Source organism: Haloarchaeobius iranensis (assembly GCF_900103505.1).
Classification (GTDB): Archaea; Halobacteriota; Halobacteria; order Halobacteriales; family Natrialbaceae; genus Haloarchaeobius; species Haloarchaeobius iranensis.
Window position 1 is genome coordinate 1 of sequence record NZ_FNIA01000007.1, and the last position, 55,723, is coordinate 55,723.

General features: G+C 69.6%; 54 protein-coding genes and 2 pseudogenes (1 of these 56 cut by a window edge). 28 read left to right on the plus strand and 28 right to left on the minus strand.

Going from position 1 to position 55,723, the window contains the following annotated elements; genetic code table 11:
- A pseudogene (locus BLT27_RS07385) lies at positions 1–259 on the minus strand (IS5/IS1182 family transposase); the annotation flags it as partial.
- Between the two features lie 38 nt (positions 260–297).
- Between BLT27_RS07385 and BLT27_RS20390 the strand changes: the two are divergent.
- Positions 298–420: a hypothetical protein gene (locus BLT27_RS20390; protein ID WP_281241453.1), complete on the plus strand. Its 123-nt coding sequence runs from the start codon at positions 298–300 to the stop codon at positions 418–420.
- 20 nt (positions 421–440) lie between these two features.
- On the opposite strand, the gene BLT27_RS07390 is transcribed toward BLT27_RS20390, so the two are convergent.
- Positions 441–872, minus strand: a complete 432-nt coding sequence (locus BLT27_RS07390) for an SRPBCC family protein (protein ID WP_089732434.1) — start codon at positions 870–872, stop codon at positions 441–443.
- 129 nt (positions 873–1,001) lie between these two features.
- Here BLT27_RS07390 and BLT27_RS07395 point away from each other — a divergent pair, with 129 nt between their 5' ends.
- The 3 genes from BLT27_RS07395 to BLT27_RS07405 are packed head-to-tail and all read left to right on the plus strand — an operon-like array spanning position 1,002 to position 4,937.
- Positions 1,002–1,922, plus strand: a complete 921-nt coding sequence (locus BLT27_RS07395) for an ABC transporter ATP-binding protein (protein WP_089732436.1) — start codon at positions 1,002–1,004, stop codon at positions 1,920–1,922.
- A gap of 44 nt (positions 1,923–1,966) precedes the next feature.
- Positions 1,967–3,820: a PrsW family intramembrane metalloprotease gene (locus BLT27_RS07400; RefSeq protein WP_368086030.1), complete on the plus strand. Its 1,854-nt coding sequence runs from the start codon at positions 1,967–1,969 to the stop codon at positions 3,818–3,820.
- Positions 3,810–4,937, plus strand: a complete 1,128-nt coding sequence (locus BLT27_RS07405) for an ABC transporter permease (RefSeq protein WP_089732438.1) — start codon at positions 3,810–3,812, stop codon at positions 4,935–4,937. Before BLT27_RS07400 ends, BLT27_RS07405 begins: the two co-directional genes overlap by 11 nt.
- On the opposite strand, the gene BLT27_RS07410 is transcribed toward BLT27_RS07405, so the two are convergent.
- Entirely contained in the window at positions 4,934–5,404 is a 471-nt protein-coding gene (locus BLT27_RS07410) for a PKD domain-containing protein (protein ID WP_089732440.1), read from the minus strand. The two genes, BLT27_RS07405 and BLT27_RS07410, sit on opposite strands and share 4 nt — an antisense overlap.
- 73 nt (positions 5,405–5,477) lie before the next feature.
- On the opposite strand from BLT27_RS07410, the gene BLT27_RS07415 reads away from it, so the two are divergent.
- Positions 5,478–6,452, plus strand: a complete 975-nt coding sequence (locus tag BLT27_RS07415; protein WP_089732442.1) for an aldo/keto reductase — start codon at positions 5,478–5,480, stop codon at positions 6,450–6,452.
- 27 nt (positions 6,453–6,479) lie between these two features.
- Here BLT27_RS07415 and BLT27_RS20395 read toward each other — a convergent pair.
- Together BLT27_RS20395 and BLT27_RS07420 are read right to left on the minus strand one after the other, a co-directional pair.
- Positions 6,480–6,602 (minus strand): annotated as a pseudogene (locus tag BLT27_RS20395) (macro domain-containing protein); the annotation flags it as partial.
- Positions 6,603–6,638: 36 nt separating this feature from the next.
- Positions 6,639–8,831 carry a S9 family peptidase gene (locus BLT27_RS07420; RefSeq protein WP_089732443.1) on the minus strand — a complete coding sequence of 731 codons (2,193 nt, stop codon included), beginning with the start codon at positions 8,829–8,831 and terminating at the stop codon, positions 6,639–6,641.
- A gap of 106 nt (positions 8,832–8,937) precedes the next feature.
- On the opposite strand from BLT27_RS07420, the gene BLT27_RS19685 reads away from it, so the two are divergent.
- Positions 8,938–9,081 (plus strand): hypothetical protein, encoded by a 144-nt coding sequence (locus BLT27_RS19685; protein WP_175526413.1) that lies wholly within the window; start codon positions 8,938–8,940, stop codon positions 9,079–9,081.
- 38 nt (positions 9,082–9,119) lie between these two features.
- Here the strand turns inward: BLT27_RS19685 and dpsA are convergent, their stop codons facing one another.
- Positions 9,120–9,650: a DNA starvation/stationary phase protection protein DpsA gene (dpsA, locus tag BLT27_RS07425; protein WP_089732445.1), complete on the minus strand. Its 531-nt coding sequence runs from the start codon at positions 9,648–9,650 to the stop codon at positions 9,120–9,122.
- A 194-nt stretch (positions 9,651–9,844) separates the two neighbouring features.
- Here dpsA and BLT27_RS07430 point away from each other — a divergent pair, with 194 nt between their 5' ends.
- Positions 9,845–11,272 carry an aldehyde dehydrogenase family protein gene (locus tag BLT27_RS07430; protein ID WP_089732447.1) on the plus strand — a complete coding sequence of 476 codons (1,428 nt, stop codon included), beginning with the start codon at positions 9,845–9,847 and terminating at the stop codon, positions 11,270–11,272.
- 25 nt (positions 11,273–11,297) lie between these two features.
- Here BLT27_RS07430 and BLT27_RS07435 read toward each other — a convergent pair whose 3' ends face one another.
- From BLT27_RS07435 to BLT27_RS07455, 5 genes are all read right to left on the minus strand, one after another.
- Entirely contained in the window at positions 11,298–12,674 is a 1,377-nt protein-coding gene (locus BLT27_RS07435) for a hypothetical protein (protein ID WP_089732449.1), read from the minus strand.
- A gap of 52 nt (positions 12,675–12,726) precedes the next feature.
- Positions 12,727–13,998, minus strand: coding sequence for a hypothetical protein (locus tag BLT27_RS07440; protein ID WP_089732451.1), 1,272 nt, complete (start codon positions 13,996–13,998; stop codon positions 12,727–12,729).
- Between the two features lie 58 nt (positions 13,999–14,056).
- Positions 14,057–15,385 carry a hypothetical protein gene (locus BLT27_RS07445; RefSeq protein WP_089732453.1) on the minus strand — a complete coding sequence of 443 codons (1,329 nt, stop codon included), beginning with the start codon at positions 15,383–15,385 and terminating at the stop codon, positions 14,057–14,059.
- A 73-nt stretch (positions 15,386–15,458) separates the two neighbouring features.
- Complete coding sequence (locus BLT27_RS07450; protein WP_089732456.1) at positions 15,459–16,739, minus strand: hypothetical protein; 1,281 nt, start codon at positions 16,737–16,739, stop codon at positions 15,459–15,461.
- Between the two features lie 59 nt (positions 16,740–16,798).
- Entirely contained in the window at positions 16,799–17,323 is a 525-nt protein-coding gene (locus BLT27_RS07455; RefSeq protein ID WP_089732458.1) for an enolase C-terminal domain-like protein, read from the minus strand.
- 58 nt (positions 17,324–17,381) lie between these two features.
- Between BLT27_RS07455 and BLT27_RS07460 the strand changes: the two genes are divergently transcribed.
- Positions 17,382–17,822, plus strand: a complete 441-nt coding sequence (locus BLT27_RS07460) for a DUF7988 family protein (RefSeq protein ID WP_089732460.1) — start codon at positions 17,382–17,384, stop codon at positions 17,820–17,822.
- Positions 17,823–17,847: 25 nt separating this feature from the next.
- Here the strand turns inward: BLT27_RS07460 and BLT27_RS07465 are convergent, their stop codons facing one another.
- Positions 17,848–18,660: an enoyl-CoA hydratase/isomerase family protein gene (locus tag BLT27_RS07465; RefSeq protein WP_089732462.1), complete on the minus strand. Its 813-nt coding sequence runs from the start codon at positions 18,658–18,660 to the stop codon at positions 17,848–17,850.
- A gap of 83 nt (positions 18,661–18,743) precedes the next feature.
- On the opposite strand from BLT27_RS07465, the gene BLT27_RS07470 reads away from it, so the two are divergent.
- Entirely contained in the window at positions 18,744–20,114 is a 1,371-nt protein-coding gene (locus BLT27_RS07470; RefSeq protein WP_089732464.1) for an NAD(P)/FAD-dependent oxidoreductase, read from the plus strand.
- Between the two features lie 474 nt (positions 20,115–20,588).
- Positions 20,589–21,011 (plus strand): DUF7992 family protein, encoded by a 423-nt coding sequence (locus tag BLT27_RS07475; protein ID WP_089732788.1) that lies wholly within the window; start codon positions 20,589–20,591, stop codon positions 21,009–21,011.
- 96 nt (positions 21,012–21,107) lie between these two features.
- Here BLT27_RS07475 and BLT27_RS07480 read toward each other — a convergent pair whose 3' ends face one another.
- From BLT27_RS07480 to BLT27_RS07490, 3 genes are all read right to left on the minus strand, one after another.
- On the minus strand, positions 21,108–22,661 hold the full coding sequence (locus BLT27_RS07480; RefSeq protein ID WP_089732466.1) for a lipopolysaccharide biosynthesis protein: 1,554 nt from the start codon (positions 22,659–22,661) through the stop codon (positions 21,108–21,110).
- A 65-nt stretch (positions 22,662–22,726) separates the two neighbouring features.
- A complete protein-coding gene (locus BLT27_RS07485) occupies positions 22,727–24,016 on the minus strand; it encodes an alpha/beta hydrolase family protein (RefSeq protein WP_089732468.1) in 1,290 nt (429 codons plus the stop codon).
- A 64-nt stretch (positions 24,017–24,080) separates the two neighbouring features.
- Positions 24,081–25,190, minus strand: a complete 1,110-nt coding sequence (locus BLT27_RS07490; protein ID WP_089732790.1) for a pyridoxal-phosphate-dependent aminotransferase family protein — start codon at positions 25,188–25,190, stop codon at positions 24,081–24,083.
- Between the two features lie 189 nt (positions 25,191–25,379).
- Here BLT27_RS07490 and BLT27_RS07495 point away from each other — a divergent pair, with 189 nt between their 5' ends.
- The 9 genes from BLT27_RS07495 (at position 25,380) to hisD (ending at position 34,964) form a co-directional block, all read left to right on the plus strand.
- Entirely contained in the window at positions 25,380–26,201 is an 822-nt protein-coding gene (locus tag BLT27_RS07495) for a GNAT family N-acetyltransferase (protein WP_089732470.1), read from the plus strand.
- Positions 26,202–26,509: 308 nt separating this feature from the next.
- Entirely contained in the window at positions 26,510–27,154 is a 645-nt protein-coding gene (locus BLT27_RS07500) for an SRPBCC family protein (RefSeq protein ID WP_089732472.1), read from the plus strand.
- Positions 27,151–27,693: a (2Fe-2S)-binding protein gene (locus BLT27_RS07505; RefSeq protein ID WP_089732474.1), complete on the plus strand. Its 543-nt coding sequence runs from the start codon at positions 27,151–27,153 to the stop codon at positions 27,691–27,693. Before BLT27_RS07500 ends, BLT27_RS07505 begins: the two co-directional genes overlap by 4 nt.
- Entirely contained in the window at positions 27,690–30,140 is a 2,451-nt protein-coding gene (locus BLT27_RS07510; protein WP_089732477.1) for a xanthine dehydrogenase family protein molybdopterin-binding subunit, read from the plus strand. Before BLT27_RS07505 ends, BLT27_RS07510 begins: the two co-directional genes overlap by 4 nt.
- Positions 30,140–31,030, plus strand: a complete 891-nt coding sequence (locus BLT27_RS07515; RefSeq protein ID WP_089732478.1) for an FAD binding domain-containing protein — start codon at positions 30,140–30,142, stop codon at positions 31,028–31,030. The genes BLT27_RS07510 and BLT27_RS07515 overlap by 1 nt, the downstream gene beginning before the upstream one ends.
- Positions 31,031–31,094: 64 nt before the next feature.
- Positions 31,095–32,036 carry an AAA family ATPase gene (locus BLT27_RS07520; protein WP_089732792.1) on the plus strand — a complete coding sequence of 314 codons (942 nt, stop codon included), beginning with the start codon at positions 31,095–31,097 and terminating at the stop codon, positions 32,034–32,036.
- Positions 32,033–33,364 carry a VWA domain-containing protein gene (locus BLT27_RS07525; protein WP_245707662.1) on the plus strand — a complete coding sequence of 444 codons (1,332 nt, stop codon included), beginning with the start codon at positions 32,033–32,035 and terminating at the stop codon, positions 33,362–33,364. Before BLT27_RS07520 ends, BLT27_RS07525 begins: the two co-directional genes overlap by 4 nt.
- 76 nt (positions 33,365–33,440) lie before the next feature.
- Positions 33,441–33,650: a hypothetical protein gene (locus BLT27_RS07530; protein WP_089732480.1), complete on the plus strand. Its 210-nt coding sequence runs from the start codon at positions 33,441–33,443 to the stop codon at positions 33,648–33,650.
- 42 nt (positions 33,651–33,692) lie between these two features.
- On the plus strand, positions 33,693–34,964 hold the full coding sequence (gene hisD, locus BLT27_RS07535) for a histidinol dehydrogenase (protein ID WP_089732483.1): 1,272 nt from the start codon (positions 33,693–33,695) through the stop codon (positions 34,962–34,964).
- Between the two features lies 1 nt (position 34,965).
- Here the strand turns inward: hisD and BLT27_RS07540 are convergent, their stop codons facing one another.
- Positions 34,966–36,111, minus strand: coding sequence for a PAS domain-containing response regulator (locus BLT27_RS07540; RefSeq protein ID WP_089732485.1), 1,146 nt, complete (start codon positions 36,109–36,111; stop codon positions 34,966–34,968).
- 94 nt (positions 36,112–36,205) lie between these two features.
- Here BLT27_RS07540 and BLT27_RS07545 point away from each other — a divergent pair, with 94 nt between their 5' ends.
- Positions 36,206–36,571, plus strand: a complete 366-nt coding sequence (locus BLT27_RS07545) for a HesB/IscA family protein (protein WP_089732487.1) — start codon at positions 36,206–36,208, stop codon at positions 36,569–36,571.
- 220 nt (positions 36,572–36,791) lie between these two features.
- On the opposite strand, the gene BLT27_RS07550 is transcribed toward BLT27_RS07545, so the two are convergent.
- The 7 genes from BLT27_RS07550 to BLT27_RS07580 all read right to left on the minus strand — a co-directional run bounded on the left by BLT27_RS07550 (position 36,792) and on the right by BLT27_RS07580 (position 43,532).
- Positions 36,792–36,977, minus strand: a complete 186-nt coding sequence (locus tag BLT27_RS07550; protein ID WP_089732489.1) for a hypothetical protein — start codon at positions 36,975–36,977, stop codon at positions 36,792–36,794.
- A 218-nt stretch (positions 36,978–37,195) separates the two neighbouring features.
- Entirely contained in the window at positions 37,196–37,396 is a 201-nt protein-coding gene (locus BLT27_RS07555) for a dodecin (protein WP_089732491.1), read from the minus strand.
- A gap of 35 nt (positions 37,397–37,431) precedes the next feature.
- Positions 37,432–38,109: a DUF2238 domain-containing protein gene (locus BLT27_RS07560; RefSeq protein ID WP_089732493.1), complete on the minus strand. Its 678-nt coding sequence runs from the start codon at positions 38,107–38,109 to the stop codon at positions 37,432–37,434.
- A complete protein-coding gene (locus tag BLT27_RS07565; RefSeq protein WP_245707664.1) occupies positions 38,106–38,810 on the minus strand; it encodes a hypothetical protein in 705 nt (234 codons plus the stop codon). Before BLT27_RS07565 ends, BLT27_RS07560 begins: the two co-directional genes overlap by 4 nt.
- A 57-nt stretch (positions 38,811–38,867) precedes the next feature.
- A complete protein-coding gene (locus tag BLT27_RS07570; RefSeq protein WP_089732495.1) occupies positions 38,868–39,833 on the minus strand; it encodes a metal-dependent hydrolase in 966 nt (321 codons plus the stop codon).
- Positions 39,834–39,891: 58 nt separating this feature from the next.
- Positions 39,892–40,473: a mechanosensitive ion channel family protein gene (locus BLT27_RS07575; protein ID WP_089732497.1), complete on the minus strand. Its 582-nt coding sequence runs from the start codon at positions 40,471–40,473 to the stop codon at positions 39,892–39,894.
- Between the two features lie 56 nt (positions 40,474–40,529).
- Complete coding sequence (locus BLT27_RS07580) at positions 40,530–43,532, minus strand: FAD-binding and (Fe-S)-binding domain-containing protein (RefSeq protein WP_089732498.1); 3,003 nt, start codon at positions 43,530–43,532, stop codon at positions 40,530–40,532.
- Positions 43,533–43,618: 86 nt separating this feature from the next.
- Here BLT27_RS07580 and BLT27_RS07585 point away from each other — a divergent pair, with 86 nt between their 5' ends.
- Positions 43,619–44,800, plus strand: a complete 1,182-nt coding sequence (locus BLT27_RS07585; RefSeq protein ID WP_089732501.1) for a pyridoxal-phosphate-dependent aminotransferase family protein — start codon at positions 43,619–43,621, stop codon at positions 44,798–44,800.
- Between the two features lie 9 nt (positions 44,801–44,809).
- On the opposite strand, the gene BLT27_RS07590 is transcribed toward BLT27_RS07585, so the two are convergent.
- Together BLT27_RS07590 and BLT27_RS07595 are read right to left on the minus strand one after the other, a co-directional pair.
- Positions 44,810–45,133, minus strand: a complete 324-nt coding sequence (locus BLT27_RS07590; RefSeq protein ID WP_089732503.1) for a DUF7116 family protein — start codon at positions 45,131–45,133, stop codon at positions 44,810–44,812.
- A gap of 130 nt (positions 45,134–45,263) precedes the next feature.
- Positions 45,264–45,518 carry a DUF5816 domain-containing protein gene (locus BLT27_RS07595; protein WP_217639110.1) on the minus strand — a complete coding sequence of 85 codons (255 nt, stop codon included), beginning with the start codon at positions 45,516–45,518 and terminating at the stop codon, positions 45,264–45,266.
- Positions 45,519–45,599: 81 nt separating this feature from the next.
- On the opposite strand from BLT27_RS07595, the gene BLT27_RS07600 reads away from it, so the two are divergent.
- From BLT27_RS07600 to BLT27_RS07615, 4 genes are all read left to right on the plus strand, one after another.
- Entirely contained in the window at positions 45,600–46,961 is a 1,362-nt protein-coding gene (locus BLT27_RS07600; RefSeq protein ID WP_139172273.1) for a bifunctional metallophosphatase/5'-nucleotidase, read from the plus strand.
- A 53-nt stretch (positions 46,962–47,014) separates the two neighbouring features.
- Positions 47,015–48,406 carry a bifunctional metallophosphatase/5'-nucleotidase gene (locus tag BLT27_RS07605; protein ID WP_089732507.1) on the plus strand — a complete coding sequence of 464 codons (1,392 nt, stop codon included), beginning with the start codon at positions 47,015–47,017 and terminating at the stop codon, positions 48,404–48,406.
- 102 nt (positions 48,407–48,508) lie between these two features.
- A complete protein-coding gene (locus BLT27_RS07610) occupies positions 48,509–49,870 on the plus strand; it encodes a bifunctional metallophosphatase/5'-nucleotidase (protein WP_089732510.1) in 1,362 nt (453 codons plus the stop codon).
- A gap of 36 nt (positions 49,871–49,906) precedes the next feature.
- Positions 49,907–50,311 carry a universal stress protein gene (locus BLT27_RS07615; RefSeq protein ID WP_089732512.1) on the plus strand — a complete coding sequence of 135 codons (405 nt, stop codon included), beginning with the start codon at positions 49,907–49,909 and terminating at the stop codon, positions 50,309–50,311.
- On the opposite strand, the gene BLT27_RS07620 is transcribed toward BLT27_RS07615, so the two are convergent.
- Positions 50,312–51,352: a mechanosensitive ion channel family protein gene (locus tag BLT27_RS07620; protein ID WP_089732514.1), complete on the minus strand. Its 1,041-nt coding sequence runs from the start codon at positions 51,350–51,352 to the stop codon at positions 50,312–50,314.
- 428 nt (positions 51,353–51,780) lie between these two features.
- Here BLT27_RS07620 and trmB point away from each other — a divergent pair, with 428 nt between their 5' ends.
- The gene (gene trmB, locus BLT27_RS07625) at positions 51,781–52,839 is read left to right on the plus strand and encodes an HTH-type sugar sensing transcriptional regulator TrmB (RefSeq protein ID WP_089732515.1); all 1,059 of its coding nucleotides are present in this window, start codon (positions 51,781–51,783) and stop codon (positions 52,837–52,839) included.
- A 1-nt stretch (position 52,840) separates the two neighbouring features.
- Here trmB and BLT27_RS07630 read toward each other — a convergent pair whose 3' ends face one another.
- A complete protein-coding gene (locus BLT27_RS07630; RefSeq protein ID WP_089732517.1) occupies positions 52,841–53,692 on the minus strand; it encodes an eIF2B alpha/beta/delta subunit family protein in 852 nt (283 codons plus the stop codon).
- Between the two features lie 88 nt (positions 53,693–53,780).
- On the opposite strand from BLT27_RS07630, the gene BLT27_RS07635 reads away from it, so the two are divergent.
- Together BLT27_RS07635 and BLT27_RS07640 are read left to right on the plus strand one after the other, a co-directional pair.
- Positions 53,781–54,083, plus strand: a complete 303-nt coding sequence (locus BLT27_RS07635) for a DUF7969 family protein (protein WP_089732519.1) — start codon at positions 53,781–53,783, stop codon at positions 54,081–54,083.
- 59 nt (positions 54,084–54,142) lie between these two features.
- Entirely contained in the window at positions 54,143–54,370 is a 228-nt protein-coding gene (locus BLT27_RS07640) for a hypothetical protein (RefSeq protein ID WP_089732521.1), read from the plus strand.
- A 162-nt stretch (positions 54,371–54,532) separates the two neighbouring features.
- Here the strand turns inward: BLT27_RS07640 and BLT27_RS07645 are convergent, their stop codons facing one another.
- Positions 54,533–55,723, minus strand: the 3' portion of a protein-coding gene (locus tag BLT27_RS07645; protein ID WP_089732523.1) for an RtcB family protein. It continues 318 nt past the right edge of the window; only the last 1,191 of its 1,509 coding nucleotides appear in the window; the start codon falls outside the window, past its right edge; its stop codon occupies positions 54,533–54,535.

The following is a 55,723-nucleotide window of genomic DNA, read 5'->3' on the forward strand; positions in this document are numbered from 1 at the left end:
AGACAAGGCCGTTCTGAAGTTCTCGTGTAACCGGACGCGTGCCGTAGACATCCTCGTAGTAGCAGTGGAGGAAGCCACGAAAGAGGTCTGCTGGCTCGTGAACTCGTGTTCGCCCCCGGCAAGCGGGGGCGAACACGTCGTACTCCAGCAGAAAATCGAACTCAAGATACTCGAACAACGGTACTGTCTCGGTAGCCGCCGCATTCAAGAAGTCGTCTACCGAAGCTACGTCTTGCAGGGCGTTGGTACTGCTGGACACAGTTTCCAAACCCTGCGGCCTCCCTTGGGAGGCTTTCTATGACACGCTCCGTCGTCATGCTGGGCACCGCGCTCGGCTTCCTCGTGCTCGCCGGCACGCAGTGGGAGTACAGCGTCGCGACGGGCGAACTCGCGGCGGCACTCCTCGCGCCGATGGCGTAACCGACACCACGTTCTCCCCGTCAGAGACCGCGTTCGTCCGCGAGCAGTATCGACTCGATCTTCGAGAGCGCACGCCGGCAGACCGGAACGTAGCCCGCAGCGAGCGGCGGAATCTCGAAGACGACGCGGCACCGGTCCTCGCCGACCTGCTCGACGCGATGGCCGGTCGCCGGCAGCTTCGCCACGTCCCACGTCCACCGGCCGTCGCCGCACGTCGTCACCTCGTAGGGGACCCAGAACGCTCCGAGGACGCTGACGCTGCCGTGACTTCCCTCGGAGATGAACCGGGTGGGGGCCGTCACGTCCTCGACGGTCGGTCCCCACTCCGGCCAGCGCCACGTGTCGGTCAGCAGCTCCCACGCGCGGCGGTGGTCGACGGCCACCTCGCGAGCGACCTCGATGCGGCGACCGTCGGGGGTCGAGCCGAGCCGGACCGACGTTCCTGCAGACACGGCTCACACTGCGGTGTGGGACCGGATAAGCGTACCGTCGGGGGCAGCGACGCCACCCGTTCGTGTCAGCGAAACCGATAGCGGGGCCGGTATCTTCAAATCTCGGGGGTCCTTCGCAGGTGACAACGGATGATAACGGTCGAGGACCTCCGCAAAGAGTACGGCGGGTTCGTCGCGGTCGACGGCAGCACGTTCTCGGTGGACAGTGGCGAGGTCTTCGGCGTCGTCGGGCCGAACGGTGCCGGCAAGACGACGACGCTCAAGACGCTCGCGGGGCTCGTCGAGCCGACGAGCGGGACGGTCTCGGTCGCCGGCCGGGCGGCCGACGACCCCGAGATGCGTCGCAACCTCGGCTTCCTCCCCGAGGAGTCCCCGCTGTACGAGGAGATGACGGCCAACTCCTACCTCGAGTTCTTCGCCGACCTGTACGACGTTCCCGACGACGTGGCCGCCGAGCGCATCACCGAGGCGCTCGACCGGCTCGACCTCGAACACCGCGAGCGCCGTATCGGCGACATGTCCAAGGGGATGAAGCGGAAGGTCGCCATCGCCCGGTCGTTGGTCAACGACCCGGACGTGCTCATCTACGACGAGCCGGCGTCGGGGCTGGACCCGCTCACGACCAACTACATCATCGAGTTCACCGAACAGCTCGCCGAGCAGGGCAAGACCATCGTCTTCTCCGCGCACAACCTCTACCACGTCGAGAGCATCTGCGACCGGGTCATCGTCATGAACCACGGCGAGATAATCGCGCGCGGCACGCTCGACGAGATCCGGCGCGAGCACGGTTCGACCGAGTACCACGTGTACACCGACGTGGAGCTGGACGCCGCCGAACCGGCCGGGGACGAGCGCTACGAGTCTGTCGTCGGCGACATGGACGCCGTCGAGGCGCTCCGGTCGCAGGCCGCCGCGCTCGGCGGGTCCGTCGTGGACATCCAGACCCGGGACCCGAGCCTGGAGGACATCTTCCTCGACATCGCGGGCGAGACGCCCGAGCAGGCGAGCGAGGGCGAACGCGACCGGACCGTGGAGGCGGAGACGTGACGCGGGGCTCGCGCCTCACCGCAGTCACCACCCGACTTCGCTCGGTGCCGTCCCGACTCCGCGACCGCTGGCCGCCACTGTCCCCCCGGAAGACCCTCCGCATCGCTCGCTGGGAGGTCGAGAAGAGCGCCGGGACCATCGACAGGCGGACCGCGGCCGTCGCGCTCCTCATGCTCGTCGTCGGCGGGCTCGCGGCGCCGGTCGTCATCGCGCAGGGTCCTGGGCTCGACGACGGCATCTACCGCGTCGGGGTCGAGCCCGGCGACCCGTACTACGAGGTCGTCCAGGCGAGCGACAAGTTCGACGCCCGCCCGGGGAAGGCCTCCGCCGCCGCGCTGAACGGGGGCGAGATCGACCTGCTCGTCACCGACCGTGGCCCCATCATCCCGCGTTCGACGCGGAAGGGGCAGGCGGCCTACGCCGAGTTCCGCTCGGCGGTGGTCGAGTACAACGACGGGCAGATGCATCTGGAGGACAACCAGAGCGCCGCGTTCCCCGTCGCAGTGGACGTGTTCTACGAGTCACGCGGCGGCTCTAGCTTCGCGCCCGACGGCGGAACCGACGACGGAGCCGGGAGCACCGATGGGACCGACGACGACGGGAGCGGCACCAGCACCGGCGGCGACGGGTCCGACACGGGCGAGGACGGAGCGGCTGGCGGGGGCGGCACCGACGCTGACGGCGACGACGGTGTCCCGGCCGCGAACCTCGGCGGCACCGGCGGCTTCGGCGGCGGCACCAGCTCGGGCGACCCGAGCAGCATCAGCCCGCCGTTCCCGTTCAGCTCGCTCGTGCTCGCGTTCCTGTTCATCGTCCCGATGAACTTCGTCATCCAGGCCTACGGGAGCACCATCATCAACGAGCGCATCAACCGTCGTGGCGAGCTGTTGCTCGTCGCGCCCGTCTCCCGGCGGGACATCATCGCGGGGAAGACGCTCCCGTACCTCCTCGGGCTGGTCGCGGTCACCGTCGGCATCGCGTGGGCCATCGGCGGCGGCCCGGCCTCGGTCGGCGCGGTCATCCCCATCGCCTTGCTCTTTCTCGCCTCGACGTTCGTCGGCGGGATGTTCGCGCGGTCGTTCAAGGAGCTCACGTTCGTCACCATCGCGGTGTCGGTGTTCCTCACGTCGTACGTGTTCGTGCCGGCCATCTTCACCGACGTGACGCCCATCGCGCTCATCTCGCCGTTGACCGTCGTCGTGATGGACCTGCAGGGACAGTCGGTGGGACTCGGCGAGTTCACGTTCGCCACCGCGCCGTTCCTGCTCACCTCGCTCGTCCTGTTCACGCTCGGTGCGGGCACCTACCGCGAGGAGGACATGTTCAGCCAGCGCCCGGTCCACCGGAAGGCGCTCGACGCCATCGCGACGCGTGTCCGGAGCGTCGGGTCGGTCGCTCTCGTGACGATGCTGCTGCTTCCGTTCGTTTTCCTCGCGGAGCTGCTCGCCATCGCGCTCGTGTTCATCCTCCCACGCTCGGTCTCGGTCCCCGCGCTGTTCCTCACCGTCGCGGTCATCGAGGAAATCGCGAAGAGCATCCACGTCTACGCCGGCTTCGAGTACGCGCGGTTCGAGCGGTCGAAGCGAGCGGCGGTCGTGCTGGGTATCGCGAGCGGCGTCGGGTTCTTCCTCGCGGAGAAGCTGACGCTGCTCGTCCAGCTGGTCCAGCTCCAGACGCTCCCGGAGGGCCAGAGCGCGTTCCCCGACGCGGCCGTCGGGGGTGTCGACCCGCTGGTCGCGCTCGGCCTGCTGGCGCTTCCGCTGCTGTTGCACACGGTCACGGCCACCCTCTCCGCGCTCGGCGCACAGCGGTCGCGGCGTGCGTACCTCGGCGCGTTCTGCGTCGCCGTCGCCGTCCACCTGCTCTACAACCTGGGGGTGTCCGGCCTTGTCGCGTGACGGCCCGCCGGTCCACCACGGCGGCGACGACGACGGCCCGACGGGAACGCGGAACCGACGCGCGTCGGTCCGTGCCCGCCTCGCCATCGCCAAGCGCGAGGTCGCGTCGCTGCGCTCCGAGAAGACCATCGTCCTCGCGCTGCTCATCCAGCTGTTCGTGGCGTCGTTCTCCTCGTTCCTCGTCGTCGGGCTGGTCTCGCTGTACGACCCGGGGAGCGTCGAGGGCTACACGCTCCAGATGGCCGTCAGCGGCAACGCATCCGACGAGGTCGTCGAGGTCGTCGACGGCGACCCCAGCATCGAGGTCGTCCAGTACCAGACGCCGGCCGACGCCCGCGAAGGGTTCCGGAACCGCCGCGTCGACGCCGTGATGGTCGCGACACACGCCGACAACGGCACGGTGGCGGTCCAGGCCACGGTGCCGGACGAGAACCTGCGGACGACGGTCATCATCGTCCAGGTGCGGGAGACGCTGGGGGCGATGGAGGAGAACCTGCGGCAGGAGTACCGGACCAGTCTCGACCGGGCGGTGCTCGACGTCCCACCCAAGCAGGGGTCGAGTCCGTACTTCGGCTTCACCTACACCGTGCTGGTGCCGCTGTTGATGTTCCTGCCGGTGTTCATCTCCGGCTCCATCGCGGTGGACTCGCTCACCGAGGAGAGCCAGCGGGGGACCCTCGAACTGCTCCGGGTCGCACCCGTCACGCTGGGTGATATCGTCGACGCGAAGCTGCTCGCGACGGCGACGCTCGCGCCCGTGCAGGCGGCGCTCTGGCTCGGCCTGCTCTGGTTCAACGGGACGGCGATCTCCAACGCGCTGGTCCTCGTCGGGCTGGTCGGCGCGCTCGCCGTGCTCGTCGTCTCCGTGGGCATCGGCATCGCGCTCGCGGCCGCGGACCGACGGCAGGCGCAGTTCCTCTACTCGACGGGCGTGCTCGGCGCCGTCACGGTCGCCGGCCTGCTGCCCGAACACCCCGCGAACACCGTCGCTCGGCTGGCAATCGGCAGCCCCGGCGAGTGGACCTGGGCGTTCGTCGTCGTCTACGCCTGTCTGGGCGTCATCGCGTACCTCGGCACCAGGCTGGCCGTCGGGTTCATTGACCCGGAAGGCCTCTAGATGTTCTGGTAGAACCAGGGGAGGACCTTGAAGTAGAGCGCGACGACGAAGCCCATGAACCCGACGGCGACCCCGAGCATCCCGAGCACCGGCAGCACCTGCGAGTCGCCCCGGCCGGACGTGTACCGGTACACCTCGTAGTCGAGCGTGCGCGTCGTCGTCCCGGTGTCGTCGGTGATAGCGACGGTCACGGTGACGTTGCCCGTCTGCTGGAACCGGTAGCTGGCCTGTCTGGTGGTCGCGGTCGAGCCATCGGGGAACGTCCACTCCACGGAGACGTTCCCGGTCGCGTTCGTCACAGACACGTCGAAGGTCGACGTCGCGTTGTAGACGGCCCGTTCCGGCGCCGAGACGGTGACGTTGGGGCCGTCGTCGGCCGCCTGGGCAGGCGTGCCCGCAACCGCGACACCCACAGCACAGCCCAGTAGACAGCACAGTGCGAGGAGGGTATTCAGATACGTCGACATGTATCGGCCTGCTCCCAGCCCGGAAATAAGCGTTCCGCTCACGTTTTTGCCTCCGCGGTTCGTGGTGCTCGCCATGGAGTACACGACTCTCGGTGACACCGGGCTGGAGGTCAGTCGCATCTGCCTCGGCTGTATGAGCTTCGGCGACCCGGACTGGCGCGGCTGGGTCCTCGACGAGGACGAGGGGACGGAGCTCGTCGACCGTGCGCTCGACCTCGGCATCAACTTCTTCGACACCGCGAACATGTACTCGGACGGCGAGTCCGAACGCATCCTCGGCGAGGCCCTCGATGGGCAGCGGGACGAGGCCGTGGTGGCGACGAAGTGCTACTTCCAGATGGACGAGGACGACCCGAACTCCGGTGGCCTCTCGCGGAAGGCCATCGAGCAGGCGCTCCAGAACAGTCTCGACCGGCTGGGGATGGACACCGTCGACCTCTACCAGATCCACCGCTGGGACGACGACACGCCCATCGAGACGACGCTCCGGGCCCTCGACGACGCCGTCCGACGTGGCCAGGTCCGCTACGTCGGCGGCTCCTCGATGTGGGCCCACCAGTTCGCCGAATCGCTCTCCACCGCCGACAGCCTCGGCACGGAGCGATTCCTCACCATGCAGAACCACTACAACCTGCTCTACCGCGAGGAGGAGCGCGAGATGCTCCCGCTCTGTGCGAAGGAGGACGTCGGCGTCATCCCGTGGTCACCGCTCGCCAGGGGCTACCTCGCCCGCCCCCACGAGGAGTTCGACGCGACGGAACGCGGCGCGCAGGACGAGCACGCCCGCGGTCACCCCTACTTCGAGGGCGGCGGCCGCGAGATCAACGAGCGCGTCCAGGAACTCGCCGCCGAACACGGCGTGACGATGGCCCAGATCGCCCTCGCGTGGCTGTTCTCGAAGGACGTGGTCGACGCGCCCATCGTCGGCACGACCAGCATCGAGCACCTTGAGCAGGCCGTCGAGGCGCTCGACGTCGACCTCAGCCACTCCGACGTCGCGTGGCTAGAGGAGCCGTACGAGCCGGTCCGGGTCTCCGGGCACGAGTGAACGGGCGGCTCAGCCGAACGTCTCGGCCACGTCCCGGAGCGTGTCGGGCTCCCACGCCGCCAGCTCCACACAGATGATGCGTGCGCCCTTGCTGAGGTCGAACCCGGCGACCCCGCAGCCGAGCGCTGGAAGCACGAGCGACTCGCAGCCGCACTCAGCCCCGGTCGGATTCGTGTCGGCGGGAACTCAGCCGTCATCTTCCTCGTCCTCCGCCCGTCCGTGCGGGTCGTACGCCTCGCGGGAAACGTCGTCCGTCGCCGGGTCGAAGCGGTCGAACCAGCCGAGCAGCTCCTCGAAGCGGTGGATGGCACGGTCCGGGGTGCTGATGTCGTGGCCGTCGTCGTAGACGACGAGCCGGGCATCGAGGCCCTGCTTGCGGAGGGAGACGTAGAACTGCTCGGCCTGCTCGGGCGGGCAGCGGCGGTCGTTCGCACCGGCGGTGAGCAGGGTCGGCGTGTCGACCTGCCCGGCGTCGGGCAGACTGGAGATGGCGTCGTAGGTGTCGCCGTCCTCCCAGGGGAGGCCGAACTCCTGGCCCCACCAGACGTGGGAGTCGTCGGTGCCGAAGGCCGAGCGCGCGTCGTAGATGCCGTGCTCGGCGGCCGCGGCGGCGAACCGGTCGGTGTTGGTGACGAGGTAGGCGGTGTTGATGCCGCCCTGGGAGAAGCCGGTGGCGAACAACCGGTCGGGGTCGGCCCAGCCCCGCGCGACGAGCGCGTCGGTGACGGCGAGCAGGTCGTCGACCTCGACGGAGTTCCACTGCGCCCGGAGTGCGCCGGAGAAGTCGGTGCCGTAGGAGGTCGAGCCGCGGTAGTTCACGCGGCAGACGACGTAGCCGCGGGTGGTGAGGGCGGCGTCGAGGAACCGGAACCGCGGCTGGTCGTACACCGCCGGACCGCCGTGGATGGCGAGCACGGTCGGGTGGGGCTCCGGGTCGTCCGGGTCGAAGCTCGGCGGAGAGAAGGTCCACGCGTCGACGGACACGTCGCCGGACTCCACGGTGAGCTTCCGACAGTCTGGCTGCTCGTACCGGTCGAGCAGGTCGTCGTTGAGCGCGGTGAGGCGGGTCCGGTCCACGTTCGCCCCGGCCGTCAGCGCCTCCGCGTCGAGACCGTACACGTCCACGCCGTCGTCGGGCGCGGAGAACACCCCTGCGGCGGTACCACCGTCGGCGTCGAAGGTCAGGAGCGACTCGGCGTCCCGCTGCCCCTCGTACAGCCGGGACGCGCCGCCGCCGTCGGCGTCGAACCGCACGAACCGGGTGCGGCCCTCGTCGCCGACGGGCGCGAGGATGTCGCCGTCGACCCAGCGCGGCCCCCCGAAGTACCAGAGCGTGCGGTCGAGGCCCGCAGCGACTGATTCGACCGCGCCCGATTCGCGGTCGAACACGTGCGGTTCGGTCGGCTCGTACACGTCGTCGGCCGGGTTCGCGGCGAAGGCGAGTCGGTCGCCGGACTCGTTCCACGCTCCCCGGCCGGCGCTCAGGCTGCCGTCGGTGTGGACCGCGTGCTCGGAGCCGTCCGGGGCGACGCTGTGGAGGTCCCGCGCGTAGCTGTCGTCGGCGTCGTCGCGCTGGTTCGCGAAGAAGACGATGCGGTCGCCGTCTGGACTCCACGCCGGACCGAGCCCGTCCTGCGCCGCCGCCGTGGCGTCGGCAGTGTCGTCGAGTCGGCGCTGGTCCCCGGTCTCCACGTCGACGACGAACAGGTACGTGCTGGCGTCGTCGAGGAACCCCTGCCCTTCGTGGACGTGCTGGAGGCGCTCCGTCTCCGTCTCGACCGGGCCGTCCTCGCGGACAGCGGCGTCGGCCTCCTCTCGCGCCGTCGGATCGCGGGCCGAGACCACGAGGCGCTCGCCGTCCGGAGCCCAGTCGAAGTCGGCGACGCCCTCGTCGAACGTCGTGACCTGTCGGGCGTCCCCGCCGCGTGCGAGGTCGAACAGCCAGACCTGTGGCTCCGGTTCGTCGCCGCTCGCAGCTTCACCGTCCGTCGCCGACTCCTCGTCGTCGTCAGATGCTTCCGCGTCGTCGTCCGGCGCTTCCGCAGCGTCGTCCGGTTCGTCCGCACCGTCGTCCTCCGACTCCGCGCCTGCCTCGTCCCCGGCGACGCTCAGTTCGAGGTCCTCGTCGCGCGCGGCCACGAACGCGAGTCGCTCGCCGTCCGGACTCCACTTCGCCGGCCCGGCGTCGGAGGCGCGGTTCAGGCGGTGGGGGTCACGGCTGCCGTCCGTCGGAACGACGAACAGCGAGCTGTGGGCGTCGTCCTCGTCGGCGTCGAACTCCGTGACGGTGTAGGCGACGCGCTCGCCGGTCGGCGAGACGGCGAGCTGGGACCCCGGTCGCCTGTGGTCGTAGTAGGAATCGAGTGGCAGACCGTCCATGCCGGCTCCTCTCGCGGCGGGCACATCAATCCACCTTCGTCGGCCCACCCGCCTCGTTTAGGCGAACCAAAACCATTATAGCTTTAGGCCCGCCTAATCACTCGTAATGAGCCAGACGCCGCGTCAGGAGTCCACCGAGGGAACTGTCGTCAGGGCCAACGAGACCGCACCAGGCAAGGTCGTCTTCTCCGAAGACGACAACAACGACGCGTGGATCGCGACCGACCTGACGGTCGACGTCCAGCGATAATCGAAAGGAGAGCTGTTCTGCGGGCGGAGCGTGCCGGTCTACTGCTTCAGCGAGTCGTCTTCCAGGTAGTGCTCGAGGTGGTGGACGTTCTCCTCGAGCTCCGTGAGCTCCTCGCGGAGGATGTGCGCCGTCGCGTGGTCGCCGAGATTCTGGGCGACCTCGACGTGTTCGCGCATCGTCTCGATGATGTCGCCGCCCATCTCCAGGTCGTTCTCCAGCGAGGTACGGATGTCGTAGACGTCCTCGTCCTCGGGCTCGACGGGCGAGCGCTTCGCGAGGGCCTCCATCCCGGCGACCGGGACGCCACCGAGGGCCTGGAGCCGCTCGGCCTGCTCGTCGGCGGCCGCTTCGAGGTCCTCGGCGAACTCACCGAGGAAGATGTGGAGGTCGCGGAACTCCGCGCCCTCGACGTTCCAGTGGTGCTTTCGGACCTGGTGGTAGAACGTGTACGTGGCGGCGAGGTCCGTGTTCAGTGCGTCGATGATCTGTTCGGCCTTCTCGACGTCGAGCCGTAGCGAACTCTCGTCGACTGTCCCTGCTTCCTGGAGGACCGTCTTCTGTGTGCTCATTGCATCCGTTACTTCGCCCCCCACCCACTTAAAACTTCATACGAATAAAACAATTTTTTGGCTATCCAAAACTCTGTTTCCCATTCTTAGTCCATTAAATCCCAATTTGCAAACACCGGGTTCTTTACTCCCGCTTTTAAGCTCTTTATTCGCCCATGAGTAAATTTTTGTGCTGCGGGTCCCATGGTTTGTGTATGGCTACCAGAACCGCACAGCGAAAGGAACGCTTGCTCGTCGACGGCGAGTGGGTCGACGGCGCAGACGTCATCCTGGTGACGGACCTCGCCGACGGCGGCCACTTCGCGGAGGTCGTCGCAGCCACGCCCGAGCAGGCCGAGGACGCCCTTGCCGCCGCCCAGCGAGCGGAGGCGACGATGCGCGAGACGACCATCGTCCAGCGCGGCGAGTGGTGCGAGGAGATCGCGGACCGACTCGAGGCCCGCACGGAGGAGATCGCGGAGGTCATCGTCCGCGAGGCCGGCAAGCCCATCTCCAGCGCCCGCGGCGAGGTGGGAAGCGCCGCCGAGCGCTTCCGGCGCGCCGCCGAGGAGATCCGCCACATCAAAGGCGAGTTCCGCGAGGGCACCACCAGCGGGCACGAGGGCTGGGAGGCGGTCGTGAAGCACGAGCCGGTCGGCACCGTGCTCTGCATCACGCCGTACAACTACCCCCTCGCGACGACCGCGCTCCAGGTCGCGCCGGCCCTCGCGGCCGGCAACAGCATCGTACTCAAGCCCGCGACGAAGACCCCCGTCGCCGGAGCCATCCTCGCCGACGTGATGCGGGACGTGGTGCCAGAGGGTGCCATCAACCTCGTCACCGGCCGCGGCTCCGAGATCGGCGACGTCCTCGCCGGCGACGACCGCGTCAACGCCATCGCGATGACCGCCTCCTCGGGCGCCGGCAAGCACGTCGCCTACGAGTCCGGGATGGTCAACCTGCACATGGAGCTCGGCGGGAACGCGCCCGAGCTCGTCTTCCCGGACGCGGACCTCGACGAGGCCGCCGCGGCCGCCGCGAAGGGCTCCCTGAAGTACGCCGGACAGCGCTGCTCCGCGGTCTCGCGGGTCCTCGCTCACGAGGAGGTACACGACGACCTCGTCGCCCGCATCGACGACGCGATGGACGACTGGACGCAGGGCGACCTCTTCGACGAGGAGACCGACCTCGGGCCGCTCATCTCCGAGGACCAGGCGGACTGGGTCGAGGAGCTCGTCGAGGACGCCCTCGAGAAGGGTGCGACGCTCGTCAGCGGCGGCGGCCGCGACGGCGTCGTCTACGAGCCGACGCTGCTCGCGGACATCCCGCACGACGCCCGCATCCTGCAGGAGGAGCAGTTCGGCCCGGTCTGTGCGGTCACGGCCGTCGCCGACGAGGACGAGGCCGTCGACATCGCCAACGGCGGCGACCTCGCGCTCGACGCCTGTGTCTTCACCGGTGACTACGACCGTGCGATGCGCCTCGCGGACGTCATCGACGCCGGCGCGGTCCGCATCAACGGCGCACCGAGCCACGGGCTCGGCGACATCCCGTTCGGCGGGAACCGCGACTCCGGCATCGGCCGCGAGGGCATCGACGCCTCCATCCACGCGTTCATGCGGAAGAAGAGCATCGTGCTCTGAGGTACGGACCGTTCTCGAACCGGGCTCAGGGGAGCGTGAACCGGCCGAGTATCTCGACATCGCCGTCGGCCGGTCCGTCCCAGATGACCGCCACCGTGGTCCTGCTCGACAGGTCGCTCACGTCGACCGTCACCGACGAGCCCGTGGAGACGGTGTCGTCGCTGAACTGGGTCCCTATCGCCACGCGGTCCGCCGTGATGTACACCCGGTCCGCGTCGACACTGTCGCCACCTTCGTGGCGCACGGTCAGCGTCTCGGCCGACGGCTCGTACTCGAACGCGAACTCGACGGACGGTGCCGCCTGTTCGGTCGTGTCCTCGCTCTCCGTCTCCTGTTCGGTCGTCTCCCTGTCGCCAGTCTCCTCGTCGCCCGACCCGTCCCCGTCGGAATCGCTCGCGAAGGCGGCCCTGAGGAACAGCCGAAAGGACTCGGTGTCGAGCACCCCGGTCGTCGTGACCAGCCTCGCCTCCGTCGCCGTCGAGAGCTCCCGGTAGCTGTCGTTGGTCACGTCGGTGCGTACGAACTCGGTGAACGCACCCGGCCCTGGTCGGTCCGCCTCGGGGTACGTCGCCGCCAGTTCGAACGTGGACTCGGACGGCGCCAGCGTCCAGGCGTACGTCACCGCGGTGGCGTCCGATAGCGGGTCGTCCGGCGCCGGGACGGCGGACTGCGGGTCGGTCCCGAGGATGCGGTAGTTCGCGTCACTGGTCTCGGACACCACGGTCGCCACGTCGGGCTGCTCGTCCACCAGTCTCGGGGCGGCACCCGCCGCGGCGTCCAGCACGGTCTCGACGAGTCGCCGGCCGTCCGGGTCGAAGCTGCGGACCAGCACACCGTCGAGGATCCCGACCGTCTCCGTCCCGTCTCGGACGGTCCCCGACTGCAATAGCGTGGCCTCACGGTCCGTGTCCAACCGGTCGTAGCCGGCGAACATGAACCGACCCTCGACCTGCGCGTCGTCGACGGCGAGCCTGGAGAGGACGGTCCCCGACAGGCTCGACTCGCCGTCGCCCCCTGTGATTCGCAGGGTGGTCGTCAGGTTCTCCGGGGGGACGATGGCCGGCCTGTCACGGGTCACCAGCAGGTCGACGGCCCCGGTGTAGGACGGCCCAGGGAGCTCGTCCTCCCGGTTCAGCGACTGTATGGCATCGAGGGCTCCCCAGTCGACCACGAACGGCTCGTCGTCGACGGCAGACGGGGCAGGGAGCCAGTGGAAGAGCCCGTCGGGCGTCCCGGCCGTCCGTCGGCGGTCCGTACCGCCAGCTGTCGGCGAACCACCGTCCGTCCCGGCAGCGCCGTCCTCCTCGTCGGGAGCGGACCCACCGAGACAGCCACTCGTCGCCGTACCGACGGCCGTCGTCGCGAGCGCCGCCAGCAGCCCACGTCTCGAAGGTTCGTTCACGTTCTGTACGGGCGCCACTTCGTGTAAAAAATCCACCCTTTCGCGACGGACGTTACGGAAGCATGAACATCGCGATGACCTGTGTCCTGTCGTCGGGACCCGACCAGACGAGTCGGATCTCCGCCTCGTCCGGCGCGCCGCTCACGTCGACCGTCACCGACGAGCCCGCGGTGATCGTCTCCCCGTCCTCGGCGAACGACTTCGACCCCTCGATACCCTCGATATCGATGGTGAGCCGACTCGCCTCGATCGACCCACCGCCCTCGTGGACGATGGTCACCGTCTCTGCCTCCTCGTCGTACTCGAAGCCGAACGTGGCCTGTGGCGCCTCTGTGTCGCCGGAACCGGTGTTGCTCCCGCCCCCGCCGAACAGCGAGAACTCCTCGGTCGGGAGGGAACCGGTCGTCGTCACGAGACGCCCATCGGCTGCCCCCTCGAAGTCGCTGTAGGAGACCGGGGTCGCGTCCTCCTCGATGTACGTCGTGAAGTCGGCGGTGGGTGGGGTGTCACCCTCGGGGTAGACCGCGGTGGCGGTGAACGTCGTCTCGTCCGACCCGAGCTCCCAGGCGTAGACGAGCGTCTCCGCACCGGAGAGGAGGTTCTCCCCGCCGCCGACCGCCGCAGCGGGCTCCGTGCCGAGGACGCGGATCTGGGCGTCCGGGGTCCGCTCGTACAGCGTGGCGACATCGTCGTTCTCGTCTGCGAGTCGGGCTGCGTCACCGGCTGCGGCGTCGACGACGGTCCGGACGCTGCTGCCAAGTCCCCGGACCATGACGCCGTCGTGGACCGCCAGTGTCGTCGGAGACCTTCCGTCGCCTGCTCCCACGTACAGCGTCGCCTCACCCTGGGTTCCGTTCTGTTCGAAGCCGGCGTCGACGATGGCACTGCCCAGCTCGTCGTCGCTCATGTCCGTCTCGACGACCACCGTACGGACGTTCTGTATCGTGATGGCGCTCTGGAGCCGGTCGTCTGGAACGATGGGGTCCCGACCACCGGTGACCATCCCGCGGACCGCGCTGTCGTAGAGGTCGGCGGTGAGCGAGTCCTGCATGCCGCGGAGCGCCGCGAGGTCGGTGTGGTAGTAGGCGACGGACTCGGTCTCCAGCGCCTCGGCGGTCGGGACCCAGTCGACGAGCGCGGGCACCGGTCCGGCGTCCTCGCTCGCGGTCGTCTGCCGTGCGGTCGGCGTGGCGGTCGGTGTATCGGTCGCGTCGTCGTCGGCACCGGGGTCGCCACCGTCGTCGGTGAGACAGCCCGCGAGCGTCAGCGCGGCGGTCGTCGAACCGAGGCCAGCGAGAAGTCGTCGTCTGGAGGGAGTTCGCATTCATAATTCTCTATCGAACGCGTGTAAAAAACCTGCTATCCGACGCCGTCGCTCCCGGTCAGTCGTCGTCGACCGTCGACCGCGGGACGGACGACTCCGCGACGATCTGGGCGGCATCGCCATCGGCGCTCGTCCACACCACCTGCACCTCCGAGCCGCTCTCGACACCGGAGATGTCGACCGTGATGGCGTCGCCGGCGGCGAACGTCTCGTGCTCGTCCGCGAACTGGGTCTCGGCGCGGGACCCGGCGACGTTCACGTGCAGCCGTGCCGCGGCGACGGAGTCACCGCCCCCGTTGGCGATGGTCACGGTCCCGGCCTCCACGTCGTAGTCGAACTCGAACTCGATGACGGGAGCAGTCTTCGAGTCCTCCGGAGCGCCGCTCGAGAAGGGGGCGAACCGGTCGGTGGGGACCGTCGCGGTGACCGTCCGGACGTGCCCGTCTGCGGTCGGTTCGAACGCCTCGTACCGGTCGGCCGGGAGCTTCGACTGGACGAACGATTCGAACCCCTCGGCCGGCGGGGCCTCGCCCTCTCGGAAGGTGGAGACCGCGGCGAACTCGGTCGTCGACGGCCCGACCGCCCAGGTGAAGGCGAGGCCGGTGATGCCGGGGAGGAAGTTCCGTTCCGCACCCACCACCGGCGGGCCAACCGCGCGGACGTTGCTCCCGTCCGTCCGGTCGTACAGCGTCGCGTGGGCCTCACTCGTCTCGAGCAGCCTGTCAGCCTCGCCCCTTCGGGCGTCGAGGACGGTCTCGACGGTGTCTCGACCGGGCTCGCCGGCTCCCTGGACGAGGACGCCGTCGACCACAGCGACGGTCTCCGGCCACTCCTCACTCGACGTGCCCGTCGCCGGGGATGTGTCGTCGGTGCTCCTCGTCGCCGTCGAAGAGTCCGGGTCGTCCGTCTCGGGCGAGTCCATCCGCGTCGTCATCGCCGGCTCGTCGCGCCGTGAGTACAGCGGCACGTCGCCGTACGTGGCGACCTCGGACAGCCCGGCGTCGGTGAGGGCCTCGGCGAGCGCTGCGTCGGAACGGTCGGTCCGGACCAGCACGACCCGCTCCTGGACCAGCTGGACGACCTCCTGGAGGTGCTGCGTCCCGAGGTACTGCGCGAAGGGACCGGTGAGGACTGTCTCGACGAGGTTGCCGAACGTGCTCGGCACCATCGCGTCCCGGTGCTCGCCGACGGCGGCGACGTCGGCATCGTACAGGGTGACGGCGTCGTTTCGGAGTGCGGACGGCGCGGGGAGCCAGCGCCGGAACTCGTTGGCCGGTGGCGCATCCGCGGTGCCGCCGAAACTGACGTCGAGACAACCCGCGAGCGCGGCTGTCGCACCGACCGCCCCGACGCTCGAGAGTATCTCTCGTCTGGAGGGCTCTCGCATCGAAAACATGTCCGATCACGGACCTAAAAAGCGTGTCGGAACCTCGTCCTGCGTCGACAGGAGCGACCGGGGGTCAGGGAACCTGCGTTCGGCCGAGCGTGACGGTGCTCCCGTCCGCCGACCAGAGGAGCCGCACCGTCGTCCCGCTCTCGACATCCGAGACGGCAACGTCGATGCTGTCGCCGGCGGTGACCTCGTCGTACTGGTCGGCGAACTGGGTGTCCGCCGGACTGTCACCGACAGCGAGCGTGAGCGCGGCCGCCGAGACCGAGTCACCGGCCTCGTGGGTGACGGTCATCGTCCCGCTCTCGAACTCGAAGGCCCACTGGACCTGCGGCTGGCGGGTGCTCTCGCCTCCCGAATCGCTGGACTGGAGGAGGTCGAACTCGCTGGTCGCGGCGGAACCGGTGACGAGCAGGGTTCGGCCGGTTACCGTGTTCTCGAAGTTGCCGTAGTCCGAGACACCCGGTCGTTCGGTGAAGTAATCGGCGATGTTCGAGGGGTCGCGCATCTCGCCCTCGGCGTACGTGACCCCGAGCGTGAGCTCCGTCGTGTCCGCGCCGAACTGCCAGCCGTAGCCGGCCGCGGTGGAGCCCTCCAGCGCCGGTTCGTCGTTGGAGTCGCCCGACCGCCGTTCGAAGACGATGAGCAGCTCCGAGTCGCCGATGGACTCGACGACGGTCCGGAGCTCGCTGTTGTTCGGCAGGAGCCGGTCGGTGGTCCCGGCCCGCGCCCCGAGCACCGGCTCGAAGTTGTCGGCGTTACCGAAGCTCTGGACGACGACGCCGTCGACGACCGCGGCCGTCGTCCCGACGCCGTTCGTCTCCCCTTCGAGCAGTGTCGCCTCCCCCTGGCTCCCGGTCTCCGAGAACCCGGCGTCCGTGAGTGCCGTAACGAGCTCGTCGTCGCTCATCGCCGTCTCGAGGACGACGGTCCGGGCGGGAGGAATCTGGACGACCTGCCCGCGTCGCTCGAGCGGGACGACGTCGACGAGGCTCGGGCCGACGAGCGTCCGGCCGATCTGCTCGAGCGTCCCCGCCGAGAAGGAGTCACGCTGTTCCACGATGGCCGCCATGTCCGCCGCGTAGAAGTTCGCGGCGGGAATCTCGGCCGCGAAGGCGTCCATGGTGGGAATCCAGTCGCGCAGCTGCCCGGACCCTGCGACCGCGCCGGCGTCGGTCGCTTCAGTGGTGGTCGCCTGCTGGTCGGTCGCGGTCTCGTCGGTCGCCGGCCCGGCCGTTCCCGTCGGCGTGCCGTCACCGTCCCCAGAATCGGTGGAACAGCCCGCGAGGAGGGCCGAGGTGGCGGCGGTACCGGTCGCTGCGAGGAGCCGTCGTCTGGAGGTCTCGTTCATACGAACGAGTTCCCGACCAAACGTAAAATCCTTCTGACCTATCGGTGCTGTGGTATCCCTCACCACTCCGTGACGCTGCCGTCTGCGCGTCGCCAGACGGGGTTGTGCCAGTCGGGCTCCCGGCTCGCTGCGGCGAGGGCGTCCTCGTCGACTGTCACTCCCAGCCCCGGCCCGTCGGGCACCTGGACGTACCCGTCCTCGTAGTCGAAGACGGACGGGTCGGTCACGTAGTCGAGTACGTCGGCGGTGTCGTTGTAGTGGATGTCCAGGCTCTGCTCCTGGATGAGCGCGTTCGGTGCGACGGCGTCGACCTGGAGGCAGGACGCGAGGGCGACCGGGCCGAGCGGACAGTGCGGCGCGAGCGAGGCGTCGTACGTTTCGGCGAGGTCAGCGATGCGCGTACACTCGGTGATGCCGCCGGCGTGGGAGAGGTCGGGCTGGACGATATCGACCGCGCCGGCCTCCAGCAGCGGCTTGAACTCCGTCCGGTGGTAGCAGCGCTCGCCCGCCGCGATGGGCGTCGCGGTCCGTCGGCGATGCGCGGGAGCGCGGACGAGAGCACCCGTTGCCGGTGTCGCTGCCAGGGTACAGCGGTCGCGACGGTCCGCTGCGCTCTTGTCGGGGGCGGGTGAAGCACCGGCAGTGCCACCCGAGGACCAGCGCTCTCAGGCCACAGCCCGTGCCCGCTCACACGTCGTCGCGGACCACGCCGACCTCGTCGAGGCGGTCGCGGCGTGCGCCGACCAGGTCGCCGGGGCGTGGGAGACGCCGCCGACCGACCGTGCGGGCGTCGTCGAGCCGCTCCGGGAGGTACTCGCGGAGACCGGCGCGCTCGAAGGGCTCCCCGGGCTGCTCGCCGGTGCAGTCGAGGCGGCTGGCTACGAACTCCGGGCCGCGCCCGTCGCCGCGCCGCCCTACGTCGCGGTCACGAGCGTCGGCCCGGTCTGTCGGGCGACGGTCGCGGACGGCCGGCTCGTCGTCACCTTCGAGCTGTTCGTGGTGGACCGCTCGGGGGACGAGCCGACGTATCGCCGGCGGGACTGCAGTCCGACCGAGAGCGTCGTGGTCGCACTGCGGGACTGAGACGCCACCACCCGGCTGTCGCGCGCTACTCGCCCTCGAACTCGGGCTCCTCGTCGCCGAAGAACGCCTCGTAGCCCGTCGCGTAGTCCCGGGTGCCCGAGAGTCGCGTGATGGTATCCTTCTCCGCCGCGAGCTGTGCCGGCAGGTCGCGGTCCTCGCCGCGGGCGAGCAGTCCCTTGATGCTCGCGTAGGCCTTCGTCGGGCCGGACGCGAACTCCCGTGCGACCTCGTCGACGCGGTCGTCGAACTCGTCGGCGGCGACGACCTCCGTCGCGAGCCCCTCGGCGGCGGCGTCCGCCGCGGAGATCGGCTCGTCGAGCAGCGCGAACTCCCGGGCACGCCGGTAGCCGAGGAGGCGCGGGAGGAACCAGGTCGAGCCGCCGTCCCCGGAGAGCCCGATGCGGGTGTAGGTGAACTCGAACCGCGCGTCCTCGTGAGCGAGCACCACGTCGGCGGCGAGTGCGAGTCCGAGGCCGCCGCCGGCCGCGACGCCGCTCACCGCCGTCACGGTCGGCTTCTTCGCCGTCGCGAGCGTCTCGACGGCCTTGTGCAGCGGCGTCGCCACGGCGTCGAGTCGTTTGCGGTCCGTCTCGTCGCCGGCGAACGAGCCGAGGTCGGCCCCCGAGCAGAAGGCGGGGCCGTTGCCACCGAGGACGAGACAGCGCACGTCGTCGTCCTCGGCGAGTTCGACGACCGCGGTGCGGAGGTCCCGCGCGGTCGCCGCGTCGAGGGAGTTGTACACATCGGGGCGGTCCAGGGTGACGCGTCCCACGCCGTCGGTTCGCTCGAGCGTCACGTTGTCGGACGCGCCGTCTGTGTCGTCGGCTCCGTCGGTCATGTCCCGACCTGCGGCTGGCACCGTGAAAAATCCGCCGAGGCGGTTCAGGGGGTTTAATACGCCGCCATGAAACCAGTCTGGGTATGGAACACGTGGACGTAGCTATCGTCGGCGGCGGTCCAGCGGGGACCAGTGCCGCCATCGAGGCGGCATACCACGGTGCCGACACCGTGGTGCTGGAGAAGGGCGTCCCGCGAGCCGACCGCGAGGGGCTCGGCCCCGACTCGACCGACGCGGCGGGGATGCTCGACTACTGGATCGACCTCATGGACCTCGACGTCTCCGAGCTGCCGGACGACGTGGTCCTGCAGGAGCTAGACGGCGTGGATTTCGTCGGCCCCGCGACGACGACCCGGATGAACAGCACGGGCATCGACTCGTCGTACGACCGGTTCGGCTTCACCTTCCAGCGCGCCCGGATGGACGACTGGCTCCGCGAGCGCGCCGAGGACGAGGGCGCACAGTACCGCGTCGGCGTCTCCGTCAGCGGCGTTGACTCGGACCTCGACGAGGAGCACCGCCACACCGTCCACCTCGCGGACGGCGAAGACGTCGCCGCGCGGTACCTCGTGCTCGCCGACGGCCCGCAGCGGACCGTCACCATCCCGACGCTCGACCAGTTCCTCCCCGGTGACCGCAGCGTCGCCGACGTGATGGCGTCGACGCAGGCCAACCACATCGCCTACCAGGAGCACCGACGGGTCCCCGAGGAGGTGTTCGAGGAGAACATGCTGAAGTTCTGGTGGGGCTGGATGCCCGGCGAGACGGCCTACCCGTGGATCTTCCCGAACGACGAGAACATCGCACGCATCGGCCTGACGATGCCCATCGGGATGACCCTCGACGACGTCGGGCACCCCGAGGCGTACCGGCTGCTCGACCCGGAGGACGACAGCCTCCCCCGTGCCGGCGAGTACATCCGCAGGCTGCTCGAGATCGAGTACGGGGACGAGTACGACATCGAGGAGGACTTCCCGCTCGTCGAGGACCGCGGCAAGTCCGGCGGGACCGAGACGTACCCCATCTCCTCGACGAACCCAATCGACTCGCCCGTCGGGGCCGGCGTCGCCGTCGCCGGCGGTGCGATGGGTACCACCTCTGCGTTCCACGAGGGCGGCTACCACGTGGCCGCGCGCTCGGGCAAGCTCGCCGGCCGCCTCGCCGCGGTCGACTCGCTCCACCGGTACAACGACGTCTGGAAGAACATCATCGGCGAGGAGCTCGTCCGGAACCTCTCCTTCGCGGACATCGTGAAGGACTACGAGCCGGACGACTGGGACCGGACGTTCGGCATCGCGAACGACCTCATGGCCGACGCGGCGAGCGAGCTCATCGAGACGAACTTCTCCGGCGGCATCGGCGGCCTGAAGCTCGTCTACAAGTACAAGAAGCGCAAGCGGAACTTCCTGAATAACGGCTTCGTCCAGATCCGCGAGGACGAGTACACCGTCTGAGCGTCCGACCCGCAAGACCTTACCCCGTCCGCCGGCTATCCTCGGCTGCGTGCCATTAGTCCCCGCCCGAGCCAATCCATTTCGGGAGCGATGAACCGGCGGAGAACCCAGGCACGCGACATCGCGCCGGCCGCTCTGCGGCCCGCCGACCAGGTTCACGCCGGTCGGCATCCGGCGGTGCTGGCACACTGCCCGCCCGGCACGAGGGTTTCCCGGTCGACTTGGCACGCCGCCTCGGGATGAGACCGGCCGTTAGTGTTCCGGGCGTACATTCTGCGACCGTCAGTCGTCAGTCCGTGCTGTCGAGTCCGCCGTGCTGCCCTCTCGAACCGACAGCTGGACGTGCCCCCCAGGCGAGCCGGCTGGTGGTGTTCCGCGGCAAGTCGCTGTGGGCTTTATTGTGCTGCCAGTCGAACTACCGGTATGGCTCCCGACATCGAGGTCCCCGACTCGCCGGACCTCTCGAACCGAGGAATGCCGCGCGGCTTCGAGTGGCAGGAAGAGACGCTCGGCTCGGAGGACTTCTACCGGGAGGACATCGAGGACCTGCTCCAGGAGGGGGCGTGGAAGGAGGGGTTCAACGAGTGGACCGAGTACACGACCCTCGACGACGAGCAGGTCCGAACCGTCGACGACCTCGGCCTGTTCCAGGCGTTCGACTTCTACTGGGACCCGACCGATGACCGCCTGCGCTTCGACGCCCCGACGGTCCCGGACGACTGGCGGGAGCGAGAAGCCACCGAGTCCCTCTCATCGAGCACGGTGTCGACGATCGACGGCGCGCTGGACGACCTCGGACGGGCGGTCCAGGAGGTGCTCGAGGACTACCTCGAACGGAACGACGCGACGTCCGACTTCGGGTGGGGCGAGGAGTCCTACGGCAGCCGCGACGAGTGATTCTGCTGGCCGTCGGCCGACCCGGCGCTGGGTCGCTGGACCTCGCATCGGTCGCCGGTGCACGCGTCGTGGCTCGGAAGGCCCAGCCCCCGGCAGTCACCTGCCCCGGAAGCGACCGTCGCCGAGGCTCACGACGATGGCCTCGCGGTACCGACTGGCCAGGGTGGCCACCACGAGCCGGTCGCGGTCGTTGACGCCGAGGAGCACGAGCGTGCCGACGTACGTCACGGCCCCCAGCGAGAGACCGAGGACGAGGCCGGCACCCCCGGCCAGGCTCTCGCGGACGAGGAACATGACGCCCGCCGTCGCCGTGCCGGCACCGAGGGGTTTGAGGAACGTCGCGTCGAACGGCCACAGTCCCTCGAAGCGACGCAGGAGGACGACCTGGATGCCGTTCTGGACGGCGATGGCGACGGCCGTGCCGAGCGCCGCGCCGGCCAGCCCGAACGCGCGGACGAACGCGAACGTCAGCAGCGTGTTCAGCACGGCGAGCAGCCAGTCCAGCGCCATCCGGGCGTACTGGTGGTCGGTCATCATCAGCAGCCAGCCCGTCGCACCGACCGCGCTGCCGACGAGCACTCCACCGAGGTACACCACGAGCGGGACGTAGCCGGCGGTGAAGCTCGGCCCGAACACCGAGAGAATCGCCTCCCCGTAGACGAGCAGCACGACGAGGATGGGGACGACGGAGGTGACGATGAGCCGCGTCACCGCCGAGTACACCGCGTTCAGCGTCGTCATCTCGTCGTCGGCGTACAGGCCCGACGCCACCGGCGGCAGGAGCATGTTGAACGAGAGCAGGGGTATCCACGCGAGCGACACCAGCACGAGCACGACGTTGTAGACCCCCGCCGCGCTCGCGGTCAGCAGGAACCCCACGAGCATCACGTCGACGCGGTTCTGGAACACCTTGCCGAGGCTGCTCAGCGCGATGGGGCCGGAGTGGTTGTAGAAGCGTCGGGCCTCGGACCGAATCCCCGACAGGACGGGCCGGATACCGGTCGCCGAGACGACCACCGGGAACCCGACGAGTGCGAGGCCGGCCATCCCCAGGACGAACGCGCCGGCGACGCCGACGACCGAGTAACCGAGCAGCAGCGCGCCGACGGCTCCGACCAGCCTGACGGCCGGTCGGAGCACCCGGTTGAACAGCACCTCGCCGCGGGCCGACTGCATCGCCCGGAGGATGCCGGCGTGGATGTTGACCAGCCCGACGAGGACGAGCAGGGCCGCGAACAGCCGAACGGTCGGCGGGAACTCCGGGTGCGAGACGGTCGCGCTGTTGAGCCAGTCACCGCCGAGGAACAGCCCGCCTGCGAGGACGAGGCCGACGACGACCGTCGTGAGGTAGGCCAGCGCCACCACGCGCCCCTGCCGGTCGGGGTCGTCACTGTAAGCGGCGAGGTAGCGCTGGAGCGTGCCGACCGACCCGAAGTTCACGAGCCGGAACAGCAGCTGTGTGATGCGCCAGGCGAAGGCGTAGACGCCGTAGACGACCGGGCCGAGCCCCTGTGCGAGGGCGTACTCGGTCGCCGTCGTCAGCGCCCGCTGGAGGGACTGGCCGCCGGAGGTGACGACCGCACCGTGCCCGATGGTCAGCAGCGCCTCGCGCTCGTCGTCGGGGATGTCGTCGGGGGTCTCGGTATCCACGTTGACGTCCGTCTCTCTCGATTCCGTCGGTCATAAGTCGCCTGATTCCCCGGTCCGAGCGAGGGTCAGATCCGGGCCGTGTCCAGCAGCCAGCCGGCCAGGTCCGCGACGACCGCGCCCGCGACGTTCCCGCCGAAGTAGAGGCTCAGGAAGCCCGTCGGCGTGCTCACGGGCTGGAAGTAGTGGTCGACGTCCTCGTAGCGCTCGACACGACTGCCCGCCGGGAGCGGGGCGTCCCGCCAGGCCTCGAACCCCCGGTGGAAGAAATCGGCGAGTTCCGGCTGGGAGTCGTGGTCGGCACCGCAGGTCTTCAGCACGAATGTGGGCACGTCGAGGTCGCTCGCGGTGCCGGAGGGGTCGTACTCCCCGACGCTCCGGTGCCAGACACCGGGCTTGCCCATGATCGTCTCGTCGTCGTCGAACTCGCCGTCGGCGAGCCGACGGTACGTCGCCTCGGCCTCCGCTATCTCGGCCCGCGCCTCGTCGTCGATGTCGCCCTCGACGTCGAACTCGTACCGCATGAAATCGAGGCCGTCGGGGTCGAGGGCGGAGTCGGCGCGGCCGTCGAGGACCACGCCGCCGGCGAGGTCACCGTGGCGCTCGACGATGCGCGGCGCGGCCATCCCGCCCTGGCTGTGCCCCGCGACGAACACCGAGTCGCCGTCGACCTCCGCCGCCGCGAGGCGCTCGGCAGCGGCGACCGCGTCGTCGACGACCACCCTGTCCAGTGTGAACTCCTCGTCGGGGACCTCGTGGTCGGCGAGACGTTTCTCGTATCGGAGCGTGGCGACACCCTCGCTGGCGAGCCCCCACGCGAGGTCCCTGAGTATCTTCGAGTTCTCGGCGGTCCCGTCGGAGTCGTGGATACCGGCCCCGTGGACGAGGACGACGCCGGGGAACGGCCCCTCGCCCGTCGGCACGGTGAGGATGCCGTCGAGGTCGACATCGCCGGCGTCGACGGTCACCGTGCGTTCCGCGAACGCGGAGTCGTCGGCGTACGCCGGCGGCTCGTACTCGGGGTCGAACCGGAGGTCGGCGACACCCTCCTCGGCGATGGCGAGGTGAGCCGTCTCCGTGCCGTTCTCGAACGCGAGGGTAACCCGAGCGTCGCCGTCTTCGACGGTCAGGTCCGCGATAGCTTCGGGTTCGCCGTACTGGCCGTGGAGTCCCCACCAGTACTCCTCGAACGCGTCTGCGGCGGTCATCGAGTCGTCGCGGAACTCCTCGGGGAACGCCTCGACGACCGCATCCCGGCCCTCGTCGGTCAGCAGGGCTTCGGCGTCCGAGAACGCGCGGTCGAGGAACCGGTCCGCGAACTCGCGTGCCGCCCCGGTGGCGTCGCTGGTGTCGGTCATCGTCCGGCACTCGTCGGACCGGGGACAAATAGCTTGACGTCCCTGCAGCCGCGAGGTGCGGGACCTACAGCCCCGCCACGTCCTCGATGGCGTCGGTCAGCGCCCGAATGGAGTCGAGGTCGTGCTCGCCCATGTGGCCGATGCGGAACGTCCGCTCGCCGAGCTGGGAGCCGTAGCCGTTCGAGAAGACGAAGTCGTACTCCTCGCTCACCTGCTCGATGGTCGCCGCGACGTCGATGCCCTGCGTGTTCTCGATGCAGGAGACGGTCCGGGACTCGTAGCCCTCCTCGGGGAAGGTGTCGAAGTGCTCGTGGGCCCACTCTCGGGTGTACTCGGCCATCTCGCGGTGGCGTTCGCTCCGTTCCCGGTGGCCCTCGTCCAGCATGTGCTTCATCTGCTCGCGGTAGGCGAGCATGACCGGGATGGCCGGGGTGGAGTGGGTCTGGCCCTTCCGGTCGTAGTAGTCGATGGTCCGCCGGAAGCCGCCGTACCAGGACGAGGTCTCCTTCTCGGCCTCGCGCTCGTAGGCGTCGTCGCTGACCACACAGACGGCGAGCCCCGGCGGCATCGCGAACGCCTTCTGCGAGGACGCGAAGATGACGTCGATGTCGTGTTCGTCGATGTCGACGTGGTCGCCGCCGAGCGCGGAGACGGCGTCGACGACGAAGTACGTGTCAGGGTAGTCCGCGACCACGTCGCCGATCTCCTCGATGGGGTTGCGCACGCCGGTCGAGGACTCGTTCATCACGGTCGCGACCACGTCGTAGTGCTTCTCGCTGGATTCGAGCTCGGCGCGGATGTCCTCGGGCTTGATCGCCTGGCCCCACTCGTACTCGAGTCGGTCGACGTCCTTGCCGAGTCGCTCGGCGACGTTGGCGTGGCGCTCGCTGAAGCTGCCACACGTCGGCACGAGGATGTTCTCGTCGACGAGGTTGAGCGTCGAGGCCTCCCAGAACTCGGTTCCGGACGCCGTGAGGATGACGACGTCGTTGTCGGTGCCGAGGAACGCCTTCGTGTCCTCGACGATGGTCGTGTACAGGTCCGTCATCCGGTCCATCCGGTGGCCGAACATCGGCTGCGCCATCGCCTCGATGACGTCGTCGCGGACCTCGGTCGGGCCGGGGATGTACAGGGTCTTGTCTCGGTAGTCGTCGCTGTATTCGCGTTTCTCCATGCCGGTGTCCACCTGAGTACGGCCCACTGCGCGGCGAGGCGGCATGGAACTTGTGATACCGGCTCCTGTGGTCTGGTCGCCACCGTGATGATGGCGGCAGGTTCCGGGCGGTGCCTCGGCCCCTGACGCAGGCCCTGGCGGGACGCTGCCGGGCGAACAGCTATCCGGCAGAGCGTGCTACAGTGACCCATGGGTCGCTTCGAGCAGTTCGAGCACGACAGACGGCGACGCATCTACGAGTACGTGGAGTCACAGGGCGCGGTGGAGCCCGAGACGGTCCGCCGTAACGTGCTGGTGACACCCGAGACGAGTTCGAAACCCGCTCGCTCCGGGCCGAACCTCCCGCCGTCGACGCCGATGTCGTTCCAGGAGTTCAGACACCACGTCTCCGCCCTGGAGCGCGACGGCTACCTGACCGAACGCGACGGCAGACTCAGGGTCGCGCTCCCGATGGACGAGGACGAGTCGACCGTCGACCTCGACGACGGGGTCGAGGCGACCATCCGGCCGGCGCGACAGGAGGACATGGGCGGCATCGTGGGCGTCGTCGAGACGATCGCGGCCGAGGACGCCTACGCCGTCGCGCGCCGGCTCGCCGACAAGGTCGCCCGCGAGGACGTGCTCCTCCGGCACAACGAGGCTGGGAACCGGGTGTTCTTCGTCGCGACGGTCGACGCCGAGGCCGTCGGCTGGCTCCACGTCGAAGCCATCAGTTCGCCGATGATGGACCACACCGCCGAGCTGACCGTCGGCGTGCTGGAGGAGTACCGTGGCCACGGGCTGGGCTCGGTCCTCATGGAGCGCGGTCTCCACTGGGCGCGCGAACGGGGCCTGCTGAAGGTGTGCCAGCGCCTGCCGGCGACGAACGAGCGCGCCGTCGGGTTCCTCGAGGATGCCGGCTGGTCCGTCGAGTCGACGCGCGAGGGCCACTACCGCGTCGACGACGAGCTCGTCGACGAGGTCCAGCTCGCGGTCTGGTTGGACACGTCGAATCGTGACGGCGGCTCGTGACGGCGGACGTGCTGCTCGGGCCGTTCGACGCGGCCGGTCTCTACGCGAATCGCCGGCGGGTGCGGGCGGGCGACTTCGACGGACCGGTCGACTCCTGCTTCGAGGCGGCCATCGTGCGCCGGGCGTCCGTCAGGTGCGGTGACCCCAATCGAGTCACGGGGCGTGCGACGATACCCTCCGTGAACTGCCGGTTTCTGCCCCCTCCCGCGACTATGTGTATCAGAACCATGGTAACTGTTTTACTGTCACGGACTATCATTTCACACGGCACAGCCTGAAACGGTCTGACACGAGGTGACCACACATACATGGAATTCAGCGGGACATTCGAACTCGAAGACACCACGGTAGACGAGGTATGGCTCGCGCTCTCGGACCCGGTGCTCGTCCAGGAGTCGTTGCCGGGCTGTACCTTCCTGTTGCACGTCGAGGCGGAGGAGGCCGACTTCGACGAACTGGGCGAGCAGGCGGAGGGGATGGACCGGGAGCTCACGAACGACCCCGAGGTCATCGCGGGGCGTGCGTTCCGTGAGGGGGAGCGGTACGCCGCGCTGATGCAGGTGAGCGTCGGCCCGGTCAACCCGACGTTCGAGACGGTCGTGACCATCGACGAACGCGACCGTCCGCGGATGCACGCCTCCGGCGAGGGCAGTTCCGGCGACAGCTCGTTCGAGATGTCGTCGTCGATGGCGCTCTCGGAGACCGAGGACGGCGACGGGGTCGCCGTCGAGTGGGAGACGGAGGCCGACGTGTTCGGGAAGGTGGCCGGGATGGGACAGCGGGTCATCAACCCCGTCGCCAACCGAATCGTCAAGCGCTTCTTCTCCTCGGTGCAGGAGGAGCTCCACGACCTCGGCGTGGAGGCGGTATCGTCGTCCGACGGGGACGAGAGCGACGACCGGAGCCTGGTCGACCGCGTGCTGGGCCGGTCGAAATCGACTGATTCTGAATGACTGAACACGACATCACACTCACGGTCAACGGGGCAGAGCACGACCTGACGGTCGAAGCACGGACGCTGCTGGTCCACGCGCTGCGGGACGAACTCGGCTACACCGGGACGAACGTCGGCTGCGAGAGCAGTCTCTGCGGGGCCTGTACGGTCCGGATGGACGGCGAAGCGGTCAAGTCCTGCACCGCGCTGGCGGTGCAGGCCGACGGCGCGGAGATACGCACCGTCGAGGACCTCGGCACGCGCCACGACTTCCACCCCATCCAGGAGGGGTTCCAGGAGGAGCACGGCCTCCAGTGCGGCTACTGCACGCCCGGCATGATGATGACGGCGCTCGACATCCTCGAGGAGAACCCGGACCCGACGCGCGAGGAGATCCGCGAGGGGCTGGAGGGCAACCTCTGTCGCTGCACGGGCTACCAGAACATCGTCAACGCGGTCCAGAACGCCGCCAAGGAGATGCAGCCGGCGGCGGTGGCCGACGGGGGCGAGTCGGACGACGACCCGACGCCGGCGACCGACGGGGGTGAGGAGCTGTGACTATCGACTCGCTCGACCCGGAGGACGTCGACGCGGCGGACATCCTCGGCTCGGCCATCGAGCGCCGGGAGGACCCCGCACTGTTGACGGGCAACGCCGAGTACACCGACGACATCCAGCTCGACGGGATGCTCCACATGGCCGTCGTGCGCAGCCAGTACGGCCACGCGCGACTGGAGGACATCGACACCAGCGAGGCGGAGGCGATGGAGGGCGTCCACGGCGTCTACACCTACGAGGACCTGACGAGCGACGAGACGCCGGGCGGCGGCTCGTTCGCCCTGCCGACGGCGTGGCTCCTCGACAGCCTGGAGCAGGTGCCACACCCGGTCCTGGCGAGCGAGAAGGTTCGCCACCAGGGCGACGGCATCGCCGTCGTCGTCGCCGAGGACCGCTACACCGCCCGCGACGCGGCCGGCGCGGTCGACGTGGCGTACGAGCGCCTCGACGCGGTCGTCCACCCGAGCGAGGCGTTCGCGGACGACGCCGAACGGCTCCACGATGACGCCGAGGGCAACGTCGCGTTCGACTGGGAGATCGGCGACGCCGAGAAGACCGCCGACGCGTTCGCCGACGCGAGCCACACCGCGAGCATCGACCTGGAGAACCAGCTGCTCATCGCGAACGCGATGGAGCCACGCGCCGCGGTCGCGGAGTACAACCCCGGCACGGACGAGCTGGAGGTGGCGATGACGACGCAGAACCCGCACGTCCACCGGCTGCTGATGGCCGGTGTCATCGGCCACCCGGAGCACAAGCTCAGCGTGCGGGCACCCGACGTCGGCGGCGGCTTCGGGAGCAAGATACACCACTACGCCGACGAGGCGCTCGTCGCCTGGTGCTCGATGATGCACGAGGCACCCGTCAAGTGGACCGCGACGCGCTCGGAGACGTACCTCACCGACGCACCGGGCCGCGGTCACGAGACGAAGGCCGAGATCGCGATGGACGACGACGGCAACATCGTCGGCCTGCGCGTCGACACGATGGCGAACATGGGCGCGTACCTCTCGACGTTCGCGCCCGCCGTCCCGACGTACCTGTACGGCACCCTGCTCTCGGGACAGTACGACATCCCGGCCATCTACGGCCACGTCAAAGGCGCGTTCACGAACGTCCCGCCGGTCGACGCCTACCGGGGTGCGGGCCGGCCCGAGGCGTCGTTCCTCGTGGAGCGGCTCGTCCACCTCGGTGCGAAGGAGGTGGGGATGGACCCCGTCGAGTTCCGCAAGCGGAACTTCGTCCCCGACGACGCGTTCCCGTACGAGACGCAGGTCGCCGTCGTCTACGACAGCGGCGAGTACGGGAAGCCGATGGACGAGGCGCTGGAGCTGCTCGACTACGAGAACTTCCGCGAGGAGCAGGAACGGGCCCGCGACGAGGGGACGTACCTCGGCGTCGGCTTCTCCTGCTACATCGAGGCCTGCGGGCTCGCACCCTCGGAGCTGGCGGGGCAGCTCGGCGCACAGGCCGGGCTCTGGGAGTCCAGCCTCGTCCGGATGCACCCCTCTGGCACGGTGACGGCCTACTGCGGGACCTCCGGCCACGGGCAGGGCCACGGCACGACGTACGCCCAGATCGTCGCGAACGAACTCGGCGTCCCCTACGACAGCGTTGAGGTCGTCGAGGGCGACACCGACGAGATTCCCCAGGGGATGGGAACCTACGGCTCGCGAAGCGCGGCCGTCGGCGGCAGTTCGCTCGTCAAGAGCGCCCAGAAGGTCGTCGAGAAGGGCAAGGAGATCGCGGCCCACCAGCTCGAAGCGGACCCGGACGACATCGAGTTCGAGAACGGCGAGTACAGCGTCGCAGGCGCGCCCGCCCGGAGCATGTCGATGGCCGACGTGGCGGGGGCGGCCTACCTCGCCCACGACATCCCGGCCGAGATGGAGCCCGGGCTCGAGGCCACCAGCTTCTACGACCCGGAGAACTTCGTGTTCCCGTTCGGCACCCACGCCGCCATCGTCGAGGTCGACCCCGACTCCGGCGAGATAGAGATCGAACGGTACGTCGCTGTCGACGACGTCGGCAACCAGATCAACCCGAAGATCGTCGAGGGCCAGATCCACGGCGGCATCGCCCAGGGCGTCGGCCAGGCGCTCTACGAGGGGGCGGAGTACGACGACAACGCCACCCTGCTGACGGGCTCGATGCAGGACTACGCGGTGCCGAAGGCCGAGCACATCCCCGAGATGGAGACCGAGTCAACGGTGACGCCGAGCCCGCACAACCCGCTGGGGGTGAAAGGCGTCGGCGAGGCCGGCACCATCGCCGCCCCACAGGCCATCGTCAACGCGGTCGCCGACGCGCTGGAGCCGTTCGGCGTGGACCACATCGACATGCCGATGGACGCGGAGTCCGTGTGGAGCGCCGTACAGGCCAACGCGACGGCCGACGGCGGGGCGGAGCCCGCTGGCGACGACGCGGACCCCGGAGGTGAGCGCTGATGTTCCCCGACGGGTTCGACTACTACGAGGCGTCGAGCGTCTCCGAAGCCATCGACCTCATGGCGGAGCACGCCGGCGCGGAGACGGAGCTGCTCGCCGGCGGCCACAGCCTGTTGCCGGCGATGAAGTCCGGCCTCTCCAGCCCGGACGTTCTCATCGACATCGGCGACGTGGAGGCGCTCCACGGCGTCACGGCCGATGGCGACACGCTCGGCATCGGCGCGATGACGACGTACAGCGACTTCATCGGCGAGGACGCCTCCGAGGAGCACGCGCCGGCGCTCTACCACGCCGTCCGGCAGGTCGGCGACACGCAGGTCCGCAACCGCGGGACGGTCGGCGGCAACATCGCCCACGCCGACCCCGCCTCCGACCTGCCCGGCGCGGCGCTGGCGTCGGACGCGACCATCGTCGTGACCGGGCCCGACGGCGAACGTCGGGTGTCGGCCGACGACTTCTTCTTCGGGATGTACGCGACCGACATCGGCCCCGACGAGCTCGTCACGAGGGTCGAGGTGCCGTCGGCGGCCGACGCCGTCGGCGCGTACGCGAAGAAACCGTCGCCGTCCTCGGGCTACGCGATGGTCGGGGTCTGCGTGCAGGCCACCGTCGACGGCGGCACCGTCCAGTCCGCCCGCGTCGGCGCGAACGGCGTCATGGACCGCGGCGTCCGGCTCGAGGGCGTCGAGGACGCGCTCGCGGGCGCGTCGCTCGACGAGGCCACCATCGATGCGGCCGCCGACCGCGCCACCGAGGGGCTCGACACCGCGATGATGATGTCCGACCTGCAGGCGTCGGCGGAGTTCCGCGAACAGCTCGTCGGCACGTACACGAGGCGGGCGCTGGAACGGGTGCTCGACCGCACCCCGACGCCCGCCGCCGCCGACTGACCCGCACGTCCCGCCGGGGACGTTTTGCTGCTGGGACCCCCCTATGCCACCAAAGGACGACGACATGAGCGAGACAGACGGATTCGACGACGTGACCGAGGCCGACATCCGGGCGGTCTTCGACGAGCAGTCGTACGTCGCGGACGACGACATCGTGACGACGGTGCTGCTCGCGCTCCGGCTCGGCCGCCCGCTGCTCATCGAGGGCGAGCCCGGCGCGGGCAAGACCGAGCTGGCGAAGGTGCTCGCCGGCGGCTTCGACGCCGACCTCGTGCGGCTCCAGTGCTACGAGGGGCTGGCCGCCGAGAACGCGCTGTACGAGTGGAACTACACGAAGCAGCTGCTCGCGGTGCAGGCGGGCGAGAGCGGCGTCGCGACGGGGTCGACCAGCGACAGTCACGACGAGTCCGTCTTCTCGGAGCCGTTCCTGCTCGAACGGCCGCTGCTGCAGGCGCTCCGGGGCGAGGGCCGCCGGGTCCTCCTCGTCGACGAGGTCGACCGCGCCGACGAGGCGTTCGAGGCGCTGCTGCTCGAGGTGCTGAGCGACTTCCAGGTCTCGGTGCCGGAGCTCGGCACCATCGCCGCGAGCACACCGCCGGTCGTCGTCGTCACCTCGAACCGCACACGGCCGCTGAGTGACGCGCTCAAGCGGCGCTGCCTCTACCTGCACGTCTCGCCGCCGAGCTTCGAGAAGGAGCGCGAGATACTCGCCCGGAAGGTGCCCGAACTCTACGACGCCGTCGCCGCCGAGCTCTGTGGCATCGTCGGTCGTCTCCGGGAGGAACCCCTCAGGAAACCGCCGGGCGCGGCCGAGACAATCGACTGGGCCCGCGCCGTCGCCACGCTCAGGGAGAACGGCGGCCCGGACTCGCTCTCCCGCGCGGAGATTCGCCGGACCCTCGGGGCCGTCCTGAAGGAGGTCGAGGACGTCGAGCGCGTGGACGACGAACTGCTCGACTCCCTGGTCGAGGCGGCACGGGCAGCGCGGGAGGCCGCCGAGTCGTGACGGACGACGCGCCGGCTCGCGGACCGGACCCGGGTGACATCGACGGCGAGGCCGTCGCCCGCGCTACCGAGCACGTCCGCGACGAGCTGGTCCGCTTCGCCCGTTCCCTCCGCCGGGCCGGCGCGTCCGTGCCCGCGAACGCCGCGACAACGGCCGCCCGCTCGCTCGTCGTGGTCGGGTTCTCGGACGCGGACCGCGCCAGGGCGGCCACCCGGGCGACGCTCGTCACCGACCCGCGGGACGCCGACGAGTTCGAGCGCATGTTCCCCGAGTTCTGGCGGCGGCTCACGGCGGGACTCCGCGAGACGGGCCCGGCGGAGCGGTGGGACGACCCGCCGGAGGGCGCGCTGGCACCGCTCGGAGGTGACCCGACCGACGGCGAGGAGCCCGAAGCGACGAACGAGGGCGAGACCACGGCGGAACCTGACGACGACACGGAGAGCAACGTTGCCTGGCGCTCCTCGTCGCTGGCGGCCCACCTCGACGACCGCGACGACGAGCCACTGGCTCTCTCGCGGTACAGCCCGACCGGTTCACGGGCACCCGTCGAGGCACTCCCGGGATTCGTCGAGCACGACGAACTGGGAGCCGCCGTCGACGAGCTGACGGTCGCGCTCGCGACGCTCCGGGGGCGGGCCTGGGACACCGCCGGCGCTCGCCACACGGACGCCCGGCGCGCGCTCCGGGCCAGCGTCGGCACCGGCGGCACCGTCATCTCGCTGCCCACCAGGGACCGCAAGGAGCGCGGGGTGCGCGCGACCTGGCTGGTGGACGTGAGTCGCTCCGTGCTGGACACGCTGGACCGTGGGTTCCTGCTCGAGGTCCTCGGCCGGAGCCGGACGGCGTGGCGCGACTGCCGCGTCTTCTTCTTCGACGAGGACCTGCGCGAGGTCACGCGGGCGTTCGACGACGGCGCCGCAAGCGGGGCGGCCGGAGCGCTCGCCGACGCGGAGGCGGCCTGGGGCGGGGGCACCCGTATCGGTGGCTCGCTCGCGGAACTGCGCGGACGGACGCCGGACGCGGTCGACAACCGCACGGTCGTGTTCGTGGTCAGCGACGGGCTGGAGATGGGCGCCGTCGCGGCGCTGGAGCGCGAACTCGCCTGGCTCTCGGCGCGCGCCGCCGCCGTCGTCTGGTGCAACCCGCTGGCCGCCGCCCCGGGCTTCGAGCCGACCGCGCGGGGGATGGCGGCCGCACTCCCGTTCGTCGCAGGGCCGTTCGCGTTCGCCGGGCCCGAGGACGTGGCCGAACTCGCCCGGCAGCTGCGGGCGCAGGGCGCGGGCGGCCGCGTCGGCTACGAGTACGACCCGCGGCGGGAGGACGCCTGAGCGTCGACCCCGGAAACGCGGCATCACCCGGTCGCCGTTCCAAAACGGGTTAGACCACGCGGTGCCGATGGCTGGTATGGACCGGGACCGGTACGTCACGCTCGCGCTCCTCGCCTTCGGGCTCGTGCTCGTGGGGTTCGTGCTGCTTGGCTTCGGCCGCATCTTCCTCGGCTACCACACCGCACAGCTGCTCTCGGCCCCGTTCGGGCTCACGGGGTTCGCCATCGTGGTGGTGCTGTTCCTCGAGGGAGTTCGGACCGCCGTGCGCGGCCGGACCGGCGAGTGACCGAACGCAACCGTTTTTCGCGGCCCGGCCGAAGCTGCTCCCATGAACGTACGAGCAGTCGCCGACCTGGGTCCCGACGAGCGGCGCGCCATCTTCGAGCGCGACGCGGGCGTCGACGCGGTCCGGAGCGACGTGGCCGACATCGTCGACCGGGTGCGCGAGGAGGGCGACGTGGCGGTTCGAGAGTTCTGTGCCGAGTTCGACGACGTGCAGGTGGCGAACCTGGACGTCGCCGGCCAGTGTGAACGGGCGTACGAGGCCATCGACGACGACGTGCGCGAGGCCGTCGAGACGGCCGCCGCGAACGTCCGCGAGTTCCACGAGGCGCAGGTGCCCGACGACTGGCGCGACGACTTCGACGGCCGCGAGCTGGGCCGTCGCTTCCGCCCGCTGCAGCGTGTCGGCGTCTACGCGCCCGGCGGGACCGCCGCGTACCCGTCGTCGGTCATCATGGGCGTCGTCCCGGCCGTCGTTGCGGGCGTCGAGGACGTGGTCGTCTGTACGCCGCCGGCCGACGAGCTGAACCCGGTGACGCTGGCGGCTATCCACGTCGCGGGGGCCGACGAGGTGTACTCCGTGGGCGGTGCACAGGCCGTCGCAGCGATGGCCTACGGCACCGAGTCCATTCCGGCGGTCCAGAAGATCGTCGGGCCGGGCAACCGGTGGGTGACCGCCGCGAAGGCCGAGGTGCAGGGCGACGTCGACATCGACTTCCTCGCCGGCCCCTCGGAGGTGCTCGTCCTCGCCGACGAGACCGCCGAACCCGCCTTCGTCGCTGCCGACCTCGTCGCACAGGCCGAGCACGACGAACACGCCTCGGTGGTCTGTGTCACAGACGACGAGGCGCTCGCCGAGCGCATCGCCGCCGAGGTCGAGGCACAGGTCGCCGACGCCGAGCGCGAGACCGTGGCCCGAGAAGCCCTCGAGAACGACGCCTCGGGGGTCCTCTTCGCGCGGTCGATGAGCGAGGCCATCCTGTTCGCCGAGGAGTACGCCGCCGAGCACCTCTCCATCCAGACCGACGACGAGGAGGCCGTCCTCGACCGCATCGACAGCGCCGGCAGCGTGTTCCTCGGGCCGTACACGCCCGTCGCGGCCGGCGACTACGCCTCGGGGACGAACCACGTGCTGCCGACCGGCGGCGGCGCGAAGCGCCACGGCGGGCTCTCCGTCGACCACTTCCTCCGCTCGACGACCGTCCAGCGGCTCGACCGCGACGCACTGGAGGACCTCTCCACGACCGTCACGACGCTCGCCGACGCGGAGGGGCTGGCCGCACACGCCGACAGCGTGCGTCGCCGGTTCGAGGACTGAGCTACTCGTCGTCCTCGTCGAGACTGACGCCGATACCACAGATCCCGATGGGCCCGCCGTCGTCGTCGGTGAGCAGTGAGGCGCTGATGCGCCGCCGCTCGAACTCGCCCGACTTCTTTTTTATCCGCGCCTCGTAGGTCGCCGTCTCTCCGTCGCGGACCCGGTCGATGACCGACTCTATCTTCGGGATGTCCTCCGCCGCGAAGATGTCCTCGATATCGATGTCGCGCAGCTCAGCGTTCGAGTAGCCGCTGACCTCCTCCAGCCTGCTGTTCCAGCGCCACCCGGACCCGTCGAGTTTCGCGACGTAGAACACGTGTGGCAGGGCGTCCAGCGCGGCGTCGAACAGCTCCTGCTCCTCGCTGAGCTGTTGCTCGGCCTCGACCCGGTCGGTCACGTCGCGCGTGTTGATGACGTACCCTTCGATTGCCGGGTCGTCGAGGCGGTTCGCCCCCCTGGACTCGATGTGACGCCACTCGCCGTTTGCGTGCCGGAGCCGGTAGCTGATCGAGGGTGTGGCCGATGGGTCCTCCCGCATCCGCGAGAACGCGTCCATCACGGCCGCCAGGTCGTCGGGGTGGACCATCTCGAACGAGGGCTCGCCGATGAGGGTCTCGGGTTCGTATCCGAGGACCTGCTCCGTCGCCGGGCTCGTGTACTGGAACACGCCGTCGTCGTCGAGGATCGTGATGAGGTCGGATGAATGCTCGATGAGCGCCTGGTACCGGTTGCGGGCCTGCTCGCGCTCGCGCTCGGCCCGGCGCTTCGCCACGGCGTTCCCGATGCGGTTCGCGAGCACCGTGTACTGGTCCGACCCGCCCCCCTTCTGGAGGTACTCCGTCGCACCCGCCGAGAGCGCCCGGCTCGCGATCTCCTCGCTCCCCCTGCCGGTGAACAGGATGAACGGGAGATCGGGCCTGCGCTGGCGGACCGACTCCAGCAGGTCGAGTCCGTCCATGCCGGGCATCTCGTAGTCACAGACGATACAGTCGACCCGGCCGTTCTCCCGGAGACACCGCAGTCCGTCCCTGCCCGAACTGGCGCTCTCGACCGTGATATCCTCCCCCTCCCGTTCCAACATCGTCTTCGTCAGGCCGAGCAACGAGTCGTCGTCGTCCACGTGGAGGACACGGATGGTCCTCGACATCTACCGACGAGACACGTGGCGATAGCTTCAAACTACCGGCGGCCCCCCGACTCGTGCAACAGCATTAACATCCCGCGGCGACGTACGGTGATGTATGAGCACGGGCACCGCGGATGGGGAGATGTCCCCGCGAATCGAAGTCACCGAGACGGCAGCCGACGAGGCCCTCTCGCTGCTGGAGGGGGAGGGACTGGACACCGACGAGGCCGGCCTGCGACTGTTCGTCCAGCAGGGCGGCTGTGCCGGCCTCTCCTACGGCATGCGGTTCGACGACGAGCCGGAGCCTGACGACACCATCTACGAACACCACGACCTGCGCGTGTTCGTCGACCCGTCGAGCCTGAACTACGTGGAGGGGAGCGTCCTCGACTTCGAAGGTGGCCTGCAGGGCGCCGGCTTCCACGTCGAGAACCCGAACGTCGTCTCGGAGTGCGGCTGCGGCGAGTCGTTCCGGACGTGACTGCGGTCCCGGTGACCCCTCCCGTCGAGTGGACGTTCTCTCCGTCGTAGCCGTGAGACAGCCTCCGCGTCTCACGCCGCTCGGACTGGGTCCTACGTCGGTCGCCTAATCTCGCACCGTGGCGCATGACCGCTTCTCGGCTCGTTCCAGAGAAGACACTCTGTTGACACCTGCTCAGTCGAACACTATCTTCGGTGAAACAGCCGGTACGTAGGACTGCCTATCGCTCGGACGTGACGAACAGGACGACGAGTGCCAGTCCGATAGAGGTCGCCGACAGCGGTTCCCAGTTCCCTGTCTGCGCAGCGTTGTAGGTGGCCGCACAGACTGCTAAAATCCCCACCAGAGACACGGCTATCTCCACGTTCTGGTCAACGGCGAGCTTCGGGACTGAACCGTCACTCATGTGGATAATGGTTGACGAATTGAAGTTTAATTGTTTCGATTTTCTCGGCGGCGTATGCCAAATTCCTCATCTGTATCTGCCGATTACACCGATACGTCCTGTTCGCGACTGGGGATTTCACCAGCGCCGGAAAAATATCGACATGGGCTGTCGGTGAGTCTCCGTCGCAGCCATCCGGACTGTCACGGGGTGATGCCGGCCCGGCGAGCCGTCGGCGGTCAGCCGTCCAGTTCGAACGCCACCGTCACCTCCGCCTGGTACTCTCGGTCCGCAACCGACGCGATTTCGACGCCCAGCTCCTCGACCTCGACCCAGTGCACGTTGTCTATCGTGTCCTGCGCGCGGTCGATGGCGTTGTCTGCGGCGTCCTCGAAGCTCTCCGAACTCGTGCCGATGAGCGTGATCTTCTTGAAGACCATATCCGTGTGGTAGCACGAGGCATACAAACTTAAAGCTACGTCGCGCCGCCGGCCGATTCGTCGTCGCCCTCCAGCCGGTTCCTGACCGCACCGACCACGTCGCTCAGGTAGGCCTGCCCCCAGACGGCGACGACGAGCCCACCGGCGGTGTTGAACACGAGGTCGCGCATGGTGTCGTCGACGCCGAACTGGATGAGGAACCCCCCACTGCCAAGCGCCGCCGTGGCGATGCCGATGCCGAACTCCACCAGCTCCCAGACCACGCCGAACGCCATGACGAACGAGAGGATGAAGACGAACGTCACCCGCGATGGCAGGTGTATCTCGTCGCTGTGCTCGTCGAGGGCCCGGACGGTCGTGTAGCCGGCGGCGGCGACGAGCGATGAGGAAAGCGCGTGGGTCATGTGGTCCCACCACTGGGTGCTCCGGTAGAACGTGCCCTCGGTACCGGGGATGCCGACGGTCCCCAGCGCGTGCAGGAACGCGGCGGTGGTGATCCAGAGCGACAGCCCGGCGTCGAGCGGGATGTCGAAGTCGCGTTCGATGACCGCCGGGAGCTGGGTCACGGCGAGCCCCAGCAGCGTGTTGACCACGATGCCCAGGTTCCGTCGCTCGATGCCGACGAACAGCAGCCCGACGAGCGTGAGCTGCATCAGCCGCGTGACCCGCCGCTGGAACGCCTCGTCGATGCCCAGTCTGTCCCGGAACTTCACTTCTCGTTCACCTCGAAGTCGAACTGGTCACTCAACTCCTCCGAGACCTCCTCGACCATCGCGAGCGAGCGCCGTGCGGTGTGGTTGCGCCGCCGGAAGTACGCCTCGAAGGTCAGCCCGGCGAGCAGCCCGGCGGCGGCGGAGTAGACGAACTCTATCATCAGCGGGTCGAGCTCCGTGTAGAACCCCGTGCCGATGTAGATGTGTGCGAGCCACCGGACGACCGCCCAGACGCCCGCCGCGGCGAGTGTGAGCACGACGACCGTGAGCACGGCGAAGCCGGGCGTGAGCTTGACCGGCGTGAACACGTGTAGCTCGACGACGACGATGAGCGCGAAGGCAGCCACGGAGACGTAGGCGGCGGTGCTCGACACGGGCGAGGCCGAGAGGAACCCCTGCACGGTGGGCAGCGTCGCGAGGACGATGTCGTTCAACAGCCCACGGACCAGCGCGGTCCGGCCCAGCACGGGCAGTGCGGCCAGCAAGAGCACCTCCCACGGCAGCATCACGAGCCACCGCCTGTGCGTCAGCGGTGGGAGGACCGCGACGCCGGCCACCGCCAGCGCGAACACGGTCCAGAGCCAGTCGCCGAGGAGGACCTCCTCGATGGCCGCGAGGACGACGACAGCGACGAGCACCCACGAGAGAGTCGCGTTCAGCCGGTGCTCCTCGAACAGACGACCGAGGTCCCGTTCAGTCATACGATAGCACGTAGGGCTAGGTGTATAAGAGTGTGTTTCCCCGGATGTCCGTCGCGCTCAGACGAGGACGTAGAGGCCGCCGTAGGCGACGAGTGCGAACGTGATGGCCGCGAGCCCGGTCGCGACCGACCTGACCCCGTGGTCGGTGACGCCGCGGCGGAGCGCGTCGAATGCGACCTGCGTTCTGGTCGGGGCCGCCAGCGGCACCGCGAGCACCGTGCCGACGGCGAGGATGGAGAACACGAAGTGGTACGAGACGTCGAGCGTCGGCGGCGGCAGGAGGAAGAAGGCACCGCCGTAGGCGAGGCCGGCGGTCGCCCGCGACTTCACCTCCGGCCGGCGGCCGGTCACCCAGCAGAAGGCGAGCAGCGCGAACCAGACGACTGCGAGCTCGACCGCGAACGCCCCCAGCAGGTGGAGGGTGGGGTCGGCCGAGAGGGCGACGTGGCTGGTGAAGACGGTGGTGTCGAGCGGCCAGAGCATCGCGGGCGGCTCGCCCGTGAACAGGTCGCCGAACGGGTGCGAGGCGAGCCCCGCGAGCGCCACGACGAAGGTCGTCCGGGCGTCGAGGCTGCTGCTCTCGCGGACGATGGCCGCGACCGCGACCCCGGCGAGCGAGAACGCGCCGAGGACGACGAGTCCCAGCAGCCCGTGGAGCGCCGCGGCGACGACGGTCAGCGCGCCGAGCAGGACGAAGCCGACGGCGATCGAAGTGCCCGCGTGACGCCCACGGACGACGACGAGCGCGAACGCGAGCGCCGCGATGGGTGCGACGACGAGCGAGTGCGTCACCGACCGGTGGACGACGGTGCTCGCCGACCAGAACGCCGTCGTCACGGAGAACACGCTGTCGAACTCCGCGCCGGCGAAGCCCGTAAGTGCGTACACCATGTCCGTGTCGGGGACCGCGGCGAACGCCCCCGCGGCCGCGCCGGCGGCCAGCGCGCGTCCCGGCGAGGCGTCGAGGGCACGCGCTACCGTGGCGACGAGCGCGAACGCCAGCAGCGAGTGCCCGACCATCATGTCAGCGCCCGTACGAGCCGCCGGGGCATAAGTCACTCGCCGGGCGTGCGAACTGGCCTCAGTCGGCGGTCGCGCCCGTATCGCTCGGCTCCCCGCGCTTGGTCCACTTCTTCTCTATCTCGGCGTTCCCCCGGACGACGGTGTCGCCGTCGACCGCGAAGCGGGTCTTCCGGAGCTCGATGGTCGTCACCTGGCCGCTGACGTCGCCGACGGTCACCTCGTCGCCGGGGTTGAAGTCGGGGTCACGGAGCAGGTAGACGCCGGCGACGGCGTCGGCGATCATCCCGGAGAGGGCGTAGGAGACGCCGAGTGCGACGAAGCCGGCGGATGTCCCGATGGCGGCCGCCAGCTCGGAGAGCCCGACGACCGAGAGGAACGAGAGCGCGACCGCGAACCAGAGCACGACGGCGATGATGGTCGAGAGGAACTGGCGATACACCGGTGCCTCGCCCGGCAGCGTCCTGGCGAGCACTCGCCGAACCGCGAACATGACGAGCTTCACGAGGAGGCCGGCGAGCACGAGGAAGACGATGCCAGCGAGCACCTTCGGGAGTGCCTCGGTGATGTCGGTCACGAACAGTTCGAGCGAGCGTTCGACGACCTCGACGACGCCGGTCGGCGGGTCGGTCTGGTCCTGCATGGCCAGTCGCTCGGTCGCCGGGGTGGTAAAACCACAGCTGGACCGGCGACACCCGGTCACGCCCCGTCGAGCGCCGCCGCCACGGCCTCGATGGGGTGCTGTGGGCGGCTCGCGCCGGGTCGGTCGCCGAGCTGCGTGCGGCAGGACGCGCCGGGCGCCACCGGTCGACCGTCGGCGGCGTCGACCTGGTCGAAGAGGATGCGGCCGATGGCCCGCGAGAGCTCGTGGTGCTCGGCCTCGTAGCCGAAGCTGCCGGCCATGCCACAGCAGCCGGCGTCGAGCGGGTCGACGGTGTACCCCGCCCGTCGGAGCACGCCGACCGCGTGGTGGTCAGTCCCGAGCGCCTTCTGGTTGCAGTGGCCGTGATAGACGAGCCGGTCGTCGGGCGCGTCCGTCGGCAGGGACGAGACGAGTCGGTTCCGGTCGAGGTACTCGCAGACGCCCCCGCTGGCCGCCGCGACGGCCGCACGCGCCGGCGAATCCGGGAGGAGGTCGGCGTACTCGTCGGCCAGCATCGCGGCGTCGCTCGGCTCGACGAAGGCCACCGCCCAGCCGTCCGCGACCAGCGGTTCGAGCGCGCCGACCGTCGCCCTCGCGCGCTCCCGGGCCACGTCGAGGAAGCCCAGCGAGTACGCCGGCCGGCCGGTCGCCCCGAGGTCCGTCGGGACCGCGACGTGGACGCCGGCGGCCTCCAGCACCCGGACCGCCGCCCTGCCGACGGCGGGCTCGGTGTAGTTCGTGTAGGTGTCCGGGTAGAGCACGACCCGTCGGTCGGCGTCGCTGGGGACCTGCGGACCGCGCGTGGCGAACCAGTCCACGAGGCTCTCGCGCTCGAACGTCGGGAGCTCCCGGTCCGCCGCGACGCCGAGCAACCGTTCGCCGAGGGCACGGGCACCGGGAAGCTGTGTCGCCCAGTTCGACAGCGGGGCGAGCGTGCTCCCGACGGCTGCAAAGCGGTCGATGTCGCGGAAGAGGCGTTCGCGGAGGGACGCGCCGTCGCGCTCGTGGTGCTGGTGTTTCACCTCCGCTTTCAGCTTCGCCAGGTCGACGCCGGTCGGGCAGTCACTCGCACAGCCCTTGCAGCCGACACAGAGGTCCAGCACCTCGGACTGGAACCGCTCGGAGTAGAGTTCCTCCGCGTCGAGTTCCCCGCTGATGGCCGCCCGGAGCAGGTTCGCTCGGCCCCTGGTCGACTGGACCTCCTCGCGGCTCGCGCGGTAGGTCGGACACATCGTGTCGCTGCCCGTCTGGCGACAGGTGCCACAGCCGTTGCAGAGCTCGACGAGGTGGGCGAAGCCGCCGTCGTCGTCGAAGTCGAGGGTCGTCTGCGGTTCGAGCGCGCTGTACTCGGGGCCGTAGCGGAGCCGCTCCCGCATGTCCGCGCCGACACCGCGGTCGCTCGGCGGGCCGTGGTCGGACGCCGAGTCGCGGTAGACGACGTTTCCGGGGTGGAGCTGCCACGCGGGGTCGAACGCGGTCTTGACACGCTTGAACGCGTCCCAGAGGGTGGGGCCGTACATCTTCGGGGTGAACGCCGTGCGTGCGAGGCCGTCGCCGTGCTCGCCCGAGAACGCGCCGTCGTACTCCAGCACGAGGTCGGTCACGTCGTCGGCGATGGCGTGCATCGTCTCGACGCCGTCCTCCGTCTTCAGGTTCAGGATGGGCCGGATGTGGAGCGTGCCGACGCCGGCGTGGGCGAAGTACGCCGCCGAGGTGCCGTGGCGCTCGAGCACCGCCTCGAACTCCTCGACGTAGCTGGCGAGCCGGTCGGGCGGCACCGTCGCGTCCTCGATGAACGGGTACGGCTTCGGGTCGCCGTCCATCGACATCAGCAGCGGGATGGCCGCCGTCCGGAGCTTCCAGAGGTCCGCCTGGTCGTCCGCGTCGAACGCCTCGAGGTGCCTGGTCGCCGCCCCCTCGCGCTGGAGCGTGTCCGTGGCGGCGTCCATCGCGGCCACGAAGTCGTCGTGCAGCTCCGAGTCGAACTCGACGAGCAGGAACGCCGCGGCGTCGTCGGGGAACGGCTCGGCGTACTCGCTGTACTCCGGCGCGTCGCGGGCCATCGCGACCACCTGGTTGTCGACGAGCTCGACCGCGCTCGCGTCGTGTGCGAGGGCGTCCGGGACCGCCGCGAGCGCGTCGACCAGGTCGTCGTAGGCGTAGACCGCCAGCGCGTGGGACTCGGGGCGGGTCACGAGGTCGAGCTCCGCGGCCGTGACGACGGCGAGCGTGCCCTCGCTCCCGACGACGAGCTTCGCGAGGTTCATGACGCGCTCGCCGTCCGCCTCGCGGACGACCTTGTGGAGGTTGTAGCCCGAGACACAGCGCTTGAGTTCGGGGTACCGGGACGCTATCTCCGCCTCGTGCTCCTCGACGAGTGCCCGGACCGTCCGGTGGAGGTCGGCGACGCGGTCGTCGCGGCCCAGGAGCTCGTCCCACTCGGGTGAGTCGAGGGTCACGTCGCCGAGGGTCGCCTCGGTCCCGTCGGCGAGCACCACGTCGACCGAGCGCACGTACGCGTCGGTGATGCCGTATCTGACCGAGTGTGCGCCCGTCGAGTTGTTGCCGATGCCGCCACCGACCGTCGCGCGGGCGGACGACGCGGGGTCCGGCGCGAACTGGAGGCCGTGGGGTTCGAGGACGGCGTCGAGGTCGTCCTGCACGACGCCGGGCTGGACGCGGGCGGTCCGCGCGTCGGGGTCGACGTCGAGCACCGCGTCCATGTGGACCGAGCAGTCGATGACGACACAGCCCTCGCCGACCCCCTGCCCCGCCAGCGAGGTGCCCGCGCCACGCGGGAGCACCGGCACGCCGTGCTCGGCAGCGGTCCGGACCGCCGCCTGCACGTCCGCGGCGTCGCGTGGTTCGACGACGCCGGCCGGCCGCGCCTGGTAGATGCTCCCGTCGGTGGCGTACAGCACCTGTGCGTACTCGTCGAAGCGCACGTCCCCGCGCACCGCCCCGCGGAGGTCGGCTGCCAGGTCGGCGTACGCCTCGTCGCCCGGGTGGGCGAACCCGAGCGCGTCGTGGCTCGGGCGGGACTCCTCGTCCGTAGCCATCGTGTTACGTGACGACGTACCATGGTAAATGCCTTCGCCACGGCCGGCGAGATAGCTTTTTCCCGCGACGGGCTGATTCACCCGGTATGCAGGATGCACCGCAGGTCGGCGAACTCACACCGCCGAACCGTACGCTGATGGGGCCCGGACCGAGCGACGTCAACCCGCGGGTGCTCCGTGCGATGAGCACGCCGCTCGTGGGCCACCTCGACCCCTCCTTCATCGAGATAATGAACGAGGTACAGGACCTGCTCCGGTACACGTTCCGGACCGACAACAAGTGGACCATCCCCGTCTCCGGGACGGGCTCGGCCGCCATGGAGGCGGCCATCGGAAACGTCGTCGAACCCGGCGACACGATGCTCGTGCCCACGAACGGCTACTTCGGCGGCCGGATGGCCGAGATGGCCCGCCGTGCCGGCGGCGAGGTCGTCGAGGTCGACGCGCCGTGGGGCGAGCCGCTCTCGCCGTCGGCCGTCGCCGACGCCTTCGACGAGCACCAGCCCGACGTGTTCGGCTTCGTCCACGCCGAGACCAGCACCGGCGTGCGCCAGCCCAACGTGTCCGAACTCACCGGTATCGCCCACGAGCACGACGCCCTCGTCGTCGCCGACAGCGTCACGAGCATCGGTGGCGTGGAGCTGCGCGTCGACGAGTGGGGCATCGACGTGGCCTACGCGGGCCCGCAGAAGTGCCTCTCCTGTCCGCCCGGCGCGTCGCCGCTGACGCTCAACGACGACGCGATGGACAAGGTGCTCTCACGCGAGGAACCCGCCCGCTCGTGGTACCTCGACCTCTCGCTGCTGGAGGGCTACTGGGGCGACGAGCGCGCGTACCACCACACGGCACCCATCACGAACGTCTACGCGCTCCGCGAGGCGCTCCGGCTCGTCGCCGAGGAGGGCATCGCGAGCCGCTGGAAGCGTCACGAGCGTATGGCCGGCGCGCTGAAAGCCGGCGTGAAGGCGATGGGCATGGAGATGAACGCGCCCGACGAGTACTGGCTCCCGAGCCTGAACGCCGTCCGCGTCCCCGCCGGCGTCGACGACGGGACGGTCATCTCGCGACTCCTCGACGAGTACGACCTGGAGATCGCCGGCGGGCTCGGGGACCTCTCGGGCGAGATATTCCGCATCGGCTGCATGGGCCACTCCGCGCGGCCGAAGAACGTCACCTACCTCGTCAACGCGCTCGGCAGCGTGCTGGCGGACGAGGGTGCCGACATCGACGCGGCCGCCGGGGCCGAAGCGACCGCGGAGAAGCTGTAGCGGGCCGGGTCAGATGGCGGGCGGTGCGCGCTCGACCTCGTAGTCGGCCTCGTCGTCGACGCCGATGACGGCCCACTCGTACTCGGGGTCGGCCTTGCGGACGCGCCGCCTGACCGCGTCGGCGTGTTCCCGCCGGGTGACGAAACAGCGATACGCACCGGGGGAGGCTGACTCGGGCGGATTGTGTAGTTCCTCTGTGGCGGTCACGTGGACGACCTTCCAGTCTCGCTCCGCGCGCACTTCGTCGCCGTCGGTCGTGACGGTGTACCCGAGGCGGCTGAAAATCGACTCCGCTTCCTCCCGCAAGTGCCGATTCGTGTTAACGGGGCACATTCGGTATCTACTACCACGGCAACCGTAATAAACGTTCACCCGAGCTACCTCTCGGAGCGTGCCACGACGGGTGCGCTGCTGGCCGAATCCGGGGAGTCGTGCCCGGCGCTGACGCCCCGACCGCCGACACTCACTCGTGCGCCGCGTCCCACTCCGTCGCCTTCCGGAAGTTCTCGCAGACGTTGCACTGGATGCGCCCCATCGAGTCCATCGCGTTGTCGACCGTCTCGCAGTTCGCACAGAACCAGCCGTACTTGCGCTCGCGGTCCGGCGTCCGGTAGACGACGAAGAAGGGCGCCTTCGAGCCGCGGTCGCCCTCCCGCCGGTCCACGTACACCGTCTCGCCGTCGGCCGTCCGCAGCTCCTCCAGCGCGTGCTCGCTCATGCACCGGGCTTGGGGGTACGGTCGCTTAGGTCTGTTCGTCCGGGCCGAACGTTCTTGACCGGCGAGGAGAGACGCCCGGACGTGACCCTCCGACTGCTGCACTACGCCGACCTGGAAGCCGCCTACGACGTGCCCGAACGGGTCGGACGGCTCGCGACGGCCGTCCGCGAGCGTCGCGACGACCGGACCGTCGTCACCGGCGGTGGTGACGACACCGGCCCCTGCGTCCTCAGCTTCGAGGCCGACGGCGGGCACGCCGAGACGTTCCTCGACGCCGTCGCGCCAGACGTCGAGACGTTCGGCAACCACGAGTTCGACGGCACGCTGGACCGGGCCCGTCGGTTCGCCGCCGAGACGCCACCGACCTGGCTCTGTGCGAACCTGTACGCGGGTGACGGGAACGGTGACGGCCGGTTCGCGGCCGACGCGACCGAGCCATGGACCGTCGTCGACACCGCGGCCGGCCCGGTCGGGCTCTTCGGCGTGACGACGCCGGCTCTGGGCGACATCAAGCCCGGCATCGGTCTCGACGGCCGTGACCCGGTCGCGGCGGCACGCGAGGCCGTCGACGCCCTTCGCGACGCCGGCGTCGAGTACGTCGTCGGCGTCTCCCACTGCGGCGACGACGACCCCATCGCACGCGGCGTCGACGTGGACGTGGTCCTGGGCGGGCACGTCCACGAACCACGCGACGACGTCGTCGCCGGGACGCGGCTCGTCCGTCCGGGGGCGGCCGGCAGCCACCTCGTCGAGGTCCGCATCGACGACGACGGCGCGACCGAGACGCGCTTCCACGACGTCGACGACCACGAGCCGGCCCCCGGGCTGACGGCCGACCTGCGGGACCAGCTCGCCGCGGTCGGCCTCGACGACGTCGTGACGCACGTCGACGGGACGGTGAACCGCCGTGCCCGCGAGCCGTCGCCCGTCGGCACGTTCGTCGCCGAGGCGTTCCGCCGGGCCGGCGACGCGGACGTCGGGCTGGTGAACAGTCGGACGATGCGGGACTGCGGCGTCCCGCTCTCCGGTGCGGTCCGCCGGGTCGACCTCCACTCGCTGGTACCGTTCCCGGCCGGGCTCGTCACGCTCGCCCTCGACGGGACCGAGCTCCGGTCGGTCGTGGCCGAGGCCGGCGAAGGGCACCGCGACCAGGACGGTGCGCGGTGGAACGGGCAGTTCGCGGGCATCGAGGTCGACTGGGACGTCGCTCGCGACCGGCCCGCCGGAGTGACCGTCGCCGGCGCACCGCTCGACCCGGACGCGACGTACCACCTGACCACGATTCGGTACCTCGTCGTCGAGGACGTGGAGTTCCCGACGATTACCGAGGCGAACGTCGTCGAGGACGCCGGCGGCCTCCACGAGGCGATGGTCGCCCACGCCGAGCGGGTGGGCATCCCGACGGAGCCGGTCGAGTGGTTCCGCCGTGTCGGCCCCGAGTGAGGCACTCGCACACAAGGAGAACGTTCTTGAACCGGTAGGCGTAGGGCTCTACCATGCCCCTCCGCATTCTCCACTACGCCGACGTCGAGCGGGCTCCGGACGACCCGGAACTGCTCGCACGACTCGTCGGCCTCGTCCGCGAGCGTCGCGACGAGGAGACGCTCGTGTTCGGTGCCGGCGACAACCTCGGGCCGGGCGTGCTCTCGCTCGTGACCGACTGCCGCCACGCGCTGGACTTCTTCGAGGCCGTCCGGCCCGACGGCGACACGTTCGGCAACCACGACTTCGACCACGGGCCCGAGGCCACCCGCGCTGTCGTCGCCGACTCGCCGATGCCCTGGCTGTGCGCCAACGTCTTCGACGCCGGCGAGCCCTTCGCCGCCGACGAGGGTGCCGTCCCGTGGGCGGTTCTCGAAGCCGGCGAGCATCGCGTCGGCGTCACCGGCGTCGCCAGCCCGGAGACCCCCGACATCAACCCATCGGCCGAGGGCCTCTCGTTCGGCGACCCGGTCGCGGCAGCGGACGACGCGGTCGCGGCACTGCGCGAACGCGACGTCGACCACGTCGTCGTCCTCTCGCACTGCGGCGACGACACGGCCCTCGCCGAGCAGCTCGATGTCGACGTCGTCCTGGGTGGGCACGCCCACGAGGAGTTCATCGACAGGGTTGCGGGGACACTGCTCGTCCGCGCCGGCTCGAACGCCTCGGGACTCTCCGAAGTCGTGTTCAACGACCGACCGACGGCCTACCGGCTGCCAACCGGCGACGCACCGGTCGCCGAGGACCTCCTCGAGGCGCTCGAGGCGCGCCGGCGCGAGGCCGGTCTGACGGACACCATCGCCACCCTCGACGAGCCCGTGACGGTCACCCGGGCGGATACGAAGCAGGGCGAGAGCCGCGTCGGGAACCTGGTCACGGACGCCTACCGGTGGGTCTCGAGCGCCGACATCGCGGTCCACTCGTCCGGCGGCCTCCGGACGACCGAGCCGCTCGTCGGCGACGTGACGGCGGCCGACATCATCGGCCTCTGCCCGTTCGAGAACGAGCTGGTGTCGGTCCGCATCACCGGCGAGCAGGTCAGGCGGACCGTCCACGACGCGGCACTCGCCCAGTACGGCGACGAGGTGCCGACGCACTGGTTCGGCCATCTGAGTGGCCTCTCCGTCGTCTGGGACGACGAGTTCGACGAGGCTCGGGAGGTACGCGTCCGCGGCGAGCCGCTCGAGCACGACGCGACGTACACGCTCGCGACGAGCGGCTACTACGTCGAATCCTCGCACCTGTTCGACGCCTTCGGGCCGACCGACGTGGTCGCAACGCACGGCCAGCAGTACGAGGCCATCGTCGAGTACGCCCGCGAGCACGGAGTCGACCCCAGCATCGAGGGCCGCATCGAGCGCCCGACGCTGGACGCGGTGTCGGGCGCGCCAGCGGACGACGACTGACCGTAGACGGGAGGCCGACGGGCGGTGTTCCGCGTCTGGTCCGACGCTAGACCGCCAGCCGGACCGACACGTTGATTTGCGACTCCCCGCTACCGGGAGTGGATGTCTCCTCGTCTGCTCCACTACTCCGACATCGAGAACGCCTACGACGACCCCGACCGTATCGGGCGGCTCGCCGGGACTCTCACCGCCCTCAGCGACGACGACGCACTCGTCGTCGGCTCCGGCGACAACACCTCTCCCGGCGTACTCTCGCTCGTGAACGAGGGACGACAGGCGCTCGACTTCTTCCGCGCCGTCGACACCGATGTCGAGACCTTCGGCAACCACGACTTCGACTACGGGCCCGAGGCGACCCACGACCTCGTCGCCGACTCGCCACAGACCTGGGTCTCGGCGAACGTCCGCGACGGCGACGGCCGCTTCGCGCCCGACGTGACCGAGCCGTGGACCATCCGGGATGTCGACGGCGCTCGCGTCGGCCTCTTCGGCGTCACCGACCCGAAGACACCGTCGATAAACCCGAATGCGACCGACCTCCACTTCGGTGAGCCCATCGCCGCGGCCGAAGACGCGGTCGCGGCGCTGCGCGACGCCGGCGTGGACTACGTCGTCGCCGTCTCGCACCTCGGCCGTGGCGACGAGGAGCTCGCCGTCTCGGTCGACGTCGACGTGGTCCTCGGCGGCCACGTCCACAGCGTCGTCGAGGAGTGGATCGACGACACGCTCCTCCTTCGCCCCGGCGTCAACGCCGCCGCCGTCTACGAGGTCGAACTCGGGCCCGACGGCCCGTCGGCCACCCGCCACGACCCGATGGACGGGCATCGCAACGAGGCGCTCGCGGACACCCTCCGCGACCGGATGGCCGCCGCCGACCTCGACGAGGTCGTCGGCCGGGTCGACGAGCCCATCGAACGGACGAACTCGGCGGCGTTCCGCGGCGAGAGTCGCATCGGGAACTTCGTCGCCGACGCCTACCGCTGGGCGACCGAGGCCGACGTCGGCCTCCAGAACTCCGGTGGTATTCGCGAGGGCGACGCGCTCGAGGGCGACGTGACCATCGCGGACCTCGTCAGTGTCGTCCCGTTCCAGGAGCCCGTCGCTATCGCGGAGGTCTCCGGCGCGGAACTGCGCGACGTGTTCCGCGAGGCCAGCGGCGCGAACCTCGCGTTCGGCGAACTCGACTGGTGGCACGCCCACATCAGCGGCGCGTCGGTCACCTGGGACCGGAGCGAGCACGAACTCGTCGACGCGACCGTCGACGGCGAGCAGGTTGACCCCGAGGCGACCTACACCGTCGCGACGACGGACTACCTGTTCCACACGGACCACGAGTTCCCGACGCTCGACGAGGGGCACCGGGTCGCGCTCCACGACACGCAGTACGAGGTCCTGGCGGCGTACGCCCGTTCGGTCGGCGTCGACCCGTCGGTCGACGGACGCGTCGTCTGGCGCCGTGATTGAGAAGCTTTACCCGGTTCCGAGGACTCCCTCACACCGATGACCCGCGTCGTCGTCCCCGTCCGGTATCCGCTGAGCAAGCACTCCAGAGCCACGCTCGACTCCGCCATCGAGGTCGCGACGGAACGCGACGCGGCGCTGACGGTCCTCCACGTCGACCTCTACCAGAACGGCAAGCGCGTCTCGCGGGCCGACCTCAAGCGGGCCACCGAGCGCGAGTTCGGGACCGTTCCCCACACCCGGTACGTCGTCCGCCGTGGCTTCCTCGTCGAGGAGACCATCCTGGACGAAGTCGCCGCTGAGGGGGCTGACGTCGTCGTCATCGGCTCGAAGCAGGTGGGTCGGTGGCAGCGCATGCTCCGGAAGGTCGTGGACGAACCGGACATCGACGACTACCTTCGACGGAACCTCGACTGCGAGGTCCTCACGGTCGAGGCCGAGTAATCAGTCCTCGCGTTCCTCCGGAGCCTGTCCCGCACGTCCCGACGGCTGCCCGTCGCGCTGCATCTCGACCGGGAGCGAGCCGCTCGTCTCGTCGAAGACGACGTGGGAGTGCGGGTACGGGATGTGGACGTCGGCGTCGTCGAGCTGGGCCCACACCCGTTCGTTCACCTTCGAGCGAACGGTCAGCAGCTTGTACGGCTCCTTCGCCCAGTACCGGAGGACGAGCTGTACACCGTGGTCCGCGTACTCCTCGATGTAGCACGTCGGCGCGGCCGGGTAGCGCGCCGACCCGATCCGGATGTCCGGCCCCCCCGTGATGACCCCGTCGATGCCCTTCGCTGCGTCCTCCACGAGCTTCCGGGCCTCCTCGAGGTCACCCTCGTATGTGACGGTGAGTTCCAGCGACAGCCGCGTCCGTTCGTCCTCGGCAGAGTAGTTCACGATGTCGCGTTCCCGGATCGAGGAGTTCGAGATGACGATGAACGTGTTGTCGAGCGTGAATATCTTCGTGTACCGGATGGTGATGTCCTCGACGAACCCGCGGGTGTTCGTGTCCGAGATCTCGATCATGTCGCCGATCTCGTAGGGCTGGTCGGCGAGGACGAACACCCCGTTGATGATGCTCCCGACGATGGGCGCGAGGACGATACCGAGGACCGCAGAGAACACACCGACTGAGAGGAGGATGTCGCTGCCGCGGAAGCCGACGATTGAGAGCGCGATACCCACGGCCACGAGCATGACCGCGAGGCGAACCGACCGGAGCACGGTCTGGGTGATGCTCGGCCGCTGGATGCGACGGGCGATCGTGCGGCCGAACAGCCGGATGACGAGTTTGGAGCCGTACCAGCCGAGCACCAGTATCACCACGGCCATCCCGTACTCGACGGCGACGTGGGGCACGGCGTCGGGGAGAAGCTGGTCGATGAACCTGACGCCATCCTCGGTCGCGCCGCTCGCCGTGGTCGTCTCGGGTGCCGACGTGGTCCCACTCCCGGCGGTCGTCGTACCGCCATCCTGCGAGACCGACCCCGGTGTCATACCCCAGCCCTCTCGCTGCCCCGAAATAAGGGTTGGGACCCCGGTCGACGCCGGAACTGGTCCCGGGCTCATCGCTGGCGGGGACGTACCGGTGGTCGCTACCGATGACTACCGGAGCGGTCGCCTCGACGGGAGCGAGCTCCCACCGATGGCCACCGGCTTCCTCGACGGCGTGAACGCCGCGCTGAACCTGCTCCACGCCGTCTCGACGGTGTCCGACCTCGACCTCGAAACCGGTCCCCTGGAGGAGTTCGCGGAGCGCGTCGCCCAGTACTACACCGAACTCCGGAGCGCCTCGAGGCCGTCCCGGACCGCGATACGGCAGACGACCGGATGTACATGTGACAGTCTGACAGGAGCCTGTTTCGGAACTGCGTGCTACTCGAATTTCAGTAAACGGTTTAACGCTCCCCCCGAGTTGATACAGTATGCCATCCGACGACCTCCGTGGGACGATGGAGCGGGTTGGGGAGCGGTTCAATCTCGGGGAGTACGAGATCGACGCCTACCTGACTGTGCTCGAACACGGGCAGCTCACCGCATCGGAGATCGCCGACCGGACCGAAATCCCCCAGCCACGGGTGTACGACACGGTCCGCAGCCTCTCGGACCGCGGCCTCGTCGAACTGCGCGAGTCCAGACCGATGAAGATAATCGCCGTCGACCCCGACGATGCGTTCTCCGACCTCGAATCCTCGCTCTCTGAGCTCGTCGACGAACTGAACGCACGCTACACGGCCCCCGCTCGCGATACCGAAGCCGTCTCCCTCGTCAAGTCGCGGTCGACCATCCTCCGCTACCTGGAGGAGGTCATCGACGCCGCCGAGTACGAGCTCGCGCTGTCGCTCACGCCCGACCTGCTCGAACGCTTCGAGGACCTCCTCGCGAACCGCCACCATCAGGGCATCAGCATCGAACTGCTCGTCACCCCGGCCGCCGGGGCACCGGACCCCGACGAGTTCGACTACGACCGCATCGCGACGACTGTCCGGGTCCGCCGTGGCATCACCACCCCGGTCATGGCCGTCGCCGACGGCTCCTACTCCATCTACGCCACGCAGGACGCGCTCCGGGACGACCAGGACCGCTACGGCGTCATCTTCAACCGGTCCGCCCTCGGCTTCCTCGTCTCCGGCTTCTTCGGGACGGTGCTCTGGACGACCGCCGACGAGGTGTTCGCCGACGGCGAGAACCGGCCGTTCCCCCGGCGCTACTCCTCCATCCGCCGCGCGGTGAAGGACCTCATCGAGGAGGGCGGCGAGTTCTACGCAACCATCGAGGGGCGGGACGTCGAGACCGGCACGCCCAGGCTCGTTCGCGGGCAGGTCACCGACATCGCCTTCGAGATGACGGAGGAGGTCGCCGGCCTCACGCTCGAGACCGACGATGGCGAGGTGACTGTCGGTGGCCAGGTCGCGGCCTACGAGGACGTCGAAGCCCACGAGATAACCATCGGCCGGGACGAGCCGCCGGCGGTGGACCGCTAGCTCAGAACTCCATCACGCCTTCGTCGGTTATCGCACGCTCCAGCAGCGATACCGGCGTCGAATCGTAGGCGGGGTTACGCACGTCGAACCCCTCCGCCGGCTCCCGCATCACCTCGCTGGGCGACCGGAACTCGTTCTCGAAGACGAAGCCGCTCTCGATGACCTTCGAGCTGGAGCCGACGACGCTCACCGGCACGTCGCAGTGGTCGGCCGTCGCCGCGATGGTGAACGTGCCGACGCGGTTGTACAGCGTGTCCCCGACGATGCAGTCCATCCCGACGAACACCTCGTCGCACTCCTCGAGGTAGTACCCCGAGGCGGCGTCGGTCAGGAGCTGCGTCTCGACGCGGTCGTTGCCGGCGAGTGTCCGGGCGGTCTTCCGGCCGAGATACCGGGGACGGGCCTCCGTGACGAACATCTCGACGTGTGCGCCGTCGCGTGTTGCGAGCTCGATGGCCTCGAGCACGGTCGAGGAGTAGTCGTGGGTGAGGATGGTGCTGCCGTCCTCGATGTGCTCCGCCGCCCGTTCGGCCGCTCCGCGCTTGCCGTGTTCGACGGACTCGACGACGCGCTCGACGACCTCGCTCGTCGTCGCCTTGGCATCCTCGACGCCCTCACTGTCGGCCGTGCTCACCGCGTCGACGACCTCCCGCATCGCGTTGTACAGGGAGGCGTGGGACGGGTTCGCCCGCTGGAGCGCCTTCGCGTTGCGGTCGAGCGCTCGCTCGTACTCCTCGACGGTCGCGAACTCGCGGTCGAGCAGTTCGAGCAGGGCCCGGGTCGCCTTGACGGCGACGACCGAGGAGGAGTGGGTCTGCATCTCCTCGATCTCCTCGACGGTCTCGTCTATCATGGTCGAAACGTCACCGCTCGGTGTCAAAGACCTTTCCACTGGGACGGGACGGCCGCGGAGCTAAGACGGTCCAGTGTCTACTGGACGTATGGTCTCGGTCACCTACTACTGCCCCTACTGCGAGGCGCTGACGAGCCTCGAACGCGACGCCTACATGGCCGACAAGTGCGTCACGAAGGAACCGCTCGAGGGCTGGGAGTACGCGTCGACCACCGGCGAGTACGAGACGGCCGACGGCGTCGAGTTCGTCTGTCTCGGTGACGCCGACGACGAGGCGGACGCTGGCTGCGGCCGGACGTTCTACCTCAGTTTCGTGAAGTACGAGGCCGGCGAGCCGGTCGAGCATCGCGTCCCGGATATCGACCGGCCCCGGTTCGACTTCCTTCGCTGACCGGGGACGGGTCGCCGCCAGCCGGATGCTTTTGTGGCGTCACCCCCGATACCGGGGTGATGGACGACGAGATACTCGACGAACAGCGCGAACTCGTCCGCGTGCTCGAAGCGCACGGCTGGGACGTGACGGAGTCGGAGCTCTCCGTGTACGAGAGCCCGTGGGAGGACGACGACACCCCGGAGGCGACCATCACGCTCACCGCACGCCGGCAGTTTCCCGACAGCGACGTGCCCGAGGGCGGTGGCGAGGGCGACGACGACGACAACCCCTATCGGCTGAAGTAGCGGCCGCTCGCGCTCGGTTGGCGAACAGGCGGCACGTGTCGGGCCGCATCCGGCGTGCCGCGCGACCGCCCGGACCGGAATGCGGCGTAGGTCAGACCACGCCAGGTCTGACCCCGGCTTCGTACTTGAGGGGCCGGACGGTCGGCGGCGCGTCGCCGCTGGTCAGCCCTTGATGTTGCAGACGGGGAACGTGCGCGCGACCCGGTCGCCGATGCCGAGCGCGTCGCTCACCCGGACGACCTCGTCGACGTCCTTGTAGACCCCGGGCGCCTCCTCGGCGACGGTCGCGCCGGACTGGGCCTTCACGTAAACCTGGTTCTGCTCCCTGAGGTCGGTCCGGACGTCGCCGCCCCAGTACTCGTTCTTGGCCTGCGTTCGACTCATCAGCCGGCCAGCGCCGTGGGCAGTCGAGCCGAACGTCTCGTGCAGGGACCGCTCGCCACCGCTGAGGACGTAGCTCCCGGCTCCCATGCTCCCGGGGATGATGACGGGCTGACCGACCGCACGGTAGGCTGACGGGACCTCCTCGTGGCCCGCCGGGAACGCCCGCGTCGCCCCCTTCCGGTGGACGTACAGCTCCCGTGTCTCGTACTCGACGGCGTGCTCGTCGTCGGTCACGACCTCGCCGTCGGCGTCGACGCCGACCTGGTGGTGCTCCTTCTTGGCGATGTTGTGGGCCACGTCGTAGAGGAGGTGCATCTCCATGTCGCGCCAGTCGCGGTCGAACACCTGCTCGAACACCTGCCGGGTCCGGTGCATGATGAGCTGTCGGTTGACCCAGGCGAAGTTGATCGCCGCGCACATCGCGCCGTAGTACTCCTCGGCGAGCTGCGAGCCGGCCGGCGCGGCGGCGAGCTCCTTGTCCGGCAACCTGTCGAGCATGCCGGCGTGGGTCTTCTCGATGCGTCGGAGGTAGTCGTTGCAGGTCTGGTGGCCGAGCCCGCGCGAGCCACAGTGGATGAGGACGACGAGCCGGTCCGGCTCGAGCCCGTACTCGGCCGCGACCCCGTCGTCGTAGATGTCCGTGACGCGCTGCACCTCCAGGAAGTGGTTGCCGGAGCCGAGCGACCCGACCTGGTTCTTCCCGCGGTCCTTCGCCTTCTGCGAGATGGCCGACGGGTCGGCGTCCGGCCGCTTGCCCTCGTCTTCGCAGTGTTCGAGGTCCTCCGTGACGGCCCAGTCGTTGCGCAGCGCCCACTCCACACCGTCCGCGAGGATTGCTTCGACATCCCCGATGGTGCCCTCGAAGATGCCGCCGCCGCCGAGGCCGCTGGGGACGTTCGCGAACAGGGCGTCGACGAGTTCCTGCTCGCGTCCCCGGACGTCGTCGTAGGTGAGGCTCGTCGTCATCAT

Bases quoted from the DNA above. Each gene is read 5' to 3' on its own strand.
- BLT27_RS07505 (WP_089732474.1), top strand. From the start codon at position 27,151: ATGACTGAACACGACATCACACTCACGGTCAACGGGGCAGAGCACGAC.
- BLT27_RS07580 (WP_089732498.1), bottom strand. From the start codon at position 43,532: ATGGCTACGGACGAGGAGTCCCGCCCGAGCCACGACGCGCTCGGGTTC.
- hisD (WP_089732483.1), top strand. From the start codon at position 33,693: ATGAACGTACGAGCAGTCGCCGACCTGGGTCCCGACGAGCGGCGCGCC.
- BLT27_RS07415 (WP_089732442.1), top strand. From the start codon at position 5,478: ATGGAGTACACGACTCTCGGTGACACCGGGCTGGAGGTCAGTCGCATC.
- BLT27_RS07465 (WP_089732462.1), bottom strand. From the start codon at position 18,660: ATGACCGACGGAGCCGACGACACAGACGGCGCGTCCGACAACGTGACG.
- BLT27_RS07530 (WP_089732480.1), top strand. From the start codon at position 33,441: ATGGACCGGGACCGGTACGTCACGCTCGCGCTCCTCGCCTTCGGGCTC.
- BLT27_RS07475 (WP_089732788.1), top strand. From the start codon at position 20,589: ATGCCGCGCGGCTTCGAGTGGCAGGAAGAGACGCTCGGCTCGGAGGAC.
- BLT27_RS07395 (WP_089732436.1), top strand. From the start codon at position 1,002: ATGATAACGGTCGAGGACCTCCGCAAAGAGTACGGCGGGTTCGTCGCG.
- BLT27_RS07555 (WP_089732491.1), bottom strand. From the start codon at position 37,396: ATGGTCTTCAAGAAGATCACGCTCATCGGCACGAGTTCGGAGAGCTTC.
- BLT27_RS07550 (WP_089732489.1), bottom strand. From the start codon at position 36,977: ATGAGTGACGGTTCAGTCCCGAAGCTCGCCGTTGACCAGAACGTGGAG.
- BLT27_RS07500 (WP_089732472.1), top strand. From the start codon at position 26,510: ATGGAATTCAGCGGGACATTCGAACTCGAAGACACCACGGTAGACGAG.
- BLT27_RS07520 (WP_089732792.1), top strand. From the start codon at position 31,095: ATGAGCGAGACAGACGGATTCGACGACGTGACCGAGGCCGACATCCGG.
- dpsA (WP_089732445.1), bottom strand. From the start codon at position 9,650: ATGAGCACACAGAAGACGGTCCTCCAGGAAGCAGGGACAGTCGACGAG.
- BLT27_RS07610 (WP_089732510.1), top strand. From the start codon at position 48,509: ATGTCTCCTCGTCTGCTCCACTACTCCGACATCGAGAACGCCTACGAC.
- BLT27_RS07585 (WP_089732501.1), top strand. From the start codon at position 43,619: ATGCAGGATGCACCGCAGGTCGGCGAACTCACACCGCCGAACCGTACG.
- BLT27_RS07445 (WP_089732453.1), bottom strand. From the start codon at position 15,385: ATGCGAGAGCCCTCCAGACGAGAGATACTCTCGAGCGTCGGGGCGGTC.
- BLT27_RS07490 (WP_089732790.1), bottom strand. From the start codon at position 25,190: ATGGAGAAACGCGAATACAGCGACGACTACCGAGACAAGACCCTGTAC.
- BLT27_RS19685 (WP_175526413.1), top strand. From the start codon at position 8,938: ATGAGCCAGACGCCGCGTCAGGAGTCCACCGAGGGAACTGTCGTCAGG.
- BLT27_RS07635 (WP_089732519.1), top strand. From the start codon at position 53,781: ATGGTCTCGGTCACCTACTACTGCCCCTACTGCGAGGCGCTGACGAGC.
- trmB (WP_089732515.1), top strand. From the start codon at position 51,781: ATGCCATCCGACGACCTCCGTGGGACGATGGAGCGGGTTGGGGAGCGG.
- BLT27_RS07615 (WP_089732512.1), top strand. From the start codon at position 49,907: ATGACCCGCGTCGTCGTCCCCGTCCGGTATCCGCTGAGCAAGCACTCC.
- BLT27_RS07565 (WP_245707664.1), bottom strand. From the start codon at position 38,810: ATGACTGAACGGGACCTCGGTCGTCTGTTCGAGGAGCACCGGCTGAAC.
- BLT27_RS07430 (WP_089732447.1), top strand. From the start codon at position 9,845: ATGGCTACCAGAACCGCACAGCGAAAGGAACGCTTGCTCGTCGACGGC.
- BLT27_RS07485 (WP_089732468.1), bottom strand. From the start codon at position 24,016: ATGACCGACACCAGCGACGCCACCGGGGCGGCACGCGAGTTCGCGGAC.
- BLT27_RS07515 (WP_089732478.1), top strand. From the start codon at position 30,140: ATGTTCCCCGACGGGTTCGACTACTACGAGGCGTCGAGCGTCTCCGAA.
- BLT27_RS07570 (WP_089732495.1), bottom strand. From the start codon at position 39,833: ATGATGGTCGGGCACTCGCTGCTGGCGTTCGCGCTCGTCGCCACGGTA.
- BLT27_RS07640 (WP_089732521.1), top strand. From the start codon at position 54,143: ATGGACGACGAGATACTCGACGAACAGCGCGAACTCGTCCGCGTGCTC.
- BLT27_RS07605 (WP_089732507.1), top strand. From the start codon at position 47,015: ATGCCCCTCCGCATTCTCCACTACGCCGACGTCGAGCGGGCTCCGGAC.
- BLT27_RS07545 (WP_089732487.1), top strand. From the start codon at position 36,206: ATGAGCACGGGCACCGCGGATGGGGAGATGTCCCCGCGAATCGAAGTC.
- BLT27_RS07440 (WP_089732451.1), bottom strand. From the start codon at position 13,998: ATGCGAACTCCCTCCAGACGACGACTTCTCGCTGGCCTCGGTTCGACG.
- BLT27_RS07575 (WP_089732497.1), bottom strand. From the start codon at position 40,473: ATGCAGGACCAGACCGACCCGCCGACCGGCGTCGTCGAGGTCGTCGAA.
- BLT27_RS07495 (WP_089732470.1), top strand. From the start codon at position 25,380: ATGGGTCGCTTCGAGCAGTTCGAGCACGACAGACGGCGACGCATCTAC.
- BLT27_RS07540 (WP_089732485.1), bottom strand. From the start codon at position 36,111: ATGTCGAGGACCATCCGTGTCCTCCACGTGGACGACGACGACTCGTTG.
- BLT27_RS07620 (WP_089732514.1), bottom strand. From the start codon at position 51,352: ATGACACCGGGGTCGGTCTCGCAGGATGGCGGTACGACGACCGCCGGG.
- BLT27_RS07410 (WP_089732440.1), bottom strand. From the start codon at position 5,404: ATGTCGACGTATCTGAATACCCTCCTCGCACTGTGCTGTCTACTGGGC.
- BLT27_RS20390 (WP_281241453.1), top strand. From the start codon at position 298: ATGACACGCTCCGTCGTCATGCTGGGCACCGCGCTCGGCTTCCTCGTG.
- BLT27_RS07470 (WP_089732464.1), top strand. From the start codon at position 18,744: ATGGAACACGTGGACGTAGCTATCGTCGGCGGCGGTCCAGCGGGGACC.
- BLT27_RS07595 (WP_217639110.1), bottom strand. From the start codon at position 45,518: ATGAGCGAGCACGCGCTGGAGGAGCTGCGGACGGCCGACGGCGAGACG.
- BLT27_RS07420 (WP_089732443.1), bottom strand. From the start codon at position 8,831: ATGGACGGTCTGCCACTCGATTCCTACTACGACCACAGGCGACCGGGG.
- BLT27_RS07630 (WP_089732517.1), bottom strand. From the start codon at position 53,692: ATGATAGACGAGACCGTCGAGGAGATCGAGGAGATGCAGACCCACTCC.
- BLT27_RS07450 (WP_089732456.1), bottom strand. From the start codon at position 16,739: ATGAACGAGACCTCCAGACGACGGCTCCTCGCAGCGACCGGTACCGCC.
- BLT27_RS07590 (WP_089732503.1), bottom strand. From the start codon at position 45,133: ATGTGCCCCGTTAACACGAATCGGCACTTGCGGGAGGAAGCGGAGTCG.